56 protein-coding genes, 1 tRNA gene, 2 pseudogenes and 2 riboswitches are annotated in these 57,501 nt (G+C 42.8%); of the genes and pseudogenes, 22 read left to right on the top strand and 37 right to left on the bottom strand.

Translation table 11 applies throughout. The annotated features are described in order from the left end of the window. Positions 1-328: 328 nt before the first annotated feature. A complete protein-coding gene (gene hemQ, locus BIV59_RS08465; RefSeq protein WP_481747419.1) occupies positions 329-1,090 on the top strand; it encodes a hydrogen peroxide-dependent heme synthase in 762 nt (253 codons plus the stop codon). 259 nt (positions 1,091-1,349) lie between these two features. Continuing rightward, positions 1,350-1,835: a spore coat protein GerQ gene (gerQ, locus tag BIV59_RS08460; RefSeq protein WP_071351034.1), complete on the top strand. Its 486-nt coding sequence runs from the start codon at positions 1,350-1,352 to the stop codon at positions 1,833-1,835. Positions 1,836-2,179: 344 nt separating this feature from the next. On the opposite strand, the gene BIV59_RS08455 is transcribed toward gerQ, so the two are convergent. The 3 genes from BIV59_RS08455 to BIV59_RS08445 form a co-directional block, all read right to left on the bottom strand. Next, positions 2,180-2,548 carry a DUF423 domain-containing protein gene (locus tag BIV59_RS08455; RefSeq protein WP_071351033.1) on the bottom strand — a complete coding sequence of 123 codons (369 nt, stop codon included), beginning with the start codon at positions 2,546-2,548 and terminating at the stop codon, positions 2,180-2,182. Positions 2,549-2,566: 18 nt separating this feature from the next. Next, positions 2,567-2,866, bottom strand: coding sequence for a YwdI family protein (locus BIV59_RS08450; RefSeq protein ID WP_071351032.1), 300 nt, complete (start codon positions 2,864-2,866; stop codon positions 2,567-2,569). A 125-nt stretch (positions 2,867-2,991) separates the two neighbouring features. Beyond that, positions 2,992-3,678: a uracil-DNA glycosylase gene (locus tag BIV59_RS08445; protein ID WP_071351031.1), complete on the bottom strand. Its 687-nt coding sequence runs from the start codon at positions 3,676-3,678 to the stop codon at positions 2,992-2,994. A 216-nt stretch (positions 3,679-3,894) separates the two neighbouring features. Between BIV59_RS08445 and BIV59_RS08440 the strand changes: the two genes are divergently transcribed. Then, complete coding sequence (locus BIV59_RS08440) at positions 3,895-4,224, top strand: YflT domain-containing protein (RefSeq protein WP_071351030.1); 330 nt, start codon at positions 3,895-3,897, stop codon at positions 4,222-4,224. A 116-nt stretch (positions 4,225-4,340) separates the two neighbouring features. Here the strand turns inward: BIV59_RS08440 and BIV59_RS08435 are convergent, their stop codons facing one another. From BIV59_RS08435 to mobA, 4 genes are all read right to left on the bottom strand, one after another. Then, a complete protein-coding gene (locus BIV59_RS08435) occupies positions 4,341-5,360 on the bottom strand; it encodes a MoeB/ThiF family adenylyltransferase (RefSeq protein WP_071351029.1) in 1,020 nt (339 codons plus the stop codon). 6 nt (positions 5,361-5,366) lie between these two features. After that, the gene (gene moaD, locus BIV59_RS08430; protein ID WP_071351028.1) at positions 5,367-5,600 is read right to left on the bottom strand and encodes a molybdopterin converting factor subunit 1; all 234 of its coding nucleotides are present in this window, start codon (positions 5,598-5,600) and stop codon (positions 5,367-5,369) included. Continuing rightward, a complete protein-coding gene (locus BIV59_RS08425; RefSeq protein WP_071351027.1) occupies positions 5,593-6,057 on the bottom strand; it encodes a molybdenum cofactor biosynthesis protein MoaE in 465 nt (154 codons plus the stop codon). Before BIV59_RS08425 ends, moaD begins: the two co-directional genes overlap by 8 nt. Before the next feature lie 132 nt (positions 6,058-6,189). After that, positions 6,190-6,831, bottom strand: a complete 642-nt coding sequence (mobA, locus tag BIV59_RS08420; RefSeq protein ID WP_071351026.1) for a molybdenum cofactor guanylyltransferase — start codon at positions 6,829-6,831, stop codon at positions 6,190-6,192. A 200-nt stretch (positions 6,832-7,031) separates the two neighbouring features. Between mobA and pdxK the strand changes: the two genes are divergently transcribed. The 3 genes from pdxK (at position 7,032) to bshB2 (ending at position 9,121) form a co-directional block, all read left to right on the top strand. Then, positions 7,032-7,862: a pyridoxine/pyridoxal/pyridoxamine kinase gene (pdxK, locus tag BIV59_RS08415; RefSeq protein ID WP_071351025.1), complete on the top strand. Its 831-nt coding sequence runs from the start codon at positions 7,032-7,034 to the stop codon at positions 7,860-7,862. A 178-nt stretch (positions 7,863-8,040) separates the two neighbouring features. Then, positions 8,041-8,388 (top strand): YojF family protein, encoded by a 348-nt coding sequence (locus BIV59_RS08410; protein ID WP_071351024.1) that lies wholly within the window; start codon positions 8,041-8,043, stop codon positions 8,386-8,388. Positions 8,389-8,446: 58 nt separating this feature from the next. Continuing rightward, positions 8,447-9,121, top strand: a complete 675-nt coding sequence (gene bshB2 / locus BIV59_RS08405; protein WP_071351023.1) for a bacillithiol biosynthesis deacetylase BshB2 — start codon at positions 8,447-8,449, stop codon at positions 9,119-9,121. A gap of 624 nt (positions 9,122-9,745) precedes the next feature. Here bshB2 and BIV59_RS08395 read toward each other — a convergent pair. Further along, entirely contained in the window at positions 9,746-10,615 is an 870-nt protein-coding gene (locus tag BIV59_RS08395; protein WP_071351115.1) for a Cof-type HAD-IIB family hydrolase, read from the bottom strand. A gap of 228 nt (positions 10,616-10,843) precedes the next feature. Between BIV59_RS08395 and BIV59_RS08390 the strand changes: the two genes are divergently transcribed. Together BIV59_RS08390 and BIV59_RS08385 are read left to right on the top strand one after the other, a co-directional pair. Then, complete coding sequence (locus BIV59_RS08390; RefSeq protein ID WP_071351021.1) at positions 10,844-11,374, top strand: C40 family peptidase; 531 nt, start codon at positions 10,844-10,846, stop codon at positions 11,372-11,374. A gap of 417 nt (positions 11,375-11,791) precedes the next feature. Continuing rightward, positions 11,792-12,769 (top strand): aldo/keto reductase, encoded by a 978-nt coding sequence (locus tag BIV59_RS08385; protein WP_071351020.1) that lies wholly within the window; start codon positions 11,792-11,794, stop codon positions 12,767-12,769. Positions 12,770-12,861: 92 nt separating this feature from the next. Here the strand turns inward: BIV59_RS08385 and BIV59_RS08380 are convergent, their stop codons facing one another. From BIV59_RS08380 to BIV59_RS08345, 8 genes are all read right to left on the bottom strand, one after another. After that, positions 12,862-13,968: a PRK06851 family protein gene (locus tag BIV59_RS08380; RefSeq protein ID WP_071351019.1), complete on the bottom strand. Its 1,107-nt coding sequence runs from the start codon at positions 13,966-13,968 to the stop codon at positions 12,862-12,864. 286 nt (positions 13,969-14,254) lie between these two features. Next, on the bottom strand, positions 14,255-14,728 hold the full coding sequence (gene ybaK, locus BIV59_RS08375) for a Cys-tRNA(Pro) deacylase (protein WP_071351114.1): 474 nt from the start codon (positions 14,726-14,728) through the stop codon (positions 14,255-14,257). A 29-nt stretch (positions 14,729-14,757) separates the two neighbouring features. Continuing rightward, complete coding sequence (locus BIV59_RS08370) at positions 14,758-15,357, bottom strand: cob(I)yrinic acid a,c-diamide adenosyltransferase (RefSeq protein WP_071351018.1); 600 nt, start codon at positions 15,355-15,357, stop codon at positions 14,758-14,760. Positions 15,358-15,657: 300 nt separating this feature from the next. Further along, a complete protein-coding gene (locus tag BIV59_RS08365) occupies positions 15,658-16,974 on the bottom strand; it encodes a heme ABC transporter ATP-binding protein (RefSeq protein ID WP_346417318.1) in 1,317 nt (438 codons plus the stop codon). Then, entirely contained in the window at positions 16,971-18,026 is a 1,056-nt protein-coding gene (locus BIV59_RS08360; protein ID WP_071351016.1) for a FecCD family ABC transporter permease, read from the bottom strand. The genes BIV59_RS08365 and BIV59_RS08360 overlap by 4 nt, the downstream gene beginning before the upstream one ends. Next, the gene (locus tag BIV59_RS08355; RefSeq protein ID WP_071351015.1) at positions 17,992-18,939 is read right to left on the bottom strand and encodes an ABC transporter substrate-binding protein; all 948 of its coding nucleotides are present in this window, start codon (positions 18,937-18,939) and stop codon (positions 17,992-17,994) included. The genes BIV59_RS08360 and BIV59_RS08355 overlap by 35 nt, the downstream gene beginning before the upstream one ends. Before the next feature lie 124 nt (positions 18,940-19,063). Then, a riboswitch (cobalamin riboswitch) is annotated at positions 19,064-19,241 on the bottom strand. Between the two features lie 236 nt (positions 19,242-19,477). After that, positions 19,478-19,846, bottom strand: coding sequence for a DnaJ family domain-containing protein (locus BIV59_RS08350; RefSeq protein ID WP_083392096.1), 369 nt, complete (start codon positions 19,844-19,846; stop codon positions 19,478-19,480). A 126-nt stretch (positions 19,847-19,972) separates the two neighbouring features. Beyond that, entirely contained in the window at positions 19,973-21,571 is a 1,599-nt protein-coding gene (locus BIV59_RS08345; protein WP_071351014.1) for a putative polysaccharide biosynthesis protein, read from the bottom strand. A gap of 227 nt (positions 21,572-21,798) precedes the next feature. On the opposite strand from BIV59_RS08345, the gene BIV59_RS08340 reads away from it, so the two are divergent. Next, positions 21,799-22,065 carry an autorepressor SdpR family transcription factor gene (locus BIV59_RS08340; RefSeq protein ID WP_071351013.1) on the top strand — a complete coding sequence of 89 codons (267 nt, stop codon included), beginning with the start codon at positions 21,799-21,801 and terminating at the stop codon, positions 22,063-22,065. A gap of 4 nt (positions 22,066-22,069) precedes the next feature. Then, the gene (locus BIV59_RS08335) at positions 22,070-22,702 is read left to right on the top strand and encodes an SdpI family protein (protein WP_071351012.1); all 633 of its coding nucleotides are present in this window, start codon (positions 22,070-22,072) and stop codon (positions 22,700-22,702) included. Positions 22,703-22,990: 288 nt separating this feature from the next. On the opposite strand, the gene BIV59_RS08330 is transcribed toward BIV59_RS08335, so the two are convergent. Further along, positions 22,991-23,860 carry a GNAT family N-acetyltransferase gene (locus tag BIV59_RS08330; RefSeq protein ID WP_071351011.1) on the bottom strand — a complete coding sequence of 290 codons (870 nt, stop codon included), beginning with the start codon at positions 23,858-23,860 and terminating at the stop codon, positions 22,991-22,993. 187 nt (positions 23,861-24,047) lie between these two features. Here BIV59_RS08330 and BIV59_RS08325 point away from each other — a divergent pair. Further along, a tRNA-Arg gene (locus BIV59_RS08325) sits at positions 24,048-24,121 on the top strand. Positions 24,122-24,397: 276 nt separating this feature from the next. Here BIV59_RS08325 and BIV59_RS08320 read toward each other — a convergent pair. The 3 genes and pseudogenes from BIV59_RS08320 to BIV59_RS08310 form a co-directional block, all read right to left on the bottom strand. Further along, positions 24,398-25,273 (bottom strand): annotated as a pseudogene (locus tag BIV59_RS08320) (protein kinase domain-containing protein). Between the two features lie 399 nt (positions 25,274-25,672). Continuing rightward, a complete protein-coding gene (locus BIV59_RS08315) occupies positions 25,673-26,491 on the bottom strand; it encodes an STAS domain-containing protein (protein ID WP_071351010.1) in 819 nt (272 codons plus the stop codon). A gap of 279 nt (positions 26,492-26,770) precedes the next feature. Next, positions 26,771-27,370 carry a TetR/AcrR family transcriptional regulator gene (locus BIV59_RS08310; RefSeq protein WP_071351009.1) on the bottom strand — a complete coding sequence of 200 codons (600 nt, stop codon included), beginning with the start codon at positions 27,368-27,370 and terminating at the stop codon, positions 26,771-26,773. A gap of 87 nt (positions 27,371-27,457) precedes the next feature. Between BIV59_RS08310 and BIV59_RS08305 the strand changes: the two genes are divergently transcribed. Further along, entirely contained in the window at positions 27,458-28,006 is a 549-nt protein-coding gene (locus BIV59_RS08305) for a hypothetical protein (RefSeq protein WP_071351008.1), read from the top strand. 95 nt (positions 28,007-28,101) lie between these two features. Here the strand turns inward: BIV59_RS08305 and BIV59_RS08300 are convergent, their stop codons facing one another. Next, positions 28,102-30,288 (bottom strand): DNA topoisomerase III, encoded by a 2,187-nt coding sequence (locus BIV59_RS08300; RefSeq protein ID WP_071351007.1) that lies wholly within the window; start codon positions 30,286-30,288, stop codon positions 28,102-28,104. A 391-nt stretch (positions 30,289-30,679) separates the two neighbouring features. On the opposite strand from BIV59_RS08300, the gene BIV59_RS08290 reads away from it, so the two are divergent. Then, complete coding sequence (locus BIV59_RS08290; protein ID WP_071351005.1) at positions 30,680-32,236, top strand: ABC-F family ATP-binding cassette domain-containing protein; 1,557 nt, start codon at positions 30,680-30,682, stop codon at positions 32,234-32,236. Positions 32,237-32,314: 78 nt separating this feature from the next. On the opposite strand, the gene BIV59_RS08285 is transcribed toward BIV59_RS08290, so the two are convergent. The 10 genes from BIV59_RS08285 to BIV59_RS08240 all read right to left on the bottom strand — a co-directional run bounded on the left by BIV59_RS08285 (position 32,315) and on the right by BIV59_RS08240 (position 42,438). Further along, positions 32,315-33,265: an ATP-grasp domain-containing protein gene (locus BIV59_RS08285; RefSeq protein ID WP_071351004.1), complete on the bottom strand. Its 951-nt coding sequence runs from the start codon at positions 33,263-33,265 to the stop codon at positions 32,315-32,317. Positions 33,266-33,303: 38 nt separating this feature from the next. Next, positions 33,304-34,353 (bottom strand): LLM class flavin-dependent oxidoreductase, encoded by a 1,050-nt coding sequence (locus BIV59_RS08280; protein WP_071351112.1) that lies wholly within the window; start codon positions 34,351-34,353, stop codon positions 33,304-33,306. Between the two features lie 97 nt (positions 34,354-34,450). Continuing rightward, positions 34,451-34,557, bottom strand: a riboswitch (SAM riboswitch). A gap of 83 nt (positions 34,558-34,640) precedes the next feature. Then, positions 34,641-35,834 carry a class I SAM-dependent methyltransferase gene (locus BIV59_RS08275; protein WP_240501871.1) on the bottom strand — a complete coding sequence of 398 codons (1,194 nt, stop codon included), beginning with the start codon at positions 35,832-35,834 and terminating at the stop codon, positions 34,641-34,643. Between the two features lie 367 nt (positions 35,835-36,201). Beyond that, on the bottom strand, positions 36,202-36,834 hold the full coding sequence (locus BIV59_RS08270) for a response regulator (RefSeq protein WP_071351003.1): 633 nt from the start codon (positions 36,832-36,834) through the stop codon (positions 36,202-36,204). Next, positions 36,827-37,873: a sensor histidine kinase gene (locus tag BIV59_RS08265; RefSeq protein WP_071351002.1), complete on the bottom strand. Its 1,047-nt coding sequence runs from the start codon at positions 37,871-37,873 to the stop codon at positions 36,827-36,829. Before BIV59_RS08265 ends, BIV59_RS08270 begins: the two co-directional genes overlap by 8 nt. Continuing rightward, a complete protein-coding gene (liaF, locus tag BIV59_RS08260; RefSeq protein ID WP_083392094.1) occupies positions 37,870-38,601 on the bottom strand; it encodes a cell wall-active antibiotics response protein LiaF in 732 nt (243 codons plus the stop codon). Before liaF ends, BIV59_RS08265 begins: the two co-directional genes overlap by 4 nt. A 96-nt stretch (positions 38,602-38,697) precedes the next feature. Continuing rightward, on the bottom strand, positions 38,698-39,342 hold the full coding sequence (locus BIV59_RS08255; RefSeq protein ID WP_071351000.1) for a PspA/IM30 family protein: 645 nt from the start codon (positions 39,340-39,342) through the stop codon (positions 38,698-38,700). A gap of 22 nt (positions 39,343-39,364) precedes the next feature. Further along, the gene (locus BIV59_RS08250) at positions 39,365-39,712 is read right to left on the bottom strand and encodes a lmo0954 family membrane protein (RefSeq protein ID WP_071350999.1); all 348 of its coding nucleotides are present in this window, start codon (positions 39,710-39,712) and stop codon (positions 39,365-39,367) included. 320 nt (positions 39,713-40,032) lie between these two features. After that, positions 40,033-40,941, bottom strand: a complete 909-nt coding sequence (locus BIV59_RS08245) for a phosphotransferase (protein ID WP_071350998.1) — start codon at positions 40,939-40,941, stop codon at positions 40,033-40,035. A gap of 93 nt (positions 40,942-41,034) precedes the next feature. Then, positions 41,035-42,438 (bottom strand): DEAD/DEAH box helicase, encoded by a 1,404-nt coding sequence (locus tag BIV59_RS08240; protein WP_071350997.1) that lies wholly within the window; start codon positions 42,436-42,438, stop codon positions 41,035-41,037. Positions 42,439-42,787: 349 nt separating this feature from the next. Here BIV59_RS08240 and BIV59_RS08235 point away from each other — a divergent pair, with 349 nt between their 5' ends. After that, complete coding sequence (locus BIV59_RS08235; protein WP_071350996.1) at positions 42,788-44,086, top strand: NCS2 family permease; 1,299 nt, start codon at positions 42,788-42,790, stop codon at positions 44,084-44,086. Between the two features lie 53 nt (positions 44,087-44,139). On the opposite strand, the gene BIV59_RS08230 is transcribed toward BIV59_RS08235, so the two are convergent. The 4 genes from BIV59_RS08230 to BIV59_RS08215 form a co-directional block, all read right to left on the bottom strand. Further along, positions 44,140-45,132: a hypothetical protein gene (locus tag BIV59_RS08230; RefSeq protein ID WP_071350995.1), complete on the bottom strand. Its 993-nt coding sequence runs from the start codon at positions 45,130-45,132 to the stop codon at positions 44,140-44,142. A gap of 21 nt (positions 45,133-45,153) precedes the next feature. Then, complete coding sequence (locus BIV59_RS08225) at positions 45,154-45,393, bottom strand: hypothetical protein (protein ID WP_071350994.1); 240 nt, start codon at positions 45,391-45,393, stop codon at positions 45,154-45,156. A gap of 665 nt (positions 45,394-46,058) precedes the next feature. Further along, positions 46,059-46,634: a hypothetical protein gene (locus tag BIV59_RS08220; RefSeq protein ID WP_071350993.1), complete on the bottom strand. Its 576-nt coding sequence runs from the start codon at positions 46,632-46,634 to the stop codon at positions 46,059-46,061. Between the two features lie 8 nt (positions 46,635-46,642). Beyond that, on the bottom strand, positions 46,643-47,836 hold the full coding sequence (locus tag BIV59_RS08215) for a ParM/StbA family protein (RefSeq protein ID WP_071350992.1): 1,194 nt from the start codon (positions 47,834-47,836) through the stop codon (positions 46,643-46,645). Positions 47,837-48,369: 533 nt separating this feature from the next. Here BIV59_RS08215 and BIV59_RS08210 point away from each other — a divergent pair. The 3 genes from BIV59_RS08210 to BIV59_RS08200 all read left to right on the top strand — a co-directional run bounded on the left by BIV59_RS08210 (position 48,370) and on the right by BIV59_RS08200 (position 50,417). Beyond that, complete coding sequence (locus BIV59_RS08210) at positions 48,370-49,917, top strand: FAD-dependent oxidoreductase (protein WP_071350991.1); 1,548 nt, start codon at positions 48,370-48,372, stop codon at positions 49,915-49,917. Positions 49,918-50,024: 107 nt separating this feature from the next. Further along, positions 50,025-50,216: a hypothetical protein gene (locus tag BIV59_RS08205; RefSeq protein WP_071350990.1), complete on the top strand. Its 192-nt coding sequence runs from the start codon at positions 50,025-50,027 to the stop codon at positions 50,214-50,216. Beyond that, positions 50,217-50,417 (top strand): YwbE family protein, encoded by a 201-nt coding sequence (locus tag BIV59_RS08200; RefSeq protein WP_071350989.1) that lies wholly within the window; start codon positions 50,217-50,219, stop codon positions 50,415-50,417. Between the two features lie 39 nt (positions 50,418-50,456). On the opposite strand, the gene rluF is transcribed toward BIV59_RS08200, so the two are convergent. Continuing rightward, positions 50,457-51,143: a 23S rRNA pseudouridine(2604) synthase RluF gene (gene rluF / locus BIV59_RS08195; RefSeq protein ID WP_071350988.1), complete on the bottom strand. Its 687-nt coding sequence runs from the start codon at positions 51,141-51,143 to the stop codon at positions 50,457-50,459. A gap of 131 nt (positions 51,144-51,274) precedes the next feature. Between rluF and BIV59_RS08190 the strand changes: the two genes are divergently transcribed. Beyond that, complete coding sequence (locus tag BIV59_RS08190; RefSeq protein WP_071350987.1) at positions 51,275-51,904, top strand: SIMPL domain-containing protein; 630 nt, start codon at positions 51,275-51,277, stop codon at positions 51,902-51,904. Between the two features lie 53 nt (positions 51,905-51,957). On the opposite strand, the gene BIV59_RS08185 is transcribed toward BIV59_RS08190, so the two are convergent. Next, the gene (locus BIV59_RS08185) at positions 51,958-53,217 is read right to left on the bottom strand and encodes a M14 family metallopeptidase (protein WP_071350986.1); all 1,260 of its coding nucleotides are present in this window, start codon (positions 53,215-53,217) and stop codon (positions 51,958-51,960) included. A 1,102-nt stretch (positions 53,218-54,319) separates the two neighbouring features. Here BIV59_RS08185 and BIV59_RS24380 point away from each other — a divergent pair. From BIV59_RS24380 to BIV59_RS08165, 4 genes and pseudogenes are all read left to right on the top strand, one after another. Continuing rightward, positions 54,320-54,847 (top strand): annotated as a pseudogene (locus BIV59_RS24380) (methyl-accepting chemotaxis protein); the annotation flags it as partial. Between the two features lie 186 nt (positions 54,848-55,033). Next, positions 55,034-55,813 carry a transporter substrate-binding domain-containing protein gene (locus tag BIV59_RS08175; RefSeq protein ID WP_071350984.1) on the top strand — a complete coding sequence of 260 codons (780 nt, stop codon included), beginning with the start codon at positions 55,034-55,036 and terminating at the stop codon, positions 55,811-55,813. Between the two features lie 33 nt (positions 55,814-55,846). Then, complete coding sequence (locus BIV59_RS08170) at positions 55,847-56,512, top strand: amino acid ABC transporter permease (RefSeq protein WP_071350983.1); 666 nt, start codon at positions 55,847-55,849, stop codon at positions 56,510-56,512. A gap of 12 nt (positions 56,513-56,524) precedes the next feature. Next, a complete protein-coding gene (locus BIV59_RS08165; RefSeq protein ID WP_071350982.1) occupies positions 56,525-57,268 on the top strand; it encodes an amino acid ABC transporter ATP-binding protein in 744 nt (247 codons plus the stop codon). The last annotated feature ends 233 nt before the right edge of the window (positions 57,269-57,501 follow it).

Genomic DNA, 57,501 nt, shown 5'->3' with positions numbered 1-57,501 from the left:
ATTCCATTGTTATAGCAGGTTGATTGGAGCGGAAGGTGCGGAGACTCCTGCGGGATTAGCGGAACAGGTGAGACCCCGCAGGCGCAGCCGAGGAGGCTCACCACCGCCCGCGGAAAGCGAGCATCCTGGAGCGGAAATCACCCCCTTGTTCCATAGCAACAAAGTTTACGAAAACAGCCAACGAATAAAAGGCCCGTTTAAAGCAGCTCCCCTTGGAAATGCTGTAAATATGAACTTTTTTTGAACATAGTCTCTGTTCCTTACGGATTGGTGTTCTTATAAATATTCTTTAAATCAAACTATGGTATAGTAAGGATATACGTTTTGAATGATTAGGAGTGATTGTATGAGTGAAGCAGCACAAACACTTGATGGCTGGTATTGCCTTCATGATTTCCGCCTGATTGACTGGACATCATGGAAACAGATTTCCGGCGACGAGCGTCAACTGGCAATTTCCGAATTTCAGGGATTGCTTGATAAATGGAATACCGTACAAAGCAATAACGAAGGCAGCCACGCCCTATATTCCATAGTAGGACAAAAAGCTGATTTTATGTTAATGTTTGCACGCCCGACGATGGAAGAATTAAATCAGATTGAAATGGAATTCAACAAATCCAAATTGGCTGAGTTTACAATTCCAGCTTCTTCATATGTTTCAGTAGTTGAATTGAGCAACTATCTTCCTGGCGGAGAAGATCCCTACCAGAATCCTGGTGTACGTGCCCGTTTATATCCAATTCTGCCTAAGTCCAAGCATGTGTGCTTTTATCCGATGGACAAGCGCCGTGACGGAAATGACAACTGGTACATGCTTCCGATGGACGAACGCCGCAGCCTGATGCGCTCTCATGGCATGATCGGCAGAAAGTATGCCGGCCTTGTTAAACAAATCATTTCCGGCTCTGTGGGCTTTGATGATTATGAATGGGGTGTTACCTTATTCGCTGATGATGTGCTTCAATTCAAAAAGCTTGTGTATGAAATGCGTTTTGATGAAGTAAGCGCACGCTATGGCGAATTCGGTTCATTCTTCGTCGGTAATCTGCTTCCTGAAGAAAACATCCCTGCTTTTTTATACGTTTAAAACATAAAGCTTCCGGTTTCCCGGGGGCTTTTCCTTTTGCTCTCTTCAAGTTGTTTCCACGTACATACTGGCTTCCTCCCTTTTTGGAATAAATATTCAGCTAAGCCCATACAATTCAAATAGTGATGAATTCATTTCACCGGCTTAATAAATTTCGTTCATACATCTTCTTCAGCATCATGTGAGGTGGATTTTTTCAACATAGCCGAAAAGCTTTTTCGCGGCACGTTCATATTTTGCGATACTTGGAGGGAATGAAATGAATCAAGGAAATTATAATAATCCCTATGAGAATTACAGAACACCCTACACTCCATATGGAAATGTAAACCCATCTCAGAACATAGGCCAGCAGCAGGGCTATCAGCAGCCAATTTCGTATCCATCGCAGCAGCCCCAAATGCCTCCCGTGAGTGCCGGGGGATCACAGGGATCCGGAGGACCCCAGGTTCCTGGCATGCTTCCTGTCGAGGAGTCTTACATTGAAAATATTCTCCGGCTCAACAAAGGGAAGCTGGCAACCGTATATACCACGTTTGAAAACAACAAAGAATGGAACGCCAAAATTTTCAAAGGCATCATTGAAGCAGCAGGACGTGATCACCTTATTCTCAGTGATCCGCAAACAGGAGTACGCTACCTGATCCCAATGGTTTATCTGGATTATGTTACATTTGAAGAAGAAATCGAATATGAATATCCATACGGCGGAGGAGCAAACCTCGCCTCCTACCCTCCTCGATAAAAAGCGGAAGCGCCTTGTTCAGCTCGTGAAGCAAATAGGGTTTTGGCCTTGGAAGGCGCTCTTTGCCTTCTGAGGACAAAACATCTTTTGCACAGCGAGCTAGGCGCTGCAGCTGGATTCGATAAAAAGCGGAAGCGCCTTGTTCAGCCTTGACCAGCATAAGGCGCGTCAGAATAGAAGGTGCCCTTTACCTTCAATTCTTGAGTGACTTATGACCTCGAAAGGCTAGGCACTGCACTGGATCCGATAAAAAGCGGAAGCGCCTTGTTTAGCCATGACCGGCAAGGTGCGTAAAATAAAAAAAGGAAGGCAAAGCATTTTCATTAGCTTTTGCCTTCCTTTTTTTATAAATGCTTAGATACAGCTGTAATCAGCAGGACCCAGGCCGCAAGGAACGATACTCCGCCGAGGGGCGTAATGGCTCCGAGCGGTTTAATTTGAGTGACACTTAATACGTACAGGCTGCCGGAGAATAAGATGATGCCGGCAAACATCAGCCACCCTGACCAGTTGATTAGCGGGCTTGAGATTTTTCCTGCAATTATACCGAGGGCCAGAAGACCGAGGGCGTGAAACATTTCGTATGTAACACCTGTTTTCCAGACTTCCAGGTATTTATCCGGTATTTTCCCTTCAAGGCCATGCGCTCCAAAGGCTCCTAAAGCTACTGCAACAAATGCGTTAATAGCTCCTAAAATCAAGAATATTTTCATGCTTTTTCTCCTTCGCTCTTAAAAGTCAAATAGTGAATCACCATTCGCATCTTCCATTTTTACAGGCTTTGTTTGCGGCATAGAGACAGGTGAAGGTGGTTGCGTAACCTGGGTGCCAGTATAAAGACTTAGCTGCTGATCTGAACGGGCAGTGACTTCAGGCCTCTTGTCTGTATGCTCTTTGTCATCAATCAGAACTTCGCACAATGCCTGTATGGCTATTGCATAGCCAATCAGCTTATCCTGTGATTCAGCAAACTTTGCCTTAGTAATCATATCTTCCATTTTAGCCAATACTCTTCCTGATGAAATATCCATTCTTCCCACCTCATTCAGATGCCAGATCATTTTCCTTTTTTAGCATAACAAAAATGGCTTTTCCATTCAAAACTTGATTGGAATTATGATTCAAAATGTTTCATGTGGAACATTGTCGATTTTTACTATTTGTCTAAATCATGGATTTGCCAGTCAATTTCCTTTTCTCCTGCTTCATTAAGGTAAGCATTTACGGCAGAGAATGGCCGGCTGCCAAAAAAACCTCTGCTGGCTGAAAGCGGACTTGGATGAACTGATGTAATGATTTTATGTCTGCTGGTGTCAATTAAAGGTATTTTACTTTGAGCCGGCTTGCCCCATAACACAAATACAATTGGCTTTTGTCTGCTGCTCAGAATTTCAATCACCTTATTTGTGAACGTTTCCCACCCTTTCCCCTTGTGGGAATGCGCTTCACCCTCCCGGACAGTTAATACCGTATTCAGGAGAAGTACTCCCTGCTTCGCCCATTGTATTAAATAGCCATGATTCGGAATGCTGCAGCCGAGGTCGTCTCTCAGCTCTTTGAAAATATTTTTCAAAGAAGGAGGAATCCGTACTTCCGGTTTAACTGAAAAGCTTAGCCCATGAGCCTGATGCGGGCCATGATAAGGATCTTGTCCAAGTATGACAGCCTTCACATCCTCAAAGGACGTGTTATGCAAGGCATTAAAAATATCATTTTGCTCAGGAAATATCGTCCTTTGTGCATATTCATTCTTTAGGAACTCTCTCAGTTCCAAATAATAGGGCTTCTTAAATTCACTTGCCAGCAAAGGCTCCCAGTCATTATGAAGAATTTTTGCAGTCATTTCCCCTGTCTCCTTTCTCCGTAAGTTGTCTTCTAACATTATACGATAATAAAGGAACTTTAGCTTGCCGCAGACTATGGTTCTGCTGGCGGGATTTTAATGATGGCAGAAAATAGATGTTTTAGATTCTATCTAAACGGCTACATATAAAACATAGCTATTCACCATATCATTTAAAAATATCAAATCGGATAAATCTTAAGGAGGAATTTCATTATGTATCAAGTACATGTATTAGAAAACGGCGTTCAGGCAAAAGAAAAGATAGACGAGCTGACAACTTCAGGATTTACAAATGAAGATATTTATCTATTTGCACATGATAAAGACCGTTCAGAGCACTTAACGGAAAATACTGACACAGAATCAGTAGGCGTTAAAGAACAAGGCCTTCTGGATTCGGTGGGAAATCTATTCAAATCACGCGGCGATGAGCTTCGCAACAGAATGGGCAATCTTGGCCTGACAGAAACAGAAGCTGCCCAATATGAAAAAGAATTGGATAAAGGCAAGGTTGTGCTAGTAGCAAGCAAGGATGCTGATTGATCCAATAAATGAAACACAAAAGGGGCTGCAGTCTGCAGCCCTTTTCCATAAAGAAATCCAGCACCTTAGCCTCTTGGGGCCATAAGGTGCTGGATTTTTTTATACTTCTTTAATTTTCAGCCCAAAATCCGCTGATAGAAGGCTTTGGCGTGCGCAAGATCTTTTGTGCCATGAATCAATGCCCGTCCATCTCCAAACACAACCATCCTTTCTCCCTCATGCTCCAGGGAAACTAAAAATGGATTTGATTTCACTTGATACCCGCTTCCCGCCAAATCACAAGCAAGCTTATCAAGCTTGATAGCAAGTGGACGGGGCGGCCTTATCTGAACCGTATCCCGGCCGCAAAGAACTGTGGACTTTGTGGCATTTTCAAGCTGTAAAAAAGGATAAACTGCATTTTCGCCGCAGGAAAGGCAATCCTTTTTCCTTGCCTTGCCCATTTTTATAGTCTGATATTGATTTCTCCAAACATCAAAGGTAGAAAAGCCTGGAGAAACAGCTCCCCAGTCCTCTACTAGAATCTTAAAAGCCTCGGCAGACTGATGGGCAACCGTCATCATGACCGCTGGAGAAATAATGCCCCCGGTATCACAGGTCATTCCCTGTATGGGCATCGATCTTAGCAGACAATTCAGGCAAGGAGTCACACCCGGGATTATGGTGAAACTCATCCCCACACTTCCGACACAAGCTCCATATATCCAGGGTATCCGATGTTTCTGGGAAAGATCGTTGATAACCATCCTTGTTTCAAAGTTATCTGTCGCATCCATGATCAGTGATACACCTTCCAGCATTCCCTCGAGACTCACGGCTGTCGCATCCATAATAACGGCCCTTATATCGACTTCGCTGTTTATGATCTGCAAGTGCTTTTTGGCCGCCTCAGCTTTAGGCAGCTTTTCTTTCACATCTTCCTCCGTGTACAGCTGCTGGCGCTGCAGGTTGCTTTCTTCCACATAATCACGGTCCACAATAGTCAGCTTGCCGATGCCAGCCCTTGTCAGAATTTCCGCATTGGCAGACCCGAGAGCACCTGCACCAATCAGCAATACATGCTTTTCCCTGATTTTTTCTTGCCCATTTTCACCGACAGGGGCGAATAGAGTTTGTCTGGAATAGCGCTCATTCATCCTGCATTACCCCCCGCTGACCGGCGGAATAAAAGCAACGGTGTCTCCCTCTTGAAGAACCGTATCCTCATCGGCAAATTCCTCATTGATGGCTGTCATGGCAGAATCAAGCGTGTCAACGCCAAACTCCGAAGCGATTCTGTCCTTAAGGACGGAAACTGTCATGCCGCTTCCCTCAATAGAAATTTCATCTTTTCCAGCCGCATCCTTTAAATGAGCAAAAAACAAAACCTTAATCATTCAAATCCACTCCTTCAGGTTTTCCGGATGGATAACTGATGGTCTCTTTTTGATTTCCGATCCATTTTTCTCCATCTTCCCAATGTTCCTTTTTCCAGATAGGAACAATTTCCTTAATTCTTTCTATTGCATAGCGGTTGGCTTCATAGGCATCATTCCGGTGCGGCGTACTTACAGCAATGACCACTGCCACATCTGTTATTTCAAGCCTGCCGGTACGATGAGTAATCGCCGTTTTCGCATCTGGCCAGCGTTCCTTGATTTCAAGCCCAATCTGCTCTAGCTTTTTCACAGCCATCGCTTCGTATGCTTCATATATTAAATGCAAGGTTTTCTTTCCCTTGGTCATTTCCCTGACAGTTCCGATAAAAGTGGTGATTGCTCCTGCATTTCTATCCGATACTTTATCAATCACGTCTTGTATTTGAATAGGAGTCCCTGATATTTCATAGTTCATGAATTTCATCCTTTTTATAAAAAATTGCTTACCAAGATGTATCATATAAATTATATGCTATTGAACCCTGTTTACAAAGCTGTATGCTTCTAAACCATTCACTTATAGAACATACAGCATTACATCCAGCTATTAATTGAGGAAATGCCGGTATTCCCGTTCCATCTTTTTTGCCTTTTCATACTCCTCACGGTCATTCATATTGTAGAAGATGTGGGGGAAAAATTCAGGCTGCTGATGGAATAGTTTAAAATCTGTTTCCTTTAGCACTTTTACGCGCACTCCATTTAAGAATTGGCGCACTCTCAGCTGCCCCTCATCCAGACATGCCTGCAATACAGGCAGACAAGATTTTCTATACACGGCAAATAGAGGATGCATCTGGCCATGAATCTCAGGAACTGCTGCGTCATATTCCCCTATATGCATAACTATCTCACGGGCAGCTTCAGCCTTAATAAATGGCATATCGCAAGCAGCAATAAGGTTGATGTCAGTCTTTGAAGCACACAGCCCGGCGTGAATTCCCCCTAAAGGTCCAGAATCTTTATAGCGGTCTGCAATCATCGGCAATCCAAGGAATTTGTAAGATTCCGGGGTATTCGTAATCAGCAGCGCCCCACCCGCTTCTTTCTCTAATTCCCCGGCAATGGCAGCAATATTAACTCCATGTGACATACTTAAGAGAGCCTTATTTACACCCATCCTGCTCGACTTCCCGCCGGCCAGAAGAATAGCTGTCGTTTCACTTTTTCTCTTTTCTGTGTCCTTCATAAATCATTCCCCTTCGCATGGTACCTGCCGGACTAAATTATCGGCTATTGTACAAGATTACTCCATTTTCCTTATTCATGCACTTGAAGTTATAGCCGCCCATGGAAATCTCATTTCATGTAGTTTTAGCCGAATATGGTATACTAATCATAAGATATTTCAAAAGAAATACCGCAGATCTTTTTGGGGAGGCACGTATAATGACAATGAAAAAGGCACTTTCCATCGCGGGCTCAGATGCCAGCGGCGGAGCAGGAATCCAGGCAGATTTAAAAACATTCCAGGAGCTTGGCGTTTATGGAATGACCGCTTTAACAGTTATTGCAACTATGGATCCCAAGGATAATTGGAACCATAAAGTATTTACCCAAGATATAGATGCACTAAAGGCTCAATTAGATACAATTCTTTCAACCGGCATTGATTCCATGAAAACCGGGATGCTCGGAACAGTGGAAACCATTGAGCTCGCCGCCCGTACAATTGATGTAAACCAATTAAAGAATGTTGTCATCGATCCAGTTATGGTGTGCAAGGGAACAGATGAGGTCCTGAATCCGGAAACAGCCGTGGCGCTTCGCGAAGTATTGGTTCCGCGTGCGACTGTTGTAACACCGAACCTTTTTGAAGCTTGGCAATTATCACAAACTGGACCTATTAAAACTGTTGATGATATGAAAAAAGCCGCTGAAAAAATTCATGAACTTGGTGCTCAATATGTATTGATCAAAGGCGGAAGCAAGCTTGAACATGAAAAAGCAATCGACTTGCTTTATGATGGAAAAGAGTTTGAAATCCTTGAGTCAGAAAAGATTGAAACTGCTTATACGCATGGAGCCGGATGCACATATTCTGCTGCAATAACAGCGGAGCTTGCAAAAGGAAAATCTGTGAAGGAAGCCATTTATACTGCCAAGGAATTCGTCTCAGAAGCAATCCGCCATTCATGGAAGCTAAACCAGTATGTCGGCCCTGTTATGCACGGTGCATACCGCAGCTATGGTGCAGGCCGTCCGGAAGCTGAAAAATAAGATTCGCAAAGAGTGCTTGTTCCTTTTGGGACAAGGCTCTTTTTTTGCACTGTGAAAGCTTTTCTGGAAAACTCAATCTCATCCTTTCGCTTTTTGCTTTTGTTTTTAGTAAGATAGAAAGATACTATACATTAGCTATAGATATTCAGATTGCCGGGCTATTGAAGGAGGAGTTGCAATGAAACCAATCGATCGCACAGGAGTGCAGCAGGCTATAGATTCGTTTGCCCAACAAGATGTGTATTTGCATCTTGAAACAACGAACGGTGCATATGCCACTCATAATGATGAATCTTTTTTCTCAGCAGGAGCTTATATACGCAATGCATTCGTTCAATATGAACATGGAAAAATAGCAGGAACCGATCCCTACAGGGTTGGTTTGAAGCTTGAGATAGGCTGGATCTATGCTGAAGGCCTGACCCATTATGAAATTGATAATCAGGGAAGATTGCTGCTTGCCGGGCTTGATTTCACAGGCAAGCTTGCAGTAGCGCTCGAAATCAGTCCCTTCCCTTTTGAATAACAGGCAGAGACCTAACTTGCCGTTAACGCGGGATAAGTATCAGAAAGGAGCACATACATTGGAAAAAGAACGTCAGGTACTAGTTGTATTTCCTCATCCTGATGATGAGGCATTTGGAGTTTCCGGAACACTTGCTTCTTACGCAGAAATGGGCACCCCTGTAACCTATGTCTGCCTGACATTGGGCGAAATGGGCCGTAACCTGGGCAATCCGCCATTTGCAACAAGAGAATCGCTTCCTAAAATCCGCAAAAAGGAATTGCAGGATGCTGCAGATGCAATAGGCATCAAGGATTTGCGCATGATGGGACTTCGTGATAAAACAGTTGAATTCGAGGATGATGAGGAGCTGACAGGAAAAATTTCCGCTATAATCAGCGAATTGGATCCTTCTCTAATCATCACATTCTACCCTGGATACAGTGTCCATCCGGATCATGAAGCTACAGGCAGAGCAGTGGTCCGTGCTGTAGAACGCATTGATGAAGCAAGCCGGCCAAAGCTGTATTGCGCAGCATTTTCAAATAATTGTACAGATGAACTCGGTGAGGCGGATATCAACCATGATGTCACTGCAGTCCAGGATAAAAAGCTGGCAGCCATGAAAGCTCACCGCTCCCAGACTGAATCCATGCTTGCCACATGGGCAGACAAAATGAAGAACAATGATCCGCAGCTTCTTTCCTGGATCCGCAATGAACGCCTTTGGACCTATCAGTGGCCCAAAAAATAATTGAGAAAAACCTTCAAGGCCCTGAACATCCAGGCTTTGAAGGTTTTTTTCTAATTGTTCACTGTGTTACCTTATAATTTAACGTTTCGCTTTCCCCCGCTCTGCGACTTATTTTAACCGTGATCAGGCAACTCGCTCGAATGAAGTGCGAATTGGCTCGAATGAAGCTGGAATTCGCTCTAATCCATGCGTACTTGGCTCTAATTGTTAGCAAATCGTGTGAGATTATCCATAAAAATGGAATCTGGCAATTTTCGAAATAAGGCTATTCATTAAAGAGTGTTGTTTTTTGATGGGTTCTGTGAGGCAATCTCACCATTAAAGGGGGCTGATGGGAGCGAAAGGCGCGGTACTCCTGCGGTAAGCTGAGAACCTGCAGGTAAAGCCAAATAAAGTCAATACTGCCTTATGGAAAGCGAGCCCTGGAGCGAATGTCACCCAAAGTTTATGAAACTGCCTAAAAAAATAGCCTGCATGCAGCAGGCTCTAAAAAGGGGGATTACTATGAAAAATTCATCATGCTTTAAGGATAGCCCCTTTTTGTCTTTTTTATACATAAAAATCATTAAAAAATATGAATCAATCAAAGCCCGCAAATGCCAAGAACCAGGAAGCTTCCGGCTGTTAGATTTCCCGGCCTTCAAGCACACTTAAGATAGCATGTGCTACACCATCTTCATCATTGCGTTTTGTGACAAAGTCAGCCAGCTGCTGAATTTCATGCGGTGCATTCCCCATTGCAACAGAAATTCCGGCGGCCTTAAACATGGAGATATCATTATAATTATCTCCGATTGCCATTGCCTGTTCCAGGGATTTCCCCTTGCTCTCCAGGTATTTCCCGAGAGTAATTCCTTTTTGGGCTTGCTTATTTGTGATTTCCAGGTTGTCAAATCCGGAAGAGCTGACTGCAAAACGGTTTTCTTCAGTCAAAAATTCAGCTGTTGCATTCATTTTGTTATCATCATTGGAGAATGCAAGAAGCTTTAAATACTGAAGTTCAGGGTTATTATATAATATTTCATAATTTTCAACCGAAATGACATGTCCCAGCGTCAAGCGCTCCTTGGCACGATCTGTGGCTGTTTGCCGGTCAAGTTCTGGATTGGCCGTAATAAAAATATCAATTAATGCATTGACTGATTTCTCGTAGTTCCTGGAGTATACCCCTTTATCCGTGTAAATTTCAAAGTAAATTTTCTTCTCATCAAGGGTTTTGGCAGCAAATATGACGTCCTTGACATCGAGTGTGCTTGAATAGGAAGGTACGCCGCTTTCAGAAAAAACGGCGGCACCATTTACACAGATAACCGGGCACACGATATTTGCCTCGTCCAAAGCAAACCGGGCTTCCTGAAAAGAACGCCCTGTCACAATAACGATTTCCACTCCCTCTTTCTGTGCACGCTCTATAGCTCTTTTATTTTCCGCACTTACTTTTTGCTGCTTATTTAATAATGTTCCGTCCATATCAATTGCTATCGTTTGAATCAATGAATACACCCCGCATTTTTTCTTTTGCACTGTAATAAGTTCCCTATTGTTATCTTTCAGAAACAGCTTTTATTAACATACTTCCACTAATATGCTTTTTTTACACACTATAACATATTGTCTCCTCATCGCAGAGTTTTTTGTCCTGCGGGAACTGCTGCGTTTTCTTTTAACGCAAACGGGTACATAAAAAGTGATTAAAAATCCAAGAGATTGCGAGGAGATACTATGACGTCAAAGAAATCTTTATCAATGATGGCCGCTTCAGGAGCACTGGCCTTTTCAGCATTATTTGGTGCAGCTTCTGCACAGCCTGCCGCCGCAGCGCATGCAGAGACTAAAGAGCCTGCTATGCAAATCGTCAAAAAGATGGATGCGGATGCCATCCGGAAAAATGTAGCCATGTATGCTGCTTCTCTTAAAGGAAAGCCATATAAATATGGCGGTCAATCTCTGAAGGGGTTCGATGCTTCAGGGTATATTTCCTATGTTTACACCCATGCAAATCCCTCAAAAATGAAAGTGGAAAGAACAATAGCCAAGCAATATAAACAAGGTATGACTGTGAAGTCCATGAAGGATTTAATGCCAGGTGATGTCGTATTCTTCAGTTTCAATGGAAAAACACCTACATTTGCCGGAATTTACACAGGCAAAAACACGTTTTATGCCGTAACAAGCAAAGGCGTGACAATGGAGAAGCTTAACACCAAATACTGGTCAAAAGCATACGCTGGCGCAAAGCGCTGGATTAAATAAAGCAGAATATCTATCACAGGGAGCGATTCCTCCTGAGCCCGGCTTTGCCGGGTTTTTGCTTGTTCTTTATGCAGCAGCACATGCTCTTTTAAAAAGGCTGTTTTCGTAAACTTTGTTGCTATTAAACAAGGTGGTTGATTTCCGCTTCAGGATGCTCGCTTTCCGCGAGGCAGCCGGTGAGCCTCCTCGGCTGTTCTGCTCATCCCGCAGGAGTCTCGCACCTTACGCTCCAATCAACCTGACTTGACAATAGGACCGCCTCACATAACAAATTAAATATAAACAAAATGTATTTGTATTGCTGTTCGTCGAGAGGGATTTCTTTTTTTTTGCCATGAAAAGTTGTATGCTTTAGTAGTTCTGAAGATGAAGACGATTACATAACAACTAAATGATATAACGAAAGGGGTTATTTTTATGCGCGTGATGCCTTTAGAGAAACGAGAGGTTACAGCAAGCCGTTTAGTACTGGGCTGCATGGGATTTGGGGGCAGCTGGGACAGCAGCCCGATATCTGATGAAGATGTTACAAAAGCAGAGCAAGCCATCGATGAGGCCCTTTCTTTAGGAATTACAATGTTTGACCATGCCGATATTTATACAATGGGAAAAGCAGAGGAAGTCTTTGGCAGAGTGCTGAATTCCCGTCCTGGTTTAAGAGATCAGATGGTCATCCAGAGCAAGTGCGGAATTCGCTTTGAGGATGAAATAGGTCCTGGCAGATATGATTTTTCAAAAGAGCATATCCTGAACTCTGTGGATAAAATCTTACAACGTCTTTCCATCGAATACCTGGATATTATGCTCCTTCACCGTCCTGATCCACTCATGGAGCCTGAAGCAGTGGCTGAAGCCTTTTTACAGCTGAAGTCTTCAGGAAAAGTCCGCAATTTTGGTGTCTCCAATATGAATAAAGGCCAAATTCAGCTTCTTCAGGCTTTCACGGAAGAAAAGCTTATCGTTAATCAATTAGAATTAAATCTGAAAAAGCTTGACTGGGTAGATCAGGGGGTTCATGTCAACCAGGCGGCAGGAACTGGAACTCACTTTGGTGAAGGTCTGTTAGAGCACAGCATGCTTCATGATATCCAAATTCAGGCATGGTCTCCTTTGGCAAAAGGAATCTACTCAGGAAACGATTCTGAAAAGCTGTCTGAAGCTGATTTCAAAACTAAGGAGCTAGTGCAGAAGATGGCGGCTGAGAAGGGAACGTCCCGTGAAGCAATCGTTTTGGGCTGGCTTATGCGCCACCCTGCAATGATACAGCCTGTTATCGGCACTACAAACACTGAACGAATCAGAAATTGCATGGATGCCATCGAGATGTCAAAACAGATGACCCGCGAAGAATGGTATTCCCTTTATGTATCTTCCAGAGGCAGCAGATTGCCATAAAAACCAAGTGCCTTAAAGTTTGGCTAGGCATTACGGCTATAGAAGCAAGAAAAGGAAGAAGACAATCCTGTCTTTTTCCTTTTTCTAATTTGCTAACTTTTTGAAAGCTCCCCAGCAAGCGATTCGATTTCAGCTCCAATGCTGTTCTGGATTTCCTCTATTTTTTTGAAATTCATTGCTTTTACGTATATTTCCTCAAGCTTATCATGAAGAGACTTTGCTCTTGCCAAAAATGCATTTGCTTCATTCATCTTACCCTTGTACCTTGCAGAGATGTCGCTGATTGCTCCTGCATATATCTCGTCTGTACCCGGATTGACAGCCGCTTTATATAAATCTATAATTTCGTCTCCCTCTCTGCTGGGGAAATATTCATGTGGTGCTGTACTGTCAAAAATAGCGATGCCAATTTCCCTTACAATGACCATGTCCAGGCTTTCAGGATCAAATCCGCAGTGGTACACCTCAACGTCAAAACCTCTCTGCTCGGCGGCTGATGCCAGCTTTTTAAGCAGGGTTGATTTTCCTGATCCCGGGCGCCCTTTAAGAAAGTACCGCTTCGGCAGGTCTTCCGTTAAATTCGGAATAAAGTCCCGGGCTCCTTTAGGAGTCGCGGCACCCAGGAACCGATGCCTTACGTCAGCAGTCTTGTTAATGAAAATGTCCCCAAAGAAGGATTCCTTCCACTTAGCCGCCAGCACATTAAGCTTTCCAAAGTCTGTGCTTTCTATATAGATTTCTTCCCATTCATCATGTATGGACAGCGCCTCGGCAAATTTACCGTAAGCCGATTTAAAGGATGAACCGATTTGTTTTGTCAGTCTTACAATCTCTTCTTTTTGTGAAGCCAGAAGAGCTGAATCCCAGGCAACACCCAAGTTCACATACTCCTCAACGGCCCCTGGTGCTGCCGGTTCAATGACATGCGGTGCTGTGCCATCCACAATCCCGATTTTAAAGGCAGGGATAATGACTCCATCAATTGATTCATTATCTGAAGAACAGTGAAGGTATTCAATATCAAAGCCTTTTTTAACCCAATCCTCACCTGTTTTTTTCATTAATGTAGATTTACCCGTCCCCGGCCCGCCTTTTAAGATAAATAATTTTTCAAGTCCCTTAAGATTGGAATCATATAAACTATAAAAGCCTCTTGCTGTATTTCCCCCGGCGTAATAGTTTTTAATTTTACCTGTCAAGATCAAACACTCCCTTTTGTTCCGTGTTTCTCTACATTGACTAAGGTATGCCGCTATCCCCGCCTGGGTGAATACCTAAACGAAATTTCAGGCATGATTATGCAGTGAATTTTCTTTTTCAAGGCTGTTTTCGTAAATTTTGGTGCTTTGGACCAAGGGCGATTTCCGTTCCAGGATGCACGCTTTCCGCTGGGCAGGCGGTGATCAGCAATGCCTGCAGGGTCTCACCTTCACCCTAATCTAAAAAATACCCTTCCTCTGAACGGTTTGCTCACTTATGAAATTTTTACAGGGTATCCGTATTAATATTTTTAGTCAGCTGTTTAAATTGGGCTTCTACAGCCTTTTTTAAATCTGCAGGACTAATGATAATTTGGACACCGATTCTGCCCCCGCTTACTGCCATCTTTTCCAATGCTTCAGCACGGCAGTCAATGAAGGTTGGAAAAAGCTTCTTCATTCCCACAGGAGAGCAGCCGCCTCTGATGTAGCCTGTTACTTTTTGCAGCTCTTTGACAGGAAGCATTTCTACCTTTTTGGCTCCTGCAGCCTGTGCCGCCTTTTTTAAGTCCAGCTCATCCTCGACAGGAACAACAAAGACATAGAAATGTCTGCTTCCGCTGCGGGCAACCAGTGTTTTAAATACCGTTCCAGGCTCCTGCCCTGTTTTTTCCGCAACAGATATCCCGTCAATCTTTCCATCCACAGTATCATAGGTTTCCAAACTGTATTCCAGACTTTTAGACTCTAGAATCCGCATGGCATTGGTCTTGGTGATCCCCAATTCTCTCACTCCTTTTTCTCATCGCTCCGTTCCATTCTTTTTCCGCCCCTGAATACATTTGCGCTGCGAATATACTCCACATCCTTCACGCCAAGCCTGAAGTTAATGACACGGGCCAGGGCAAAGAAGTAATCAGATAGACGGTTTAAATACTGTAACGGCAGCTCTGAAACACTGCTATCTGTTTTAATTAATGAAACTACAAGCCGTTCTGCCCTCCTGGTTACAGTCCTGGCAATATGGATTGATGCCGCTGGCTTTGATCCGCCCGGCAGGATGAATTTCTCCAGTTCTGGAGCTTCTTCAATAAATTTATCAATTCGTTCCTCAAGGTAGTCAATACTTTCAGGTGCCAGCTTTTTTGGTGCCTTGTCAGAGACAGTGGCGAGGTCACCTCCGCAGTCAAAAAGCTCATGCTGGATTTTTTCCAGATCCTCCAGTACATCTCCAAATACAGACGGATCGAGTTCTGTTACAGCTTGTCCGACATAACTGTTCACCTCGTCCACTGTCCCGTAGGATTCAACACGGATGTCATCCTTATCGATTCGTCCCCCGATTACACTTGTTTTCCCCTTATCGCCTGTTCGTGTATAAATTTTCATTTAGTTCCCTCCCTATTTTAGCTGATTGATTTTCATATATGTCCTTAGGTCCTGACAGACTCTTTTATCAGCGGGCCCGTTATATGCACGACATTTCCTTTTGTATCCCAGCAGGCTTCCCTTTAGGATTTCGCCATCTTACAGGCTAACTCCTCCGCCAGCCAGCTTTTTGAAAATTTTGTATGTAAAATGACCGGTACCTACGATAGTTTAAGATTGCAGAGTCCGTTAAATGAACAAAACATGTTCAAAAAACATCTCCAAATGATTGAAGATGCTCCGGTATGTTAGAGACTGCATTCATAGCTCCAGCAGACAGCTCTCTATGCTGTCAGCAACCAGATCTTTTAAAGAAGTGATTTGCTTTCGCTCTTTGATTTCTTTTCCTTTTTGAGTAGAAGCAACTAAAATCTCTGTATGAGGATTTTGGGTCCCGTCTCCTGAATGTGCCCTTGCTTGTGCGTTTGCACAGACGGCAACACACTCTATCATCGCTGCCTCTGATAATGCTGCATCGATAAACACCCATATCACCCGCTGATCCCTATGCTCTTCTGTACTGTGAATCATGACTGCAAATACAGAATTATCATGTGCGTACCCAGTACTCACATTAAGACGGTCAGCATTTGTACTAGACCAATAGGTTCCTGAATCAAATTCCAAGCTGCCATCATGAGTTTGTTCAGTCTTCATTAAAAATCGGCTGTACCAGCTTATCCCGTGCTCGGTAGATACCGTTTTCAGCGGAATAGGAGATTGAAACTCAACGACGCCGGGTTCAGTGTGCAGAAATTCTCCGCTCATTTTATAGCAGCCATCATTGCCGGCGGCTCTTTCAGGCATTATGACCATTTGAGGCTTATCGACAGCAGGGTGGCTTTGTTTAAGAATTTCGGTATTATATACCCTGCTGATCCGCTGTTCCTGCAGTACATGATGCGGAACAGCTAGCAGGTCCATTTTTCCCTTCTCCATAAGAAGCAGCCTGTCGCAATAAAGGGCGGCCAGATTCAAATCATGAAAGATGGAAATGACCGTAAGGCCTCCTTGGGATGTCCACTTTCTCAGCAAATCCAGGAGTTCTTTTTGAAAGGAAAGATCCAGATGATTGGTGGGCTCATCCAATAGCAGGATCTCAGGCTCCTGTGCCAGGGCCTGCGCGAGAAATACACGCTGTCTCTCTCCTCCCGAAAGCTCCTGTATGTACCTATTCCCGAAGGAGTCCACTCCTGTATCGGCCATGGCTTTTTGAACAATTTCTTCATCCTTTTCATTCCATGACTGCAGCCATCCTCTTTGATGGGCATATCTCCCGAGAGAAACTGTTTCTTTCACCGAATAGGCAAAGCTCTGATCATAATGCTGCGGCAATACAGCCACAATTCTGGCAAGTTCTTTAGCTGAATATTCATTCAGGTTTTTGCCCTTTATTTCAATTCTTCCTTTTTGTGCCTTAATAATCCCGCTCAGCATTTTTAACAAAGTAGTCTTACCGCTTCCATTTGGCCCAAGTATTCCAAACAGCTCTCCCTGCTTAACTTCAAAGGATATATCCTGCAAGACGGACCGGCCCCCATAGCCGCCCTCCAATCTGTCCGCACTCAGCATCTTCATCCCCTACTTTCTGCTCTTCTCTTTAATAAAATTACCGCAAATGCCGGGGCGCCAATCAGGCTTGTAATCACACCAATCGGCAATTCGGCCGGTGCAATAATAGTGCGTGAAATAAGGTCGGCCAATATTAGAAAACCGCTCCCTGAAAGCATCGAAAGCGGCAGCAGATGCTTGTGGTCGGGCCCCCAAAGAAGCCTAGCAAGATGAGGAATGACCAGCCCGACAAATCCAATGGTCCCTGAGACCGCTACAGCAGCGCCTGTTAATATGGAGCCTGCAATCAGGATGATCAACTTTCTTTTCTGAACATCCACACCAAGATGACGGGCCTTTTCTTCGCCAAAAGACATGGCATTCAGTTCCCGCGCATTCAGCACCAGCAATAATGCGCCGATGATAAAAAATGGCAGCAGGATCACGATATAATCCCATCCCCGCATCGAGACGCTTCCAAGCAGCCAGCCAATGATCTGCCGCAGCTCCTCCCCGCTCAAGGCAATCATCAGTGAGATGACCGCCCCTAAAAAGGAACTGAAGATAATACCCGTCAGGATAATGGTCTCAACCTTCATGGCCGGGTCAATTTTGCGCGAAAACCCAAGCACGATGAATATCGTAATCATTGAAAACAAGATGCTGAGAAGCGGCAAAGTGAACAACCCTAAAAAAGGGATGGACATGTTAAAGAATAATGTAAGGACTGCGCCTGCAGAAGCGCCTGAAGAAACACCGAGTGTATACGGATCAGCCAGCGGGTTTTGCAGCAGCCCCTGAAATGAGGCACCTGCAACAGCTAGAGAAGCCCCGACAAGCCCTGCTAAAATAACGCGCGGAAGCCTTATGTTCAGCACTATATTCGTGTACATGGAATCGGAATAATCAAGGGGAAGGTGAAATACACCCTTCCCGATGATTTGGAGAATGCTTAAAAAAGGAACTGAAACACTGCCTATGGAAATACCCATGAGGGCAGCCCAAACTAAAAAAGCAGCTGCCGCGGCATAGGCAAGCCCCCGATTATTTAAACGTTTCCGGATAGACTGTTTTAGCAAGTTCCTCTACTCCTTCAGCAAGGCGCGGGCCTGAACGTGTCAGAAGATCTGTATTCACATCAAACACCCGTTTGTTCTTTACTGCATTCACATCCTGCCAGCCTTTTCTGTCCAAGACCTGTTTGCTTCCGCCGTATGTTGTGATAATGACATCCGGATTATGCTTAATCATAGCTTCCTGATCCAGTTTAACCCATCCATTTTGGTCTCCAGCTGCATTTTTAGCATGTATGATGCCTGTCATTTCATCCATAAAAGTATTTTTTCCTGTTGTATAGATTTCCGGTGCAGGAGACACTTCAAAAAGAACTTTCTTCTGTTCCTTTATGCCCTCAGCCTTTTTTTCTATCCCTGCTATTTTTTTCTTCATGCCGTCAATAATCTGATCCGCTTTGACCTTTTCCCCTGTTGCTGTTCCAATCAGTTCGATGCTTTGATATACTTTGTCAAAGCTTTGGGCATCGTTTACCACAACAACAGGAATTCCGGCATCCTGCAGCTGTTTATGCAGGTCAGCTGCACTTTTTATGATAGATTCATGAGTCAGCACCAAATCCGGCTTCAAGGAAAGGATTTTTTCGACGTTGAATTCCATGCCGCCTATTTTTTCCTTATTCTTCACGTCACTTGGATAGTTATCAAAATCAGAGACTCCCACAACCTCTTTGCCAAGGCCTAAAGCATAGGCGGTCTCTGTGTTGCTTGGGATAATGGAAACAATCCTCTTAGGTTTCTTTTCAATTTTCACTTCATTTCCGGAAGCATCTTTTACCTTCAGCGGAAATACTGCGGTTTGCTCCGTTTTATTTTTGCTTTCTCCTGAATCCTCCGTTTTCTTCTGTTCCGGGGCGCACCCTCCCATAAGCATGCCAACCAGAGTCATTAAAAACAGCAGTGAAAAGATTTTCTTCATTCTACACAACCTCCGCTTTCTTCATTTTTCCCTAAAACAAAAAAAACTCCAATAATCATTGGAGATAGCTGCATGGCAAAATATTAACCTTGTCCGCCACACACCTCCCCATCCTCGCGGGTTTATTGGTGTACAGTTACAGGCAGGTCTCCTGGCTTATGGTCATTGTCTGCAGCGCCTTCCCGTAGCTTGTACAGTGGCCTATTGCTGCTTACTCCCATTTACAGTGGCGGGACCGCGCTGGCATTTCACCAGCTTCCCTTTTAAGTCTTAAAAAAGACACCCAGTACTGTTTTCACATTTATTTTGTTCATATCGATTATACACCAAACGATATTGAAAAAAAGAGATGTTTGCTGTTTACGCATGCAAATGTTTAGAAATTTCATAGAGCGGAAGGCGGGGAAAAGGATTGCATCAATCATTCTGCCATGAAATCGCTGTTTAAAAATAGAGGAGATCATCTAATAGAGCCAAACAAAAAAAGAGGCTGATTGCCAAAAAAATTAGCCGCTCGCCCTCTTTCCAGTCATAATCTCTATAGCCAGGATTTCATCTGTGTCCTGATGGAGTCCTTTTCAATCAGTCCCCGCTGCATACTGACCGGGCACTGACTATTATACTTTCTTATTTTTTCGTTAATAGCAGCAAGAAGAACTCCGGCTTTATCCTGCTCAACTGCTTCTTGCAGAAGATCTCTTATTTCCTGCTGGAGCTTCACCCAGGGAGGCAGGTATCCTGCATTTTTTGCTGTATTGACAAAGTTATCATACACATTTCCCGTAAACAGCTTTTTGGGTAAAGGCTTTCCGTATCCCGGGTTCGATTTTAATCCTGCTTCATCTCTTTCATATTCTCTAAAAATCTCCGACATTAAGTCTCTTGGGCCTTCATTATTGGAATTCATGTCATCCCTCCTATTTCGGCTTGCTATCTTTCTAATTATACCACCCGCCCTCTTGCCGGAACGCTGAATTATCTGAAAATTTTGTGTCAAAAAAAGCAGCACCCCTATTGGGAATGCCGCCATCATCTATTGTTTCATTTTAATATATTTTTTTATCCTGGTAAAATTCAGCGCATATAGCACACCGCCAAATGCCAGTATGCCAGCAAGAACTCCGATAATCACAACAATTAACTCATTCACGTAAGTCGCCTTTGGAAAAAACAAAGCCATCAAAAGGTTTTTCACCGCTGACACGACAAGTACCATAATGACGGTGGAAGCGATGAGACTTATGAGCCTGAATTTTATATTTTTGAGATTGATGCCGATATTTCTATTTATAACGATGATATTTACAGTCAAAGATGTAAGATATCCAAAGTATGTTGCAATGATGAATCCGGACTCAGGATAGTAGTTTGGCAGAATGAAGTTCAAGGCCAGCTTAACTATGAGACCAGCTGCAAGACCAGCGATTGCTTTTTTTTGCTGATTCACGGTCTGAAGGATGGATGTTGTAACGCCATAGATGGCAATAAGAAGACCTGCCGGAGCATAAACCCTCAAGAGCCCACCCCCCATTTCAGGAGTTGCATTAGGAAACATAATGTAATAAAGAGGCTCTGCTAAAGCAAACATTCCAAATGCAGCCGGCAGCATGATGGTCATCAGCACCAGGAAGGACTGGTTCATCTGCTTTCTCATCAATTTATAATTATTGGCAACAAAGGATTTCGTCATATTCGGGATAATTGATACACTGAGACCCGTCGTGATTGAAACCGGAAGCAATACAAGGACCTGGGCATATGAAATGACACCATTAATATCCTCAGCGTCATGCTGCTTAAAGCCTATATGCATTAAAATCCTATTAATCGAATATGAATCGATATTCTGATATAGCGGTAAGCTCATTCCCATCACAACAAAAGGAATCGAATGCTGAATAATCTCCTTGAAAATTTCCCTGATGGAAATGTCGGGGCTTCCCTCTCTTGCCGCAGCTGGACTGAAGATATGATCCCTTCTTTTCCAAACCTGTTTAATAAGTACAGCAATTCCAAAAACAGCTCCAATAAACGCAGCAAAGGTGGCAACTCCCACTGCAGCCGTTACGGACAGATGCAGGAATTTTATTGTGACAAAAACTCCTGCCAAAATAAAGATAACCCTTGCAATTTGTTCCACTACCGTACTTACAGCTGGCGGACCCATCGTCTGGTGCCCCTGGAAATAGCCGCGGAGAAAACTCATTGGCGGGACAATAATCAAGGCAAAGCTCACCAGCTTAATATTAAAGATGACACTTTCCAGCGAATTTCCGCTGCTGCTGTCATTAACGACAATTCTGGCCATTAAAGGGGAAAGCATATAGAGAACGAGAAAGGCGGTAAATCCAGAAGCCAGCATCAAAAGGATGCCTGATTTAAAGATTCTCTGCACCACATCCTGCCGTTCCAATTCATTATATTTAGATATCATTTTGGAAATGGCAAGCGGAATGCCCATGGTGGATAAACTGATCATGATGGCATAGGGTCCATAAGCATATCTGTACAGAGCGTTCCCTGTACTCCCGATCATCATTCCAAGCGGGATCATATAGATAAATCCGAGTATCTTGGAGATAAAGGATGCAGAAGAAAGCTGGACTGTACCTCGCAATAATTTATTGGCCATTAATCGTACTCCCATTTATATCAAATAAGTGCATGTGAAAACAAAACCTGCGTATCTAAAATAACACTTGCTTGGCTAAATTCCAAATGAATTATTTCACTTCATAAAAAAACTTTATATGTAAAACATGCGAGCAGCCTATTTACTTTTGAAAACGGACGTTTTATAATTTAGTTAAATAACTAAATACTTAATTGAAATGACCAGGAAGGGAAGAATTTTTTGTTATGAACGACGCATTTAAAGCCCTGTCAGACGCTACAAGAAGGAAAATCCTCGACCTGCTGAAAGAGGAGGATTTAAGTGCAGGAGAAATTTCAGATCACTTCAGCATGAGTAAGCCAAGTATTTCTCAGCACTTGAAAATCTTAAAGAACGCCGGGCTCGTTAATGATGAAAAAAAAGGACAATTCATCGTATATTCATTGAACACCACCGTCTTCCAGGAATTAATAAGCTGGGCTTTTAATTTTGTAGAAAAAGAGGAGAAGTGATTGTATGAAAAAGCACCTTATTCCAATAGTAATCATAGGAGCTACTGTCATGCTTTGGCTCATTTTTTACCGGGACCTTCCCGGAAAGATTCCCGTTCACTGGGGCACAGACGGAGCGGACGGTTATGGAACCAAACTGGATGCGATGTTAATGAATACAGGGATGATGATTCTGCTGTATGTCATCCTCGCTTTTAGTCCAAAACTTGATCCAAAAAAGGAAAATTACAAGTACTTCAAAAGAAGTTACGGAATGATCACCTACTGTCTGTTGATGTTTTTCTTTTTCATCAATATATTTACCATTTTATCCGGTCTTGGCTATCAGCTGCCGATGAGCCATCTTGTCACTATTTTTGTGGGACTATTGTTTATCGTCATCGGAAACTACACAAACTCTTTGAAGCCTAATTATTTTGTCGGAATTAAAACACCTTGGACACTGAGTAATGAAACAGTCTGGAAGAAAACCCACCGATTTGGCTCCAAAACCTTTATGATTGCCGGGGTTTTATTGATGGCTTCTGCCTTTTTGCCTGCCGCACTGCTCACATCCGTCATGATTCCAATCATCCTGGCAATTGCCCTGCTCCCCATTGTCTACTCATATTTTATTTTCAAAAAGACAGTAAACTAATCAAAGAAACAGGGTCCCGAGTGTAACGGACCCTGTTTTCATTAAAATATTGGCTGTTTTCGTAAACTTTGTTGCTATAAAACAAGGGGGTTAATTTCCGCTCCTGGATGCTCGCTTTTCGCGGGGCAGCCGGTGGCCTCCTCGGCTGCGCCTGCTTAGGTCTCACCTGTTCTGCTAATCTAAGCAGGAGTCTCGCACCTTACGCTCCAATCAACCTGACTTGACAATGGTAACGCCTCACAAAACAAATTAAAAAACAACAATCTTTAAGAAATGAGCCAAAATATTTCAAAGCGGGCTGGCATAGTAGTCGATGCTTCTTACTGTTACAAATCCGCACGATTGATATAAATGCAATGCCCCTTCGTTCTCCGCGGCCACTTCGAGAGAATTATATTTTTTCTTCAGCACTTCTTGTGTGTATTGGATGCTCTGCTGCAGGATTTGCCGTCCGTAGCCTTTGCCTCTCAGCTTTTCCATAACACTGAAACCGTATATAAAAACATTGTCCGGCTCAAGCTTCAGACCGATTTTACCGACCGGCATCCCCTCTATTTCGGCAATAAGTGTAACATCCCCGCTATTTTCCATCCTGCTTTTTAAGAACTCCGCCGCTTCCTCCTTTGATATGGAAAACCCTTCTTGATTAAGCGTGACTAATGTTTCAAAATCACCAGGCTCGGTTTTCCTTAAAGAAATAGATCCCGGCCGCGCAGGGAGAGCCCCATCTTTACGTTCCATAAAATACTCCGAAAAGGAATACTCTGCTTTTTTCGCAAGGGCAAATTCCTTTCCTGTTGCTGAATTGCCAGGACAAATCAAAAGAATTCGCTGAAACTTATTCTTCCTGCATTCTTCCTCAGCCTTTTTCAAAAGAGCAGAAAAAATCCCTCTCCTTCTAAAGTCCGGATGTACCATCCCGCTTATTTCTGCCTCTGTCCTGCCAAAGAAATAAATCCCCAGGAAACCCGCCAGCCTCCCATCTTCATAATATAAAAGGTCATTTACCTCACTGCCCCGCCTTTTGCAAAGCATACTCCAATTTAATTTCATCTCGATTCCATCATGCTTCACACAAATCAGCTCAAGTTCCTTAATTTCTTCAAGCTCAGCAGCACTCAGGGTAATGCGTGGCACTACTTTTTGTGATTTTTCCATCTATCTCTTCTCCTTTATGATCTATGCCATCTTCATATATATTCTAAAAAGCCCCCGTCATTTCCTCTGAAAATTCCTTATAATTTCATCAAATCAGAGACTATAAATGGGAGGTTAGAGAATTATTTAACCAATATACTTGAAAAGTAACTGCGGCCGGCATATAATATAACAGATGCTTCAACATGTCCCAGTAGCTCAGCAGGATAGAGCGACAGCCTCCTAAGCTGTAGGTCGTAGGTTCGATTCCTATCTGGGACGCTAATAAAAACCTCCAAGCCCTTAAGGGCTTGGAGGTTTTTTGTTATTGGGCTAATATTGGTCATTTCAAAGTGTTGCCTATGTTTAATTATGCTGATTTCGTAAATATGTTGCTATGGAACAAGGGGGTTGATTTCCTTTCCAGGATGCTCGCTTCCCGCTAATCCCGCAGGAGTCTCGCACCTTACACTCCAATCACCCCTGTTTAGCAACTAAATCGCTTCACAGAAAATATAAAAAAACAACAATCTTTAAGAAAAAAGCCTTTAATAAAAACTATTTTAATGCTTTATTCCACGCTTCATAAAATTCTTTCACAGTCGCATAACGATTATTTCGCTCTTTTTCAACAGCTTTAAAGGCTACTTCATATAATTCCTTGTCAGCTTCCCACTTTGCCAAGGTGTGATTCATTTCTCCGCCTAACAAGCCAAAAGCAATGGCTCCCATTGTAAAAACATTGGTTCTTGAATTAATAGGGGCCCCTAAAGTGAATTCCTCTGGAGCTTTAGATCTTTTAGCACCCCAAAAATGCTCCCCTATATTATTTACAAAAGGGGATTTACGATAAAAATCTATATCACAAATTTTCGTTTTATGATATTTAAAATCATATAATATACTTCCATCATAAAAATCTACTGCAATGAACCCTTGTGATTCTACAAAAGTATGAAAAGAAAAAATTGTATCAAGGGCGTCCAAACGTTTTCTAATAACAAGGCTTCGAAATCTATAGAATGGAGACTCAGGGTTTGTATACTTAGCCATTCCCCCAAAAGACCAATGAGAATGCAGGCATTCACCTTCGACCCATTCAAATACTGCTGCATAACCTTTTCCAACAGAAAAATGGTCAACCAGCTTTATTAAATTTGGATGCTCTAATTTCTTATAAATTGATATTGCCTCTATTAAGCGATCAACTGCATCTTTTGTGTCACCTGAAAATTCCAGCGTTTTAGCTCCAGCATATTTGACAAAAAGCTTTTTATTGTTAATTTCTACTCCAAAACAAATATTCCCGGAATCCTATTCATCGAATACACAAAAAACATCCCCAATTTTTTTTAGCCATAAAAAATCATGATGCTCTTTTAACTGGAATCTCACTTTGCCAATTTCTATCGTATATCGGCTCTGTTGCTCTATATATCCCAAAATGATAATCCTCCTATATGTAGGGGACACGCAGTTTATAGGGGAATGATACGCTTACCCACTAATCCAATTTAACCCCATTAAGTATAATTGCCATTTTCATATTACAACGCCACCTTTCATTTCATTAACTCAGGCATTAATGCCTCAAAGCTTATTTGCACTTATACTTACAGCACATACCTTAGAATCACTTATAAGGTGAAAATTCAACAACTCTAAGCTGTTATCCTTCTTTTCCAAACCTGCAGATTTATTATTCGAAAAAAACCACATCAAAAAACCGCCCATAAAATCCAGGCGGTTTTATCCATTTCTAATATTTTTAGCTTTCTCGCAGGTCATCCCAGGTTTGTCTGAAGCCCTTAGAGAAAGAGGCGGCTGATAATGCTATACAAGTTCAAGGTTTCTTTTTATATTTGCATTATTGAAATCAAGCCCCAGCTGGATGGCTGTTTGAGCGATTTCCGGCCGGATGCCGGATAAGATAGATTTTACTCCAATTAAGCTTAGAGCTTTGATTAATTGAAAAATCTGCTGCGCAACCATAGTATCCATGATGACTACTCCAGATAAATCAATATACAGCAATTTAATCAGCTTCTCGGCACATTGTTCCAGTGTATTTTCAAGAATGAATTTGGCCCTTGCCGTATCAATATCCCCCACTAGCGGAAGCAAGGCGGTACTGCTGCCAATCGGGATGACAGGAGAACTCAATTCATTAATCATTCTTTGCTGCGATTCGAGCCTTTTCATGGCATAATTATGGTTTTCCTGTACAAACCAAATCATGACCTTACTAAATATTTTAATAACTTTCCGTTCCCATGAGGAAATTGCATCCTCTGAATAATTCCCTTTATGAAGTGAAAAAAATTGCTGAAGCAAATCCAAATACTGTTCCTGTGTCCTGAAAAACTCCCTTAATATGAAATGGATAGGCGTACCTAGATGCTGTTCATCCTGGGCAATTTCCAGAATCCAGGATTCGAAGTTTTCTATAAAACTAGATTCATCTTTTATAAAAAGATCACAAAAATGAATATGAAATTCGTAATTTTGCTGTTTAACGGCTTTAATAACTTCAGGATCAGTAGACGAATAAACACCAGCGGGATCGCTTTTATCCAAAGAACCGTACCATTCTTCGGTTAAACCCCAGGTCTTCTCCAATAAAAATTCGTGCAGCTCTTTGTTTACGTCCATATTCTACCCCCGTCAGTTTTATTTCTAATAAAAATCATACCATACAGTTATTAGATCTGTTCACTAAAATGCATGCTCCATCTATCATAGCAGCACGCTTGTTAGCAGGCATACAAAAACACCCGCCAATGCGAGTGTTTGCTCCATCTATTTCACATCTTTATGGTTTTAGTATTTCATAAACTGATTGGCAAATTGCTTCATTGGGAGTTGAACCATAATACGCCGCATGTCCGTATAAGCAAGTTATGAAACTTTGTGCTGCCCTGGATTTTCCTTTCAAGAATTTCTTCTGCAAAGACTTTCTAGATGAAGTGCAATTACAGCTTCCATAAGCTTTGGTGTGACTTCATCCCCTTTTTGCAGATGATGTAATGCTAATCCATCTATAAGAGCATATAGCCGCTCCGTTTCAAGAAACACATCGAGATTTGGTGATGCAAGCCCAAGGTTTTCAAGTGATTGTATGATGAAGAAAATGGCAGATTTCGTTTCTTCATAGATTTCATTGCTGAATTTGCGGAGTGAAGGTTCACTCATCGCTTTCACTGTAAAAGCAAGCCATACCTCCGTTTCATATCTTTTTTGTTCATCCACAGGCAGGATTTCTCTTAGTATCAGTTTCATGTCTTCTACCGGCGGACCGTCAAGTTTTAAGCTGCTTGCCCTTTTTCTTATTCGTTCCAATACTAGCTGCATTGAAAAAAGGAGCAGTTCTGATTGTGTAGGAAAATAATGACGCAGCGAGCCAAGCGAGATGCCCGCTTCTTTAGCGACTCTTCTGACGGTTGCATGCTCCATCCCTTCTTCAGCAATGATCCGCCAGGCCGCTTCGGCTAATTTTTCTTTTTGTTTTTGATGATCAACTATTTTTGGCATATTTTTATTATATCACCGTTGATTGTTTTAATACAGCTGTGCTATTATGTATTTAATACATTTGTATTAAAAAAGGAGTGCGGAATATTGATTGGTTGGCTCATTTTAGTTTGTGAAGCTGGATTTTGGCTGATAGTCCTCGGAGGGCTGTTTATCCACTATGTCCTTAAACAGAGAAAAATAGGCGGAATGGTTTTATTATGCACACCCATCATAGACTTGCTTTTACTTGTTTTCACAGTGATTGACTTAAAAAATGGAGCTCCTGCAACTATATTCCATGCCTTATCTGCTGTATATATAGGTGTAACAGCAGGATTTGGCCATTCCATGATTAAATGGATGGATCAGAGATTCTCTTATTGGATGGCAGATGGTCCGATACCGGAAAAAGCTCCTAAATTCGGAGCCGGGCATGCACGCGCTGAACGCATAGGATGGTTCAGGCACTTTTTATCCTGGATGATCGGCATAGCACTGATGTACGGAATGATTCTATATATTGGCGATTCTGACAATACTGAAGAAATAAAGAAGCTTATTAAATGGTGGTCTATTGCTCTTGCAATCGACTTTCTATACAGCTTCAGCTATTCACTTTGGCCCAGGAGCAAAAGAATAGATGATAAGGCATAAAGGCTTTTGTCTATGTATCACAGCCCATAGAGGCCCAATCTGATCCCTGACGCGATAAAAAAGGATGAAGCAAATCTGCTTCATCCTTTTTTGAGTTAATCAAACTTTAGTTTAGCAAGTGCATCGGCAAGAGCCGTATTGATTGGTTCATCTTTATTTTGCTTGTTCAGATAGCTTGATACGTCTTTTTTGGATGCTTTTTGGTCTTTGCCTTTGCCTCTTCTTTTATTAAAAGAGGAAAGCTTCTCATGATAGCCGCACTTGCAGACAAAGGTCTGTGCCTCACCCTGGCCGCGCATCTCCATCTTTTTATGGCATTGCGGGCATCTTGCGTTTGTAGCCCGGGAAACTCCTTTTCGGTATCCGCATTCCCTGTCCTGGCAGACGAGCATCTTTCCTTTTTTTCCATTTACTTCAAGCAGCGGTTTTCCGCAATCAGGACATTTAGTTCCTGTCAGATTGTCATGCTTGAACTTCTTGCTGCTGTTTTTGATATCTGTAACTATATCCTTGGCATATGCCTTCATCTCGCTGATGAAAGCCTGCTTAGGAAGCTGCCCTTTTGCAATGGCAGTCAATTTCTGCTCCCACTGGGCTGTCAATGCCGGCGAGCGCAGTTCATCCGGGGCTAGGTCAAGAAGCTGTTTGCCTTTTGAGGTGACAAATATCCCTTTTCCCTTTTTCTCAATTAAGAAGGTATTAAAAAGTTTCTCAATCACATCTGCACGGGTAGCAACGGTTCCGATTCCGCCGGTTTCACCCAGTGTCTTTATAAGATCCTTTCGTTCACCGCTCATGTATTTCGATGGATTTTCCATGGCAGAAAGCAGGGTGGCTTCATTCAGCGGCTCAGGCGGCTTTGTTTCCCCATTGGTCATAGAGAGGTTTGTTATCTTAAGCACATCGCCCTTAGTCACGGACGGCAGCATTTGTTCAAGGAGACCATCATTAGAGTCCTCTTCATCTGTCTGGTGATCATATGCTTCCTTCCATCCGGAATGTAATGCCACTTTGCCTCTGGCTGCAAAAACTTCTCCTCCGATTATTGCTTTGATGGTTGTCTGCTCATATTCAAAAGGAGGCAGGAGCACAGCAAGAAATCTTCTGACAACCAAGTCATATATTTTATATTCCTTGTCGCTTAATTTACTCATGATAGGCGTTTGTTCAGTCGGTATGATGGCATGGTGATCTGATACCCTGCTGTCATCGACAAACGATTTGTTCACTTTAATGGGGCTTCTGAGAATTTTGGAAGCGAGCATGGAATACGGCTTCACCCTAACAGCTTCAAGCCGTTCCTTTAAGGTATCAACAATATCCGAAGATAAATGCCTTGAGTCGGTTCTCGGATAGGTTAAGGCCTTATGGCTTTCATACAGCCCCTGCATAATGGACAGTGTTTCCTTTGCAGAGTACCCGTACTTTTTATTCGCATCCCTCTGAAGCTCCGTCAAATCGTAAAGCTGCGGAGCAAAGCTTTTTTTAGTCGTCTTATCAACGTCTGCGACCTCGGCGCTTTGGTTTCTTGCCTTAGCCAGGATGCTTTCTGCTTTCTCTTTTTCGAATGTGCGGGTATCCTTTGTTTTTCCATCCTGCCAGATCAAATGCATATTAGAAGCCAAAGCTTTTAACCCGTAATATGGCTTCGGGCTGAAGCTCTTTATTTCGTCCTCTCTTTTCGCAATCATGGCAAGTGTCGGGGTCTGTACCCTGCCGCAGGATAATTGGGCATTATATTTGGTTGTAAGCGCCCTTGTCGCATTCATGCCTACGATCCAGTCGGCTTCCGCCCTTGCAACCGCAGAAGCATAAAGGTTTTCATATTCCCTTCCATCCTTTAGCTTGCGGAATCCGTCTTTGATCGCTTTGTCAGTCACAGATGAAATCCATAGGCGCTTGACGGGCTTTTTGACATGAGCCTTCTCAAGAATCCACCTTGCGACAAGCTCTCCTTCACGGCCTGCGTCTGTCGCGATAACGACATCCTTAACATCTTTCCGGTTCAGCTGGGTCTTCACTGCCTGAAACTGCTTGCCGGTCTGTTTGATGACTACCAATTTCAAAGAGTCGGGCAGCATCGGCAGGTCCTCTAGCTTCCAAGCTTTATACTTTTCATCGTACGCTTCAGGATCTGCATGGGTAACTAAATGTCCCAGCGCCCAAGTGACAATATATTGATCTCCCTCAAAAAAACCATTTCCTTTTTTATGGCTATTCAGCACTTTAGCTATATCTCTTCCGACTGAAGGTTTTTCAGCCAGTATAAGTGTTTTACTCATGATAACATCCTTTCAATTTCCTAAAATGCAAGAAATGTTTGTTCCCGTACATTATCTCATAAATTGCTTTGGAGAGCGACGATATGGGATGTAACTTACATGGCTCTCAACAACTTGGTCCTGTTAAACTTGCCTGCTGATTTCCGGTACGAAAGCTTCCTTTTGGGGCCAGCCCCGCGAGCTCCCTTTTGCCAATTGAACCCCTGTAATCAGCAAATCACTTTTACAAAGCATATGATTCAACAATTATTTCCCGAGAAATTTGTCGATTGGTGCTTCCTTGCTGTTTCTGGTATTTTTGGGCGGACTGGCAAGCAAGGATAGCAATCTATCACGGATTTTAGTAAGATGGACTATGGATGTGTTAATAAATATTGGAGGTTCACAAATAATGAGCTTACTTTCTATAGATAAATTGGGCCATAGCTTCGGCGACCGTACATTGTTCAAGGATGTTTCCTTTCGTTTAATGGCTGGTGAACATGTTGGCCTGGTCGGTGCGAATGGCGTCGGCAAATCTACTTTAATGAATATCATAACCGGACATTTAATTCATGATACAGGGCGGATGGAATGGACTCCGGGCGTCGTATACGGATACTTGGATCAGCATACCGTGCTTACGAAGGGAAAGACCATCCGTGATGTTTTAAGAGATGCCTTTCTTCCGCTATTTGAAGAAGAAAAGGCCCTGAATGAAGTCACAGAGAAAATGGGGACAGCTTCTCCGGAAGAGCTTGAAGAGCTTTTGGAACAGATGGGTGTCATTCAGGACAAGCTGGAAGCAGGGGGCTTTTACAATCTTGATATCAAGGTAGAAGAAGCTGCACGCGGACTTGGCCTGGATGCCATCGGACTTGACCGTGATGTTTCTGCTCTTAGCGGCGGGCAGCGGACTAAGGTTCTGCTTGCCAAGCTGTTATTGGAGCAGCCTGAGGTTCTTTTATTAGATGAACCTACCAACTATCTGGATGTCGAGCATATCCGCTGGCTAAGCAACTATTTGAAGGAATATCCGCATGCCTATCTTTTAATTTCCCATGACACGGAATTTATGAATGGCGTAGTTGACGTTATCTTTCATCTGGAATTCTCCAAACTGACTCGTTATACAGCTACCTATGAAAAGTTCCTGGAATTAGCTGAAATCAATAAAAATCAGCATATCCATGCCTATGAAAAACAGCAGGAATTCATCAAGAAGCAGGAAGATTTCATAGCGAAAAATAAAGCACGCTATTCAACAACGGGCCGCGCAAAGAGCAGACAGAAGCAGCTTGAGAAAATCGAACGGATCGACCGTCCTGAAACGGCCATGAAGCCCACCTTTGATTTTAAAGAGTCGCGAGGAAGCAGCAGGTTTGTGTTCGAGGGTGAAGCATTAGAAATTGGGTATGACCGCCCGCTCTTCCCTAAGCTTACAACAACGATTGAACGCGGAGACAAAATTGCAGTGGTCGGAAGCAACGGTGTCGGGAAGTCCACACTGCTAAAAACCATTCTCGGCAAAATTAAGCCCATTAGCGGCAAGGTCATCCTTGGCGATTTCCTTTTCCCTTCTTATTTCGAACAGGAAGTGAAAGCTGCAGGCACCACGCCGCTTGACGAAATTTGGAATGCATTCCCGAGTCTGGAGCAGCCTCAGGTAAGAGGAATCCTTGCAAGGGTCGGCTTGAAAAATGACCACATAACCCGCCCGCTGAACCAGCTGAGCGGAGGTGAACAGGCGAAGGTCCGCTTATGCAAGCTAATGCTGACAGAAAGCAACTGGCTTTTGTTTGACGAGCCGACCAACCACTTGGATATTGTAGCTAAAGAAGAGCTTAAGCGCGCCATGAAAGCCTATAAAGGCACTATTGTCCTTGTCTGCCATGAGCCTGATTTCTATGAGGATTGGGTGACAAAGGTATGGAACGTGGAAGATTGGGCGAATGAAGGCCAAAGCTGACTCTTTTATAGCCTTAACTGCATAAACAAAAACCATCTTTGGGTGCTCCAAAGATGGTTTTTGTTATATATGAATATCTTATAAACGGGCTGGTTCAACTATTTTCAATTCATTGCCCAATAGCCTGGCTAATTCCAGCATGCCAAATTTCCCTGCCGCTTTTTCTGCATCGCTGTTATAATTTGTATTTGTATTAATGTCATATGTGAAGATTTCCCCTTCACTGTTTCTGATAAATTCAATCCCGGCAACAGCAATTTGATTTTCTTTCAGGAACGTTTCGTATTGCTCGATAATGGGCTCCCGGAAACCTTCAATAACCTGGAATTTTGGCTTTTCAGGAACCTCCTCCCCAACAGGGCAGAATAAATCGCCAATCTGGCATGCGTCCGCCGGGCACAGCTCAAAGCCCTCAGATGTGTCGACACGGACAGCATACACAAATTTTCCGCCAACAAATTCACAGCGGGTGATATATGGCTCAGGGGATTTGATATATTCCTGAATCAGTGTAATGCCATCGACCGGTTCTTCAAAATCAGGGCTATCCACATATTGCTTCAGTGCATCAATGGAATGGAACAGCTGGACCCCAAGTCCCTTTCCGGCACGGTTATGTTTGGTGATAAAGGATTCTGCACCCAACTTCCCGGCTGCTTCTATAATCATATCTCTCCCGGCTGCAGCGATGGTTTTAGGTGTTTTAATGCCATGGCTTGCTAGTGCCGTGTATTGATTGACCTTGCTCACTTCCAATCGGAGAGCCCGGCTGCCGTTCAGGACCTTCCGTCCGTGCTGCTCAAGCCATGCCAAGACCGACTCGGTAAGTTCAGGCGCAAAACGGTGGCCCCTTGTATGGGAAGAAGCGCTCATTCTGCTGTAAAACACGCCTTCCGGCGGCTCCTGGGATAAGTCCACCAGTCCATGGTCAAGATGCCACTCTTCATAAGGCAGGTTCAGTTCATTCAATCTGTTTGTCAGATGCTCTGTCCATTCGCTGTTTTCGTGAATGATGTAAATTTTGCTCATTATTATAGCCTCCTGTTATAAGCTTCAAAACTTGACCGTCAGGCTTTTGTTTTTTGGCGTTTTTTCTCCACAAGCGGTTTTACCTGTTTCGCGAAGCGCTCCATTTCTTCCAGCTGCGGTGAAAACTGAAGCAAAAGCAAATCTACTCCCGCTTCTTCAAATTTAATGATACGCTCTGCAATCTGTTCTGGAGTCCCAATAAGGTTCGGGCGCAATCCCCTGTTGGAGACCGAATAATCATAAAGCTTGACCTGCTGCTCAAGCTGCGACTTATTAACGAAATCATTATATCCGGCATATGCACTGGATTCTTTAACATCCGTAATTCTCTTAAGTTCTTCCTGTGCTTCTTCTTCACTGTCCCTGCAGATTACATAGGCGGCCAATCCAAAAGATGAGAAAGGCTGTTTTCCTGATTCTGCCCGTCTTTCCTTCATTCCTTGAATTTTACCCCTGATTTCTTCAACTGTTCCGCCATGCATCACATATGCGTCACATTTTCCCGTTATCACCTGTTTGCCGCGTTCACTTTCACCGCCGGCATATAGGATTGGATTAGGCCGCTGCACCGGTTTTGGGCTTAAATGGGCATCTTTGATATCATAGTACTTTCCCTTATAGGAAAAGACATCTTCTTTCCATAAGCCCTGAATAACATCAATGAATTCTTCCGTGCGGTCATATCGTTCATCATGGGCCGTAAAGATCCCTCCATACTGGCGAGCCTCTTCCTCCCACCAGGCTGAAACAATATTCAGCGTGAATCGGCCATTGCTTATCTGGTCGATATTCGCCGCCATTTTTGCTGTAACAGCCGGATTATGGAATCCAGGCCTGACAGCGGTCATAATTTCGATTTTTTCGGTCACAGCAGCAAGCCCTGCTGCTGTAGTCCAGGCCTCAAGCGAATCTTGTTCAGGCCCTTTTATATCATTCAAGTAAAGTTCAGCAATCAATGTCGTATCATATCCCCACTGTTCTGCAGCCTGGATGACAGTCTTGGCATATTCAAAGGTTGGCGGCATGTTTTCATCATCTACATTTCGAAGCCATCCGCCAAAGATGGGAAGCCAAAATCCAAATTTCATCTCTCTATCTCCTTTTCCATTCAATTCTGCCTTCATCTTGAATAAAAAAACACACAAAAAAACTTCCCCCGATAAGAAGAAGTTTCGATTTATCCCCTGCTTATCTGCCAGAGTGCATGACTCTGCTGGAATTGGCACCATTCTGACTGTGTCAGCGGCTGCCGGGCTTCAAAGGGCCAGTCCCTCCACCTCTCTCGATAAGTACTATTCAATTTTTACATAAATTAATCCTACTACGAACCTTGGTTATCCGTCAACTTTATTGTTAGATAATTTTCAATAATACATTAATATGTTTTTTCACAGACAAGTGTGTAGGTTTTTGGAAGCCCGATATCGTGGATTTTATGATTCGGCTCCTCCTCCAGCACCTTAATTACAAGTCCTGATTGGCCAATTGCCGTAATCAGCTCGCCTATGGACCATTTTCTTTGGACCACATTTGACAGGCTTTCCTGCTCTTGCTCGGGCATATGCTTGGTAAATGCCACTCTATTATTTTCTATCTGTGAATCAAAATAATTGCCGGTTACTTTATGTTTTTTTCCTGAAGATGAAATCAGCTTCGTTGAAATAGGATGAAACTCGTGAAGGACAAATCTTCCGCCCTTCTTCAGCAAGCCCCTGATAACCTCTGCTAACGGCTGAAGGTCGATTACATAATGCAGAACGCCAAGCTCCATTAAAACAAGGTCATATTTTCCGCCAAGCTCTGCTTGAGGCAGCGAAAGAACATCTGAAACGATATAGTTTATATCGACTCCGCAAGAAGCTGCCAGTTCTTCTGCGAATGCTTTATTTTCTTTTGAAAAATCAGCCACCGTAACCTCTGCACCCAGTAATGCCAGTGCTGCTGCTTTCACTCCATTTGACCCCATCAAATGGGCTACTTTCTTTCCATTAAGATCACCTAAATACTTATAGAAGGGATGCAGCCTCCAAGCAGGGTTCTGCCTGATCTTTTCTGCCATGTCTTCCGGGCGCCCGTACCTGTTAATAAGCGCCAGATAATTATTCTGGTTCCAGGCCTGCTCATTATGCTCGGTGAATCCCTGCTGCTGCTTCAATAGATGGGCATGGATGCTGCTGCTGAATCTATTCATTTCTTTATCGTATAAATGGCTGTAAAGTGAACGGCACCAGATCTCTTCGCCGCCATGCGGAATGGCTATCCGGTATGGATCTGTTTTAACAGTGGTATTGTAAAAGAAGCTTATTACCGCTTCTATTTGGTTGATCTTAAGATGAAACTCTGCCTTTTCCGGGGTTTTCACGAGTTGAGAAGGCTTGAAGGTTTCAAAAAGGCTATATGCCTGCTGAAGCAGATCCCATTGTACGCTTACGGTTATTTTATCTTCGTCCTCCAGAATGACCCCCTGCAGCAAAAGTGCTGAAGCCCCGGTAAATTCATAGGGTATTCCCGCATGGTTTAAAAGAGAGCCTATGTGAAGGATGCCCGTATAATAAGTGTTGTCTTCCATATCCTATCCCCCATTTTTGTCAAAGCCTGTTTCGTTCTCATCCTGCTATAGCGGGTCATATATTTCCGCTTAAAAAATCTTCATTTTATGTAAATGCTCTTTTCTTAAAGATTGTTGTTACTTAAATAGTTCTGCGAGGAAAATCCATTGTTAAAGCAGGTTGATTGGAGCGGAAGGTGCGGAGACTCCTGCGGGATCAGCGTGACAGGTGAGACCCCGCAGACGACGCCTGGGAGGCTCAGCACACGCCCCGCGGAAAGCGAAGCACCCTGGAGCGGAAATCAACCCCTTGTTCCATAGCAGCAAAGTTTACGGAAAGAGCCTATTTAAAAGAGCGCTTTTAATAAAGAGTCTCCAGTTTTCCCTGTTATTTCACCAGTGCATGCTTGAATGCATAAATGACGGCCTGTGTGCGATCCTGCACTTCCAGTTTGCTCAAAATATTGCTGACATGCACCTTTGCTGTTTTCAGGGCAATATATAGTTCGTCTGCGATTTCCTGATTGGTTTTCCCCTGTGCGATCAGCAGCAAAATTTCCATTTCCCTGTTTGTGAGCTGTTCATGGAGAAGCCGCACAGCTGGTGTTCTCATTTTTTTCATCATCTTGCCTGTCACTTCCGGTTCCAGCACGGAATGGCCATGGAATGTAGAACGCACTGCCTCTGCTATATCACTTGCCCTTGAGGTTTTCAGCATATAGCTGGAAGCTCCTGCTTCAAGAGCCGGGTATACCTTTTCATCATCCAGAAAACTTGTGACGATAATGACTTTTGCTTCCGGCCATTTATCGATTATCAGTCTGGTTGCCTCAATCCCGTCCATTTCTTTCATGACCAGATCCATTAATATAATATCCGGGCGCAGTTCAAGTGCCAGCCTTACTGCTGCACCGCCATCATCTGCCTCGCCGATCACTTCTATATCAGCCTGCATAGATAAATAAGAAGATACCCCTATTCTTACCATTTCATGATCATCTACAAGCAATACTTTAATCAATATCTTCACCTCCTGAAGAAATTAATGGCACTTTTACTTCGAGCCTAGTTCCTTTATTGATCACACTGACTATTTTCATTGTGCCGCCAATTTCTGCAGCACGCTCCTGCATATTAAGAAGCCCATAAGAACCTGCTTTGGAGTTTTCTGAGCGGAAGCCGCAGCCATCATCTGCAATGATAAAGATAATCAGGCCGTCTCTTGATATTAGTGAAACCTCAAGTGATGAAGCTTTTGCATGCCTTAGAGTATTGGAAACAGACTCCTGAAGGATGCGGAATAAATGATCCTCTATCCCCCTGTCCATAGAAACAGGTTCTATCTTCCATGTGATTTTCATCGGAACTTTTTGAACGAGCTCCCCAAGCAATGAGGTAATGCCCTCTTGAAGGGATTTGCCTCTTAGCGGCACCGGGCGCAAATGAAGGAGGAGTGCCCGCATTTCAAGCTGTGACTGATGAATGACACTCTCTGTTAGCTTAAGCTGCTTCATTTCATTGCTGTCGGTATCCTGCCTGCTTTCGGTTATGGCTGACATGAGCATCGAGGCGGCAAACAGCTGCTGGCTGACAGAATCATGGAGCTCCCTTGCCAGGCGGTTTCTTTCCTGCGAAATAATTTCCTGAATATATTTTTCCTGATCCTTCACTTTTTCATTGGCCAGCTTTTGAACCGATTTGGCCTGTTCAGCGATATGCCTGCGCACATTTTCAAGCTGTGCTGAAATTCTTGCAAACTCCTGAACTTGTGTATTTCCTTCAAATGAAGATGCAGAGCCTTGTGATATTTTATATAACTCGTCACCCACTTCAGCAAGCTGCCTTTTCCAGTAAACACCTGAAATGGCTCCATAAAGGACACCAAGGATAATACTCGCGATCGGCAAAAACAGCGCAAACGGGAAATTCATGATCTTCCTGTTCCATAACAGTGACCAATCGTACAGCGGATATATAAAAAACACAAGTGAAGGCAATAGAATCGACATAGCGAAAGAAATGGCCGCACCCCTGATAATCTGCCTGGTAAGAATGCTCATATCCGTTTCACCTCTAAATCTCCGATAAGCAACGAGGTGATGATGGCAATCTTCTGTTCTGCCTCATTAAATCCAGGTGTCTGGAAAGAAAGAATACTATTGAAAATTTTCCTGTCCGCGTTATTGAACACCGACGTGCTTCCAGCAATGACAGAGTGGTGAATGCTCACTTCCAAATCATACGGAACTAAAATACGGACATTTCCCGCAATACCCCGGATGGAAATAAAGGTGTCTCCTTTAGGAAGAATCGTATTGCTCAAATCAATGACCGTATCACCAATCCCGGTCTGTATGTTCACATCATTCCATTCATATACATGGTCAGGCGTCTTTCTGCCTCCGAACAGCTTGTTTTCAAAAAGGAAATTCTTCTTGATCAGCGGCTCCTGGCCGCGATTCTTAGACTCTATCAGTACCGGATTGATATGTTCCGGATTCTTTTTGGATTGATAAAAAGTGTATAAAAGATAAGCAAGAATAGCTAAAATGAAAAATTTAAAGACCATCATCTGCAGCACAATAACAACCGTACTGAATAGTCCGATCCAAAACAGCATTTTCCCTATTGCACGATGATATTTTTTTTTGCCAAGGTATAAACACCCGAAGGATAGCGGAAGTGAGATGAATAAATCCCCATCAAAAAATACTAATTCTAAAAATAGCAGTACAATGCCAGTTAAAAAAACCCAGCCAATCCACTCTGTTCTATGTTTATTCAACACAGGGCCTCTCCCTTCGCTGATACTGCTTTTTCATTGCTGCATATATTTCAAAAGAGGCGCAGATTTCTGCGCCTCTTTAAGAATACCACGATTGCTTTAAGAAATAGAATGGGTTTCTTTATTTTTCAATTCCTTTTCAAGGCGGGCGATCCTGCCGTCAATGGTTTGATGGTGATAAGAAGAATTAACCGTATCTTCGAGCCTTTCCAGGTATTGCCCCATTTCTTCAAACCGCATAAATGGCTTATCCGCATTGCTTTCTGTATCCAGCACGCTATTGATTTTATAATGTGCTCTGGCAGCATTCTCTCGCCCCATCAGCTCCAGGCGTTTGATATTCATATCTTTTAATTTATGCTTCATTTCTTCGTACTTCTGTTCAAGCTCCTGCAGCTGATTCTCTGCATCATGAAGAGCCGTTTTTAAGCGCTCAGCACGCTTTTCGTATTGATCAATTTCACGCTCAGCAAACTCCTGCAGCCCGGTTTCCCCGGCCTTGGCAGCTACCTCTGCCTGATGCTTCCGTTTATCGGCTAAATTAAGCGCATACGCCAATTCCCGTGTAAACTCTTCCTTCAGCTGGTATTGGCGCTCTACAAGCTTGCGCACCTTTTCTGTTTCCTGTTCACTTTGGCGCATATATTGATTCAAGACGGCAAATGGATTCTTCTTTTCCTTTTGATCCAGAAGTTCATGAAAATCAGCAGCAATTGTCTCTTTTAATCTTGTAAATACGTTCATGTTTTTTCTCTCCCTTTTCCTATTAGTTTTTATTTAAATCTGCCCATTGTTTCTCGAAATTAATAAAAGGATCTTTTTCTCCGCTAACTTGCTCACTTTTTGTTCCGTTCCATTTCTTATAAACAAAATACAGAACAAGGGCGGCAGCAATGCCAATAACAGATGGAATATTTGCGATCGCCGCAGAAAGTGCAGCGAGGGAAATGATTGCCCAAATTACTTTTCCCCATGCGGATTCTGCTTTAATAAACTGTTTGAACACAAAATATAAAATCACCAGGCTTATTGCCAGGCCAGCCAGCGGGCCAACATTCGCAAGCAGTATCATCGCCGCAATAACACCTGCAGCTGCTAATCCGAATTTTTTCATATTTATTTTCCTCCTTTCAATCTATACTCCAAGTTTACCTGCCTTCCCCCTTTTTCATAATGAGCTCCGGCCATATTTTCACATAAGGCTTGAGGCGTACTTGTAAGCAAATTTGTTCTTTTTTAATGAATGAAGTGAGGCGATTCCCTTGTTAAATCAGGTTGATTGGAGCGTAAGGCGCGAAATTTCTACCGGAAAAGCGGGAAGGTGAGCCCCACGGAAAGCGAGCATCTTGAAGCGGAAATCAGCCACCTTGTTTCATAGCAGATCAGTTCCCGAAAACAGCCAATAAAAAAACCCGGCATCCGCCGAGTTATGTTTCAATCAAGCATTGACAGCTTCAGTCCTTTTCTGGCCAGTGCAATCAGAGTATCATCTTCTTGATCATGGCCGTAAAGGAACAGGTTAGTCAGCGTATATACTGACTTGAAGCGTGCTAATATTTCTGTTTCCCTATCTATTTCTCCATAAATCGAGAAAAACTCCTTGCGTGCATCTGGAGGAAAATAACTATAAATAAAGGAAATGTCCACTGCCGCATTTCCTAAATGAACATCTCCCCAATCTATGATTCCAAAAAGCATGCCCTTTTCATCTAAAATGACATTGCGGACATGGATGTCTCCATGAACTAATTGATTTTCACAATTATTATTTACTGTTTCGGCATGATACAGGTACTCACCTGCTATTTTCGCATCATCTGTGTACCCGGCATCAAAGAGTTGTTTGATATTGGAGGCGAGCTTTTGCTTTCGCACCTGCATATTAATCCGCCCCATAGAATCAGGCAAAACTCCCAGGGCACGGGCCTTTTCTTCAGGAAAATCATGAAGGGCTCTCAGAAAATAAGCCAATTTCCTAGCTGAAACTGCCCGTGCCTGGTGTGATTCATTTACAGGCAGCATCCCCTTTACAAGACGGTAGCCTGTAAAGGGAAAAGGAAAACTTTTTTCAGGCTTTCCCAAAAAAACGGGCTCGGGAATTTTTAGCGGCAGCACTGGAACAAGAGCAGGGAGCAGCTTACTTTCTGTGCTTAACAGCGGCACAGCGATATCACGTCGCGGAAACCTGAATACATATTCGCCATTTACTCCAAAAACAGTATTATCGAATCCTTTGCCCAGTATTGTAACATTCGCTGGACAAAGCTCAGGAAACTGATGATGAATAATGCTTCTTGCGGTGTCAGCACTAATGGGATATTCGGCTTGCCATGGCTTATTCATAGGCATGCTCTCCATTCATGTTTTTTTCAAAGCGGCTCTGTTAATCTTTTTTGGTGATTTCTCCAGACGCCCCGTTTAACAGGCTAAAAAAACCTATCTGCCTCTGCGGCCGTTGCCGCTTCTATCCGATCGTCCGCTTTCCCTGCCGCGGCGGCCTTCAGGACGGGCACTTGAGGTTTCCGGCCTTTTCCTCCGGTCTTCACTGCCATTTCGCTTATCGGCCCTGCGCTGGCCGCTGCGGGATTCTGAACGGGAACTATCGCTATCAGTGCGGCGGCCCCGGCTTCTCTGGCTTCCGCTGCTTTCACGGGAGAATTCTTTCCTTCCTCTTTCCCCTGAACCCTGTCTAGCCTTTTTTTGCACCTCATCCGGCTGATTCATATGAATACCTTCTATTTTCCTTCTCGGAATTTTCATGGAAATGCCTTTTTCAATGTCACCCAGAAGCTGAAGGTCTTTGGTAGCGATAAAAGTTACAGCCAATCCATTCTCACCAGCTCTCCCAGTCCGGCCGATTCTGTGGATATAGCTTTCAGCATCCTCAGGGATATCATAATTAAAAACATGTGTAATTCCTTCAACATCCAATCCGCGTGCTGCAACATCTGTCGCTACCAGATATTGAATGGAAGCATTGCGGAAATTCTTCATGACACGCTCTCTTTTCGCCTGGGAAAGGTCACCATGAAGCTCCTCGGATTTATAGCCTGCCCCCTTTAAAGCTTCATTCAGCTTGGATACTCTCCTTATGGTCCTGCAGAAAATAATAGCCAAAAATGGCTGTTCTTCATTCATCACTGTAATAAGTGTATCTTGTTTGGCACGATCCGTTGTTTCAATTGCCAGCTGCCTGATCTTTTCTACCGTTATCTGCTGAGATTTCACTGCCACCGTAATCGGCTGGACCATGAATCTTCTTGCCAATGACTTTACTTGATCCGGCATTGTTGCAGAAAACAGCAGCGTTTGCCTGTCAGATGGAAGCTGTTCTATAATTTCTTCCACTTCCGGCAAAAATCCGATATGAAGCATTTGATCTGCTTCATCCAGGACCAGTTTTTCTACATGAGACAAGTCAATCGTACCCCTCCTGGCATGGTCCAAAAGCCTGCCTGGTGTGGCAACCACAACAGATATATTGCGCTGAAGCTTTTTCATCTGCCTCTCAACATCCTGGCCCCCGTAAACAGCTAAGACCTCAAAGCCATCAATATGCTCTGCAAAGTTATTCAGTTCTTGTGTAATCTGCAGGGCAAGCTCCCTGGTAGGAGTGACAATCAATGCTTCAATGGACGTAGACTCTATATTCCATTTTTCCAATATCGGAAGCAAAAAAGCAAAGGTCTTTCCCGTTCCAGTCTGTGCTTTGGCAATAACATCTTTTCCTGACAGTATTTCAGGAATTGCCTGTTCCTGAATGGGTGTGGGTTCCATGATGCCCCGTTCCTTCAATATATTTTCAAATGCCGGGCTGATTCCAAGCTGATTAAATTTCATATCATACCTGCCTATTCTAATAATGATTTTTGTCTAGTATAACATTCCCATTATAAGCTTGCTTTTGAAACTTTCCTTGTTTGTCCAATGTTTCGAAAACAGCACTTCACCCTTTAAAATATCCCTTTTAACGCGGTTTTTTCCGGGAATAAAATTTATTTTTCTATTGAAGCGTTTACACGCCGATAATCGGTGTCACTTAACCTTTACATGATTGTGCTTTTCACTGTAATTGATTATAATTTATAGGATTTTTCCTTTTGAGCAAACTAACAATATTCAAGCTTGAGAGTAACGTTTTCCTCTTTGTTATATGCAAGGAGGTTTCTATTTTAAAAGGAGTGGCAGCATGTTCAAACTTCAAGAAAGAAAAACAACGGTTAAGACTGAAGTTTTAGCCGGGATTACGACATTTCTGACTCTGGCCTATGTGGTTGTCGTCAACCCAATGATCCTATCTGACGCCGGCGTGCCTTTTAACCAGGCCTTTTCAGCAACAATCATCGCTACCTTAATCGGTACATTGAGCATGGCCTTCTTTGCAAATTACCCTATTATTATCGCGCCTGCGATGGGATTGAATGCATACTTCGCCTACTCTGTTCTTGGAACGCACCATATTCAATATACCATTGCGTTTTCTGCCGTATTTGTGACAGGCATCATTTTCTTAGTTTTATCGCTGACCTCTTTCCGGTCAAAGCTCATTGCAGCGATTCCCAATAACTTAAAGCATGCAATCAGTGCCGGAATCGGCTTATTCATCACCTTCATCGGTCTCCGTTTATCCGGAATCGTAGCTGATCACCCGACTAATTTAGTGACGCTTGGAAATTTCAGCGACCCTAAGGTAGCTCTTACACTGATCGGTTTAGTGATTTCCATTATCCTGATGACGTTAAATGTACAGGGGGCTTTGTTTATCGGGATGATTATTACCGGGGCAATTGCTTACTTTACAGGACAGCTGCATTTCACTAAAGGTATTATTGCTTTGCCCCATTTGCCAGAAGGCATTGTCGTTTATAATCCTATCACTTCTGTTAATGATGTCATTCATTATGGGCTGTATGGAGTCGTCTTTTCCTTCCTGCTCGTCATGCTCTTCGATACCACTGGCGCTTTGCTTGGCATTGTGCGGCAGGCGGGATTACTTAAAAATGAAAAATTAGAGAAGGCAGGAAGCGCCTTTTTTGCTGATTCAATTGGTACAGCCATTGGCGCCATGTTTGGCACAAGCCCGACAGCTGCCACTGTTGAATCCTCTGCGGGTGTCGCGGCAGGAGGCAAAACAGGGCTGACAGGTATTACAGTTGCCGTATTATTTTTGATTACCGCTTTTTTCAGTCCTTTGGTCGGCGCGCTTTCAGGTGTCGCGGCCATTACCGCGCCCAGCCTGATCATTGTCGGCAGTTTTATGATAAAAAACATTTCAGAAATTAACTGGCATGATTTCGATGAGGCATTTCCAGCCTTCCTTGTTATTGTCAGCATGCCTTTAACATCAAGCATTGCCAACGGAATTGCACTTGGATTCATTTCATACCCGATTATGAAGCTAGCCAAAAGGAAGTATCGCGAGGTCCATCCGCTGGTTTACATTTTTGCCATTTTATTTTTATACCAGCTGATATTCATCGCGAGGTAACTGAATATTGACAGGCAAAAAAACCGTTCGCTGTAAATTGCGAACGGTTTTTTTCAGCCTGCATTTTGTTCCTGCAGGCTCTCTTGATCGGATTGGCCATGCTTTAAAGTCAGGATAAGCGGTGTAATGGCACCGATAAGTGCAACGGGAATAATCTCCCACAGAACTGCCGGCGGCGTTATCAGCACTCCTGACTTGCAGATAGCGTAAAGTGCGGCGAAGTATAAAACACTTCCTGCCAACCCTGCTGCCCAAGGAATTTTTTTTATGAGCAAATAGCATAATGGAATGAATAATAGGGTAATAGGCACATATGACGTTGGATAGCCGACTTCAAAAAAGATCAGCTTGCCGATAAATCTTAAACCTATATACAAGGCAGCTGCTGCGAGCGGAATCCGGGAATTCCGGAAATATCGGATCACAAAAACAGTGAATAAAGATACTACAGCCGTTGAATAGAGCGGATACAGCCACGGTGCAATTCCGCCGAAGATCTGCGATGCCGGATCAGACAGCAAATCCAGGATCTCCTGTGAAGCAATGGATTTCCCATGGATATATTGATCATAAGAAATAGAGCCGTTTTCCTGCTGCATGTTCGGGAAAACAAGGCATTCAAGCAGGAACATAGCAAACCATGTATGGTAGGATTTCCATCCAGGCTTAGTGCCTTTAGTATATAGGTGATAGCCGCGCCACACGCCAGCAATCATGATTGCAGTGGCTATATAATAAACAAAATGCGTTGGACTCCATGTTGTAAGATCAATTCCATAAGCAATGTGATAGCTGAAGTCCAGAGGGATTCCTATCAGGAATAAAACATAGCCTATTGTAGCAATATTTCTTGATAAGCCATCCATATATTTTAGCTTTCTCCACTCCTGAAAAAGCAAAAAAGCGCCAATCGCAAAACCAGTAAAATTAACAATATGAGGGATAGAGTATTTCTCAAATAAATACTTAAAGTGATAAGAAGCATCCCAGGCTGACCCCGCAAATTTCAGAAAAAAAGCGATAACCCATAATCGGTAGAATTTCAAAATTCCAGCCTCCTATTCTTTCTAGCCTAACAAATCAAAAGCACTTCCAAAAATTAAAACCAGCACATAGTTAACCAGCAGCGAAATCCCGAAGATAATAGTCAATTTCCGCCCAGTTCTTTGTTTGAACAGCTTATAAATAAAAATGAATCCAGTTATCACCATAAAGATGTTGCAAACGAGCAAAAGCCATAGCTGAAAATCATTTTCCACATGGGCATCTGCAGTAACATGCGCTAATACCAGCGGCAAGAATCTCATTTTACTACCCTCCAAGCATATCGTTCCATGTAGTACCCATTTGCCTGCACGAGTGCATGCAAATATTAAAAGACCGGCAAACAGGAAAAATTCCAGCATGAAAGCTTCCCCAATTATATCATCGATATGGACCCAATTGGGGATTAATAGAGTTTATTTTACTAGAAAGATGTTAATATCATCCACATTCCAAAGATATCACTTCATTAATAGCTTATTAAATCATTCAAATAACCTGCCATTAGGCGGCCTTCTGCATAGAAAAATCAGCTTTTTATGAAAGGCTGTTTTCGTAAACTTTGCTGCTGCCTGAACAAGGGGTTGATTTCCGCTTCAGGATGCCCGCTTTCCGCGGGGCGGGCGGTGAGCCTCTAAAGAAAAGCTTGCGGGATCTCACCTTCCCGCTAATCCCACACTGTCGCACCTTACACTCCAATCAGACTGGTTTAACAACAGGATCGCTTCACAGAACAATTAAAAAACAACAATCTTTAAGAAAAGAGCCTTATGAAAAAACCAGGATGTATTTGTAAACTTTGCTTCGATGAAACAAGGCAGCTTGATTAAAAGCGGGGCAGTCTCTAAAAAATTTATTAAAAAACAAACTATAATAATAAATGAGCAATAACAAAAGCGCCTGCACTGAACAGACGCTTTAAGTAATGTTATTTATTCATTTGAGCCAGAAAGTCGCCTAATAGATCATCAAGACTTTCTTCCTGTTCTTCTTCTAACTTGCCAGAAGAATCCTGATTAAGAGAGGACCAATCAAAATCGTCCAGGTCCTGATCATTATTGTTTTTTTGCGGTTTCTGCGCAACCGTCTCTTTCTCTGCCTCAGAAGGAGAAACAGATGGAAAATGGTCTTGCAAATAAAGAGCTTCATCAATCTCCAGAGCACTGCTGTTCAAAGATGCAAGCAAAGATGTTGCCCTCAGCGGATCTGACAGCAGCTGAAAAAGGATGCTTCCAAGCATTGCTTCAGAATGGGCATGCTTCAGCCAATCACGCTGAGATTTATTCAGTTTCTGCGGGAGCGGGATGGAGATCATCTCTCTGTCCTGCACAGACTCATTTCCCACTCCATCCAAAACATACTCAGCCACTTTACTGGAAAAATTTCTTTTCTCTTTTTCCTTTAGCTTCTGAAGCTGCCTTAATATATGATCAGGCACATCAGAGGGGATGCGGAATGTGATGGCTTGTCCCCTTTGAATTTCTGAAGAATTTGGTTTTTTCATTTTATCACCTATTTAGCAGATCCAGCTTTTTGTTCTTCCTTTTTGGTATCTGCTTTTGCAGCTCTTGAATTTCTCTTGGAGAATTCTGAGATCAGCTTATAATAAGCATTTGCCATCATCCAGATGCTCTCTTTTTCATCTTCAAAGAAGTCAATGTTATAGCCATCTAGGTTGTTATTCAATGTCTTTAGATAATCTTTAAGTACAATTGCTCCTCCACCAACGAAGTAGCAGATTTCCGTCTGGGAATTCTTCTGCCAGACATTACGCAAATGGCGGTACTGTTTTTTTGCAAGCTCGCCGAGTATGCGGTCAGTAATATCATGTACACTTGTTCTGCTTCCCCGCACCATAATATGGTTTCTATCATTCTTCTTTGTAATGATTTCAACCACGTCTCTTCTGCTATCCAATTCAACTCCATGCTTGGAGCGGATTTCTTCTCTGATAGCCTCGAGCGCTTCTGCCACACCAAGATTAAATCCCTGGGCCTTATCGTCATCCACTTTGCGGTTCTTGATTACAGCAATGTCTGTAGATAATCCGCCAATATCCTGAATAAGAATTCTTTTGTCTATTAAATCTCTGTTTATGATATTTGAATCATTGTCCATAACCAGATTTATGAACGCTGCAAATCCCTCTGGATAAATTTTGACTTCATCAAATCGGATATTTACCTTTTTTCCCTGATACTTAGGAGTTACAAGGAATTCAACCTGATGGACAGACCCAAGAAGACGGGAACGGTAGCCGACATCCTTTCCTTCTTTTACTTCACGAAGGGGCAATCCTGTTCCTAATGTATAATTTGCTTCAACAACTGAATTATTTGATTTAAAAACTTGATTATTCTCTTCCTTCACTGCATCCAGTGCAAGTGCTGCAAAAAGCATGATTAATGTCTGGTCTTCTTCGGACTTGCTGCTTCCTGGATCTAACTCGGATGGATTGTCAGCTTTCGTAGCCAGATTACCCACACGATAGATGGCATTGTTATCCTGAAGGGCAGGGGAGTGGACCCTAATATGAATACCTTCAATAGGATCATTGTCATCCAAATCTTCAATACCGATTACCGGGCGGTCTTCTATATCTCTTGCGATGACATTTGGTATGTAAAGCTCAGAATCCATTTTGCCAAACAAAGCTTTAATTGCATCATTTCCTACATCAACTGCTGCGATTCTTGAGTTACTCATCAAACCATTCCTTCCCTTATAAAAAATGATAAAACTCTTAACATGCTCTATTCACTTTTTATCGGCCTTATACGGCCATCTTTTTTTATGAGCTTTTTCCACTTACAGAAAAACTCTTACACTAAGAATAAAAAAAATCCCACGTTTGGTCAATACTTCTTTAGTTGCATACTTTTATGTATACATGTAAACAATTTCGTGTACAAAGTATCTAAAAGTGTATACATCCCGTCATATCAACATGTATACACATTTGTACACATGTAAACAAAAATCGTATACAACACACACAAAAATGTTTACAAGTATACATTTTTGTAAACATATAAAATTTAGGAGTTTGCCGACTGTCCTCCCCCTCTCTTTCTCCCCCTGCAAAATACAAGAAAGAAAGACCAATATTCAAAAAAACTGCTAATGGATATCACTTAATGAATGTGTACATTTAACTCTGTAAAAGCCGTGTATAAATTTTGAATATGGGTATGGTAATAAATGGACTTAAACTGATTAAAATACAGGAGGGGTTATTTATGGCTGACAAGCCGCAAAGCCTGCCGAAGTATCCGGAATCTTACTGGAGAGATCACATTGCCATTCCGTCTTTTTCAAAATTAGAAGAAGATATAGAAACAGAAGTAGCGATTGTAGGAGGAGGAATAACAGGCATAACAGCTGCTTATCTTCTAACCAAGGCGGGAGTTCCGACAGTGCTTATAGAATCAGGGGAACTGCTGAACGGCACCACAGGCCATACAACTGCCAAAGTGACTGCACAGCATGGATTGATTTATGATCGCCTGATAAAGGAGCATGGCCGGGAAAGCGCAAAATTATATTATGAAGCAAACCATGAAGCAATGAATTTTATTAAAAATCTATCAGAAGAGTTACATATTGATTGTGACTTAACCAATGAGGATGCTTATGTATACGCACAAACAAAGGAATATGCAGACCGTATTATTGATGAATTAAAAGCATATAAATCTCTGGATATTCCCGGAGAGTTTGTTGAAACGCTTCCTTTCTCCATTCCATGCACGGGTGCAGTTGTGATGAAAAACCAGGCACAATTTCATCCGGTAAAATACCTTGCCGGATTGATTCCATCCATCGAGCAGTCAGGGGGAAGAATTTTTGAGCATACAGCAGCCATGAAAGTAGAGGATGGCGACAATCCCGTCATCATTACCGATAACAAGAAAAAAATACGCTGCAGTTATCTGATTACAGCTTCACACTTCCCTTTTAATGATGAAATGGGTCTATACTTTGCCAGAATGCATGCAGAAAGATCGTACGTGCTTGGGGTAAAAATGGATGAGGAGTACCCTGGAGGGATGTATGTTAGTGCAGACAGCCCCACGCGTTCGCTGCGATACACTATGATGGACGGAGAAAAGCTGATTTTGGCCGGCGGGGAAAGTCATAAAACAGGACAGGGCATATCAACACACCAGCATTACGAAGAACTGGAGAAGTTCAGCAAAAACCACTTAGGTGTAAAGGAAATTCCATACCGATGGTCGGCCCAGGACTTAATCACTCCTGACCATCTCCCTTATATTGGCCCGATAACCGTAAACCATCATAATATATTGGTGGCTACAGGCTATGCCAAGTGGGGAATGACCAATGGAACTGCAGCAGCAAGGATTCTTACTGATCATATTTTAAAAAGAGAAAATCGATATGCAGACTTATTTCATCCCAGCCGTGTTAAAGGGGTTAAAAATCTCATCAAGGACAATGCAGATGTTGCGAAGCATTTGGTTCAGGGCAAATTTTCCATTGTACACAAAAATCCAGAGGACCTTGCAAATGATGAGGGAGCCATCGTCAAGGTTAATGGACAGAAAGCTGGCTGCTATCGTGATCCAGAAGGAAAGCTTCATATAGTCGACTCCACTTGTACACACATGGGCTGTGAGGTGGAATGGAACAGCGGCGACAGATCCTGGGACTGCCCTTGCCATGGGTCCCGATTCTCGGTTTCAGGGGAAGTCCTTGAAGGTCCTGCTGTAGAACCGCTGAATGTTATAGAAAACCAAAACCAAAATCATCAGGACCTTGACTAATTGTCCTTTCCTTCTTTAAAATGCATGGGTAGTGAAAATAACTCACAGCTGGCAGGCATTATCGATTATACTGTAGTTACCGCATACCTGCTCAGGAGGGATATTATATGAGTGAATCAGAACAATCAGCACCTAAAAAGAAAATAAGCCTGCAAGAGGCAATTAAAAAACAGCTGGAAAGCAAGAAAAATCAGGGAGATTCCGGAAAATCATCTATCAACTCTCCGCAAACAACAAAAAAAATGAAAAGCCAGCAGACAAAAAAGGCAAATAATCAGCGAAGAAGAACAGGTGTTTAAATGAATGGACAAAACCGCAAAGACATTACACCCGGAACAGCAGTGGATATTGTCTTAAAGGCAGATCAGCGAACAGGAAAACTTACCAGCGGCATTGTGAAAGATATATTGACAAATTCCCAATTTCACCCTCACGGAATTAAAGTCCGGCTCACGGATGGACAAGTGGGGAGAGTACAGGAAATTAAAAAGCAGCCTTAAAGTAAAAAGCATTCAGAATGTCATCTGAATGCTTTTTCTTTATAATTTGTTCATCAAATCCTGAAGTTCGCCGGCAGTAAGATTGCGCCAGCTGCCGGATTTAAGTTTATTTAAATGAATATTCATGATCCTGACCCGTTCAAGCTTGTCTACACGGTAATCAAATGCCTGGCACATTCTCCTGATTTGCCGGTTCAGCCCCTGTGTCAGAATGATCTTAAATGTCCTGCTATTAATCCTGTACACCTCACATGGCTTTGTAACTGTATCCAAAATTTCCACACCGCTTGCCATTCCCTTTAAAAAAGAATCAGTGACAGGCTTATTAACAGTGACAATGTATTCCTTGTCATGATTATTTTCAGCCCGTAAAATTTTATTAACGATATCCCCGTCATTTGTCAGCAAAATTAATCCCTGTGAATCTTTATCAAGTCTCCCGATTGGAAAAATCCGCTCTGGGTAGCCGATAAAATCAATGATATTCCCCGGGACATGAAGCTCAGTCGTACTTGTGATCCCCACCGGTTTGTTCAATGCAATGTATACTGGCTTTTTCTTTTCTCCAAGAGGCCTGCCGTCAACCCTAACATCATCATCTGGCCCCGCCTGGCTTCCGAGCTCTGCCAGCTTGCCATTAATGGTTATTCTTTTTGCCTCAACAAGCTTGTCTGCCTCTCTTCTGGAACAATAGCCTGTTTCACTAATAAATTTATTGATTCTCATCTATTCACATTCCTTATATCACTAAAATTACGTTCATTGTAACACATCCGGCACCTAATCTCGAAAAAGCGAATGCTGTTCCAGCTCAAGCCGTATACTTATATACCTCCATAAAAGGAAGTGGAATTTGCATGCCTCAAAAAGAACATAAGCTGATTTCTGTTTCAGGAGAAGGTTCTGTGCCTGCAGTACCTGATCAGGCTGCCATAACACTTGGTGCGGTCACAGAGTCAAAGGATCCGGCAACCGCACAGAAAGAGAACAATAAGTCCATCACAGACATCCTCTCTGCTTTGGCCGCTAAGGGAGTGAAGAAGGAAAACATGAAGACCATTGAGTATAGAGTGGAACCTCTTTATGAATATGCGGAAGGAAAAACGGTTCCTGCCGGCTACAGAGTGACTCACATGATCCGGATCATAACCGATGATATTGAACAGTCAGGAGAGCTGGTAGATACAGCTGTCCAGCATGGGGCAAATGCGGTTGCCAGTGTCAGCTTCACCTTAAAAAACCCGGAAATGTATTATAATAAGGCATTTACCCTTGCATTGCTGCAAACAAGGAGTAAGGCAGAAGCCGCAGCAAAAACATTAAGGGTCTCCCTTAACGAAAAACCTGTGCATGTCCAGGAACTTTCCCAGTCCCCTCAGCCATTTTCCTATCAAAGTGCTGTTTATGCCAAAAGCCCCGGTGCTCCTATCCAGCAGGGAGAACTGCTTATTTCAGCATCAGCCAAAGCGGACTATACGTACCAATAAGGAACAAAAATGCAGTGTAATTGGCTCCATGCCACATACACTGCATCTTTTGATTAACGATTCATAATCCCGCGGTTTACAAGCACTCCGGTCAGGCCTTGACGGAAATCCCTTACTGCTTTTTTGCGCCACTTTTCATCAGCTGGGTAAAACATCTGCAGATACCTGTTCCTGATTATTTTTTCTGTTATCTTGCTCGTTGACCCATGCTGATATAGACGATTTTCATCAATTGTATTTTTTAGAGATTGTATGGAGGCCGGCATATCTTCCCCTAATGTTCCAAACTCGAATGTCGTGGAATACAGCGTTTTATGGGGTGCAATGGATTGTTTCAGTTTATTAAAGTATTCAGTATTATCCCCATTTGTCACATAATAATCTTCAGCATCTGGTGTTAAAACCAATGGATAGTTGAAGGCCTTTTCTGCCTCTTTTTGATTCATCGTTTCATTGCTGGAGCTGAAAATGCTCATTTGGCTGCGCGGGCCATATCCTGTGTGGAGGTCCACATGAACAATATTGCTATACGGTCCCTTAAGAATGCTTTTATACAGCTTTTTTAATAGCTTAGTAGAATCAGTATCGCCGTTCCCTCCAAAATAAACACCATTAGGATTTGTATATTGCCCTGTCAGCAAAGCATCCTGAATTTTTCCTGTACCTGAAAAGACCGCTTCTTTCCCGAGGCCTGCATAAAAACCAATTTCATGCAGGGTACTGTTGCCAAGCCCGCTGTTTTTTTCAAAAAATGCAGCCAGATCACTATAATCCTTATTTTTGTTAAGATTGAATGTCTTCCAGTTATATATAAAGTTGCGGTTAAGATCTACATTATTTTCATTATAGCGCCGGAAATTTTTCATTCCCCACGGATTTACCGAATGCACAATCACGATTCCCGTATTCTCAGGGTTAATCTTTGATAAAAATTCATGCAAAAATACATCGAGCATGGCAGATCCCTGATAACCTTCGATTCCATGCACGCCTGCTGTCAGCACAATCAGGTTCTTCCGTGTTCTATTTGCATCAGCAATCATATAATCCTGTGTTAAGCCTGTTTTTCCTACCTGGATTTTTTTGTGCTGAACACTTTTCCAGGTTTTCTCAAGCATTGATTCATAGTTTAGAAAACGGTTCAGTGACTGATCGTAGGTATTAATATAATACGATAATTCTTTCCCTTCCTCCTTCCCCTGAGGTGCATCTGCTTTAGACAGCTGGAGCAATACCGGGGGAATCACCCATTGTATAAGGATGATACTGAGTAATACAGTAATTAATAATACATATCCACTTTTCTTTTTCATGCGTCTCTCCTGCAAAACATATTTTTCCTTATAATACCTTAATTGCTATGATTGTGTATAATTTACTATATTTATCATAACAGCTATATTAAAATGGTAAATAGTTCAAAAATATAAGTCATACAGGAGCGTTAACATGGAAAATAAAACTGCTATTCGAAGTGAGGAAATAGTAAACAAGATCGTCTTTCGTATATTCCTGGCGGCTGCCGTACTCATGGCGCTAAACGATGTTTTTCAGATTGTACTTTATGGCATGCCAAAGCTTAAGGTCATGAGTGTTCTATATAATCTTCAGTTCATTTTGTTTCTTGTGCCGGCTATGTATTATAAATTAGGGAGGGACGCCAGGAAATTCAAGAGTTTATCACTTATTTCCATGCTCATCTTTGCCTTTATCCTGCATACTGATTCCTGGGTCAACGTCCCATTTGTCTGGCTGATTCCGCTGGGTCTGGCCAGTTTATATGCAGATTATTCCCTTATTAAAAAGACATTAATTATAACGGTTCCCCTCTTGGTTCTGTCTCAATTCACTCATTACTATTTTGCAGACCGGATGATTATCGAATCAAGCATTCACCGCTCCATTTTGACTTCGGTCTATTACGGCGTTCAATTTATATTGGTTGGGATTATTTTTCTGAACAGTACAAAACGGGCAAGAAAAACTCTTGAGAATAGCGAGCAGCTTACAGCGGAAATCCAGGCTGTCCTGGAAACTGTTAAAAGTTCCTCCATTCAGCTTAATCAGAATGTTTCAAGCCTGAATCAGAACATATCAGATTCAACCGGAGCCCTGCAGCAAATAGACGGATCTGTCCAGGGAATCCATACGGAAAGCCAGGACTTCTCCCATATCATTGAAGATACAGAGGAAAAGGTAAATGACATCATCAGCCGTTTAAGGGAAAACTCTGAAAAAGCGATTGAAATCAAAGGTTATACCAATCATGTTTCAAAAATGGCGGAAGAAAATAAGACAGCCCTTGAAAAAACCGCGGCCCATATCGTAGAAGTTAAGCAGGCCTCAACAAAGTCTAAATACGCGGTAACTGCTCTTGATAATAAAATAGGCGATATCACGGAGGCACTGGATTCCATCTCTGCAATTGCCAGACAGACGAACCTGCTGGCCTTGAATGCGGCCATAGAAGCTGCAAGAGCAGGTGAACAGGGTAAAGGCTTCGCAGTTGTTGCCGATGAAGTCCGCAAGCTTGCTGAGCAATCTTCACAGTCTTCTCAGTTCATTCAGCTGCTGCTGAAGGAAATCATGGATGAAAAAGATAAAGTCATAGAATCACTTAATGAAACAGACTCTATAGTCGATTCCAATGTCACAGCCATCACAGCCTCTGTAGATGGATACGATGAATTAGTGGGCCTCCAGAAGGTGATGAATGCCCAGTTGCAGGAAATGGCAGGTTCGATTAATCAGCTATCACAGAATGGAAGTGTTATTTCTCTATCAATGGGTGATCTTCGGGAAAAGCATGCTAAAAACAACGGCAGCATCACAGAAATTGCTTCAGCCATCGAGCAGGTTTCAGCTACCTTCCAGGAAATAGCTGCAAATGTGGAAAATGTGCATGAAAAATCAAGCAATTTACATGAACTTCATAATCTTTAATTCGAAAAACCTGCATGCACGAATGCAGGTTTTTTTTGTACTTCCCCTTCCTTCTCAAGTCTCCATCTTCCCTAACTGACTATCAATTAGTGGAAATTAGTTAACTGGCGGATTACCAAGGAAAAATTAGGGGTATGGGAATAACTAAGCTGAAAATTTATGTAAAAAGGGGGCTAATTATACAGCATGAAAAGAAAAATGACATTTTTTCTTTCTTCCGTTCTCTTGCTGGGTCTTTTGGCAGGCTGTGCTGAGAAAGATCAGTTGCCGGATGGCGCCAAGCTCATCCATAAAGGCGAATTCATATTTGCGGCTTCCGGCGAATTTAAGCCGTTCAGCTATGTAAAGGATGATATGTCTTTAACCGGCTTCGACATTGAAGTGGGAAGGGCCATTGCCAAGGAATTACATCTGAAGCCAGTCGAAAAAAGGATTAAGTTCAAGGGAATCGTAGAAGGAGTTAAAACAGGACGGGCTGATGCCGCGGTAGCCAGCCACACTATTAATCCGCTGCGGAGCAAACATGTTTCATTTTCAACGCCCTATTACTACTCCGGACCTCAGATTTTTGTAAGACCGGACAGCAAAATTAAAACGGTCCAGGATTTAAAAGGAAAAGAAGTGGCTGTTGCAAAGGGTTCTACATATGCTGATACAGCAAAAAGGTACACAAGCAACATAAAAATGTATGACAGTGACATTACTGCTTTGAAAGCATTAAGCGGCGGCAGGCATGATGCCGTAATCACGGATTTCGTAACAGGCAAAACTGCTGCCAAGGAAGGGTTCAAGATTACGGGACGCCAATTGATCGAACGAAGCGAACAGGCTGTCGTCCTTCCGCAGGATAATCCCCAGCTTGTTAAAGATATTAACAAAGCGCTTGAGAACCTCCGCAAAGACGGAACTCTTGCCAGAATCTCAAAGAAATACTTTGGTGAGGATATCACAAAGAAGCCTGAGTAAACCAAAAGTCCAGATAGAAAGGAAGTTGTCCATTTGCCTAGTTTTTCTCATTTTTTCGACACCTTATTTGGCTCGACCAATGTGTTTGTCGATGCCATGCTCCTGACTTTGGAGCTGACAGTCGTATCTGTTTTAATCGGTATTGTGATCGGCCTGTTTTTTGCACTTCTTAAAATTTCAAATATTAAAGTTCTGGAGTATATCTCCAACGCCTATATCTATCTCATCAGGGGAACACCGTTAATCGTGCAGATCTTTATCCTATACTTCGGAATCAGCGGCATTTTCCTGCTTCCTGATTTCTGGGCAGCGGCACTGGCTCTTGCCCTTCATAACGGCGCATACATAGCGGAAATTTTCCGCGGAACGATACAATCCATTGATGAAGGACAAATGGAAGCCGGCCGATCCCTGGGAATGAGCAAGTCGCTTACGCTTCGCAGGATCATCCTGCCTCAAGCTCTGCGCAGGGCATTGCCGCCGCTTGGCAACCAGTTCATTATCGGCTTGAAGGATTCATCACTGGCCGCCTTCATTTCCATGAATGAATTGTTTAACGTTTCTACAACGCTCGGTTCTAATAATTTTGATGAAATGACGTACTTGCTGATCGTTGCCGTTTATTATTTAATTCTGGTTGCGATATTAACGATTGCTGTAAACCTGATTGAAAAGAAACTGGCAGTCAGCGACCGATAGGAGGATGCTTACATGGAACAAAAAGTGATGATAAGAATTAAGAACCTGAACAAGTCCTTCGGTGACTTGCACGTTTTAAAAGATATAGATATGAAGGTCCTTGAAAGTGATGTAGTTTGCCTGATCGGCTCAAGCGGTTCCGGAAAAAGCACCCTGCTCCGCTGCCTGAATTATCTCGAGAAGAAGGACAGCGGCCAAATTATCATTGAAGGCAAAGAAATCAATCCAGGCAAACAGGATATCAATAAACTCAGAGAAAAAATCGGCATGGTATTCCAGCACTTTCAGCTGTTCCCGCATATGACCGTCCTTGAAAATGTAATTGAAGCTCCCATACATGTGAAAAAGGTATCTAAAGACACAGCCATTCAGGAAGCACAGGAGCTGTTAAAAAAGGTCGGCCTTGAAGATAAGGCGGATGTGTATCCAAGCAAGCTTTCAGGCGGACAGAAGCAGCGTGTTGCCATTGCCAGGGCTCTCGCCATGAAGCCTGACATTCTCCTTTTCGATGAACCTACATCCGCGCTTGATCCGGAGCTGGTGGGCGAGGTTCTTGCCACCATGAAGCAGCTTGCTGATGAAGGAATGACAATGGTTGTTGTTACGCACGAAATGGGCTTTGCCCGGGAAGTAGCTGACTGGATTGTCTTTATGCACGAAGGCAAAATTGTAGAAAGCAATAGCGCCTCCCAATTCTTTGATAACCCAAAAGAAGAGCGTACAAAAGAGTTTCTTCAAACTACATCTCTTAAGTAAAGGCTGTTTTCGTAAACTTTGTTGCTATGGAACAAGGGGGATTTCCGCTCCAGGACGCTCGCTTTCCCGCTAATCCCACAGGAGTCTCGCACCTTACACTCCAATCCCCGGTTTAACAACGGAATCGCTTCACGGAACATATTAAAAAACAACAATCATTAAGAAAAGGCTCTTTTCGTAAAGATTGTTGTTTTTAATAAGATAGGATAAAATTACATTTTATGGTATTGTAT

It is taken from the genome of Bacillus sp. MUM 13 (assembly GCF_001866725.1).
In the GTDB taxonomy this organism is placed as follows: Bacteria; Bacillota; Bacilli; order Bacillales; family DSM-1321; genus Peribacillus.
This window is presented reverse-complemented; position numbering and strand designations above follow the sequence as displayed.

Excerpts from the sequence above, each read along its gene's own strand:
- BIV59_RS08285 (WP_071351004.1), bottom strand. The coding sequence starts at position 33,265 with ATGAGCAAAATTTACATCATTCACGAAAACAGCGAATGGACAGAGCAT.
- BIV59_RS08190 (WP_071350987.1), top strand. The coding sequence starts at position 51,275 with ATGCCTCAAAAAGAACATAAGCTGATTTCTGTTTCAGGAGAAGGTTCT.
- BIV59_RS08220 (WP_071350993.1), bottom strand. The coding sequence starts at position 46,634 with ATGAAAAAACCAAATTCTTCAGAAATTCAAAGGGGACAAGCCATCACA.
- BIV59_RS08435 (WP_071351029.1), bottom strand. The coding sequence starts at position 5,360 with ATGAATGAGCGCTATTCCAGACAAACTCTATTCGCCCCTGTCGGTGAA.
- BIV59_RS08280 (WP_071351112.1), bottom strand. The coding sequence starts at position 34,353 with ATGAAATTTGGATTTTGGCTTCCCATCTTTGGCGGATGGCTTCGAAAT.
- BIV59_RS08330 (WP_071351011.1), bottom strand. The coding sequence starts at position 23,860 with ATGGAAAAATCACAAAAAGTAGTGCCACGCATTACCCTGAGTGCTGCT.
- BIV59_RS08370 (WP_071351018.1), bottom strand. The coding sequence starts at position 15,357 with ATGAAAATTTATACACGAACAGGCGATAAGGGGAAAACAAGTGTAATC.
- BIV59_RS08185 (WP_071350986.1), bottom strand. The coding sequence starts at position 53,217 with ATGAAAAAGAAAAGTGGATATGTATTATTAATTACTGTATTACTCAGT.
- BIV59_RS08390 (WP_071351021.1), top strand. The coding sequence starts at position 10,844 with ATGACGTCAAAGAAATCTTTATCAATGATGGCCGCTTCAGGAGCACTG.
- BIV59_RS08425 (WP_071351027.1), bottom strand. The coding sequence starts at position 6,057 with ATGAACTATGAAATATCAGGGACTCCTATTCAAATACAAGACGTGATT.
- BIV59_RS08310 (WP_071351009.1), bottom strand. The coding sequence starts at position 27,370 with ATGCCAAAAATAGTTGATCATCAAAAACAAAAAGAAAAATTAGCCGAA.
- hemQ (WP_481747419.1), top strand. The coding sequence starts at position 329 with ATGATTAGGAGTGATTGTATGAGTGAAGCAGCACAAACACTTGATGGC.
- BIV59_RS08275 (WP_240501871.1), bottom strand. The coding sequence starts at position 35,834 with ATGGAAGACAACACTTATTATACGGGCATCCTTCACATAGGCTCTCTT.
- BIV59_RS08340 (WP_071351013.1), top strand. The coding sequence starts at position 21,799 with ATGAACGACGCATTTAAAGCCCTGTCAGACGCTACAAGAAGGAAAATC.
- BIV59_RS08255 (WP_071351000.1), bottom strand. The coding sequence starts at position 39,342 with ATGAACGTATTTACAAGATTAAAAGAGACAATTGCTGCTGATTTTCAT.
- BIV59_RS08450 (WP_071351032.1), bottom strand. The coding sequence starts at position 2,866 with ATGGATATTTCATCAGGAAGAGTATTGGCTAAAATGGAAGATATGATT.
- BIV59_RS08455 (WP_071351033.1), bottom strand. The coding sequence starts at position 2,548 with ATGAAAATATTCTTGATTTTAGGAGCTATTAACGCATTTGTTGCAGTA.
- BIV59_RS08290 (WP_071351005.1), top strand. The coding sequence starts at position 30,680 with ATGAGCTTACTTTCTATAGATAAATTGGGCCATAGCTTCGGCGACCGT.
- BIV59_RS08205 (WP_071350990.1), top strand. The coding sequence starts at position 50,025 with ATGAGTGAATCAGAACAATCAGCACCTAAAAAGAAAATAAGCCTGCAA.
- gerQ (WP_071351034.1), top strand. The coding sequence starts at position 1,350 with ATGAATCAAGGAAATTATAATAATCCCTATGAGAATTACAGAACACCC.
- BIV59_RS08215 (WP_071350992.1), bottom strand. The coding sequence starts at position 47,836 with ATGAGTAACTCAAGAATCGCAGCAGTTGATGTAGGAAATGATGCAATT.
- BIV59_RS08300 (WP_071351007.1), bottom strand. The coding sequence starts at position 30,288 with ATGAGTAAAACACTTATACTGGCTGAAAAACCTTCAGTCGGAAGAGAT.
- BIV59_RS08240 (WP_071350997.1), bottom strand. The coding sequence starts at position 42,438 with ATGAAATTTAATCAGCTTGGAATCAGCCCGGCATTTGAAAATATATTG.
- BIV59_RS08315 (WP_071351010.1), bottom strand. The coding sequence starts at position 26,491 with ATGGACGTAAACAAAGAGCTGCACGAATTTTTATTGGAGAAGACCTGG.
- pdxK (WP_071351025.1), top strand. The coding sequence starts at position 7,032 with ATGACAATGAAAAAGGCACTTTCCATCGCGGGCTCAGATGCCAGCGGC.
- rluF (WP_071350988.1), bottom strand. The coding sequence starts at position 51,143 with ATGAGAATCAATAAATTTATTAGTGAAACAGGCTATTGTTCCAGAAGA.
- ybaK (WP_071351114.1), bottom strand. The coding sequence starts at position 14,728 with ATGCGGATTCTAGAGTCTAAAAGTCTGGAATACAGTTTGGAAACCTAT.
- BIV59_RS08165 (WP_071350982.1), top strand. The coding sequence starts at position 56,525 with ATGGAACAAAAAGTGATGATAAGAATTAAGAACCTGAACAAGTCCTTC.
- BIV59_RS08440 (WP_071351030.1), top strand. The coding sequence starts at position 3,895 with ATGTATCAAGTACATGTATTAGAAAACGGCGTTCAGGCAAAAGAAAAG.
- BIV59_RS08350 (WP_083392096.1), bottom strand. The coding sequence starts at position 19,846 with ATGAATTCCAATAATGAAGGCCCAAGAGACTTAATGTCGGAGATTTTT.
- BIV59_RS08265 (WP_071351002.1), bottom strand. The coding sequence starts at position 37,873 with ATGAGCATTCTTACCAGGCAGATTATCAGGGGTGCGGCCATTTCTTTC.
- BIV59_RS08335 (WP_071351012.1), top strand. The coding sequence starts at position 22,070 with ATGAAAAAGCACCTTATTCCAATAGTAATCATAGGAGCTACTGTCATG.
- BIV59_RS08250 (WP_071350999.1), bottom strand. The coding sequence starts at position 39,712 with ATGAAAAAATTCGGATTAGCAGCTGCAGGTGTTATTGCGGCGATGATA.
- BIV59_RS08355 (WP_071351015.1), bottom strand. The coding sequence starts at position 18,939 with ATGAAGAAAATCTTTTCACTGCTGTTTTTAATGACTCTGGTTGGCATG.
- BIV59_RS08175 (WP_071350984.1), top strand. The coding sequence starts at position 55,034 with ATGAAAAGAAAAATGACATTTTTTCTTTCTTCCGTTCTCTTGCTGGGT.
- BIV59_RS08365 (WP_346417318.1), bottom strand. The coding sequence starts at position 16,974 with ATGAAGATGCTGAGTGCGGACAGATTGGAGGGCGGCTATGGGGGCCGG.
- moaD (WP_071351028.1), bottom strand. The coding sequence starts at position 5,600 with ATGATTAAGGTTTTGTTTTTTGCTCATTTAAAGGATGCGGCTGGAAAA.
- BIV59_RS08445 (WP_071351031.1), bottom strand. The coding sequence starts at position 3,678 with ATGACTGCAAAAATTCTTCATAATGACTGGGAGCCTTTGCTGGCAAGT.
- mobA (WP_071351026.1), bottom strand. The coding sequence starts at position 6,831 with ATGAAGGACACAGAAAAGAGAAAAAGTGAAACGACAGCTATTCTTCTG.
- BIV59_RS08385 (WP_071351020.1), top strand. The coding sequence starts at position 11,792 with ATGCGCGTGATGCCTTTAGAGAAACGAGAGGTTACAGCAAGCCGTTTA.
- BIV59_RS08200 (WP_071350989.1), top strand. The coding sequence starts at position 50,217 with ATGAATGGACAAAACCGCAAAGACATTACACCCGGAACAGCAGTGGAT.
- BIV59_RS08210 (WP_071350991.1), top strand. The coding sequence starts at position 48,370 with ATGGCTGACAAGCCGCAAAGCCTGCCGAAGTATCCGGAATCTTACTGG.
- BIV59_RS08410 (WP_071351024.1), top strand. The coding sequence starts at position 8,041 with ATGAAACCAATCGATCGCACAGGAGTGCAGCAGGCTATAGATTCGTTT.
- BIV59_RS08245 (WP_071350998.1), bottom strand. The coding sequence starts at position 40,941 with ATGAATAAGCCATGGCAAGCCGAATATCCCATTAGTGCTGACACCGCA.
- BIV59_RS08345 (WP_071351014.1), bottom strand. The coding sequence starts at position 21,571 with ATGGCCAATAAATTATTGCGAGGTACAGTCCAGCTTTCTTCTGCATCC.
- BIV59_RS08225 (WP_071350994.1), bottom strand. The coding sequence starts at position 45,393 with ATGAGATTCTTGCCGCTGGTATTAGCGCATGTTACTGCAGATGCCCAT.
- BIV59_RS08235 (WP_071350996.1), top strand. The coding sequence starts at position 42,788 with ATGTTCAAACTTCAAGAAAGAAAAACAACGGTTAAGACTGAAGTTTTA.